Annotated in this window: 52 protein-coding genes and 1 pseudogene (2 of these 53 cut by a window edge); 23 read left to right on the forward strand and 30 right to left on the reverse strand. The window is 42.9% G+C overall.

The features are described from left to right. The 3 genes from hutZ to hutW all read right to left on the reverse strand — a co-directional run. Window positions 1-339: the 5' portion of a heme utilization protein HutZ gene (gene hutZ, locus FTW16_RS09935; RefSeq protein ID WP_060469343.1), read on the reverse strand. It extends 192 nt beyond the left edge of the window; the window shows 339 of its 531 coding nt (coding positions 1-339); it begins with the start codon at window positions 337-339; its stop codon lies off the left edge, out of view. 155 nt (window positions 340-494) lie between these two features. Beyond that, entirely contained in the window at window positions 495-1,016 is a 522-nt protein-coding gene (gene hutX / locus FTW16_RS09940; protein ID WP_146490919.1) for a heme utilization cystosolic carrier protein HutX, read from the reverse strand. A 33-nt stretch (window positions 1,017-1,049) separates the two neighbouring features. Next, window positions 1,050-2,459 (reverse strand): heme anaerobic degradation radical SAM methyltransferase ChuW/HutW, encoded by a 1,410-nt coding sequence (gene hutW, locus FTW16_RS09945; protein WP_146490920.1) that lies wholly within the window; start codon window positions 2,457-2,459, stop codon window positions 1,050-1,052. Window positions 2,460-2,620: 161 nt separating this feature from the next. On the opposite strand from hutW, the gene FTW16_RS09950 reads away from it, so the two are divergent. The 6 genes from FTW16_RS09950 (at window position 2,621) to FTW16_RS09975 (ending at window position 7,548) form a co-directional block, all read left to right on the forward strand. Further along, entirely contained in the window at window positions 2,621-3,436 is an 816-nt protein-coding gene (locus FTW16_RS09950; protein WP_146490921.1) for an energy transducer TonB, read from the forward strand. Between the two features lie 2 nt (window positions 3,437-3,438). Continuing rightward, window positions 3,439-4,140: a MotA/TolQ/ExbB proton channel family protein gene (locus tag FTW16_RS09955; protein WP_132969242.1), complete on the forward strand. Its 702-nt coding sequence runs from the start codon at window positions 3,439-3,441 to the stop codon at window positions 4,138-4,140. Further along, window positions 4,137-4,550 (forward strand): ExbD/TolR family protein, encoded by a 414-nt coding sequence (locus FTW16_RS09960; RefSeq protein WP_016768804.1) that lies wholly within the window; start codon window positions 4,137-4,139, stop codon window positions 4,548-4,550. Before FTW16_RS09955 ends, FTW16_RS09960 begins: the two co-directional genes overlap by 4 nt. A 165-nt stretch (window positions 4,551-4,715) precedes the next feature. Continuing rightward, window positions 4,716-5,603, forward strand: coding sequence for a hemin ABC transporter substrate-binding protein (locus FTW16_RS09965; protein ID WP_146490922.1), 888 nt, complete (start codon window positions 4,716-4,718; stop codon window positions 5,601-5,603). 125 nt (window positions 5,604-5,728) lie between these two features. Then, the gene (locus FTW16_RS09970) at window positions 5,729-6,766 is read left to right on the forward strand and encodes a FecCD family ABC transporter permease (protein WP_146490923.1); all 1,038 of its coding nucleotides are present in this window, start codon (window positions 5,729-5,731) and stop codon (window positions 6,764-6,766) included. Next, window positions 6,766-7,548, forward strand: a complete 783-nt coding sequence (locus FTW16_RS09975; RefSeq protein WP_146490924.1) for a heme ABC transporter ATP-binding protein — start codon at window positions 6,766-6,768, stop codon at window positions 7,546-7,548. Before FTW16_RS09970 ends, FTW16_RS09975 begins: the two co-directional genes overlap by 1 nt. 407 nt (window positions 7,549-7,955) lie before the next feature. On the opposite strand, the gene FTW16_RS09985 is transcribed toward FTW16_RS09975, so the two are convergent. Next, window positions 7,956-8,417 (reverse strand): TetR/AcrR family transcriptional regulator, encoded by a 462-nt coding sequence (locus FTW16_RS09985; protein WP_004731875.1) that lies wholly within the window; start codon window positions 8,415-8,417, stop codon window positions 7,956-7,958. A gap of 530 nt (window positions 8,418-8,947) precedes the next feature. Between FTW16_RS09985 and FTW16_RS09990 the strand changes: the two genes are divergently transcribed. After that, window positions 8,948-9,247: a YfcZ/YiiS family protein gene (locus FTW16_RS09990; protein WP_146490926.1), complete on the forward strand. Its 300-nt coding sequence runs from the start codon at window positions 8,948-8,950 to the stop codon at window positions 9,245-9,247. Between the two features lie 36 nt (window positions 9,248-9,283). Here FTW16_RS09990 and FTW16_RS09995 read toward each other — a convergent pair whose 3' ends face one another. Further along, entirely contained in the window at window positions 9,284-9,586 is a 303-nt protein-coding gene (locus FTW16_RS09995; RefSeq protein ID WP_146490927.1) for a YnjH family protein, read from the reverse strand. Window positions 9,587-9,687: 101 nt separating this feature from the next. Between FTW16_RS09995 and FTW16_RS10000 the strand changes: the two genes are divergently transcribed. Beyond that, window positions 9,688-10,287 (forward strand): hypothetical protein, encoded by a 600-nt coding sequence (locus tag FTW16_RS10000; protein WP_146490928.1) that lies wholly within the window; start codon window positions 9,688-9,690, stop codon window positions 10,285-10,287. 102 nt (window positions 10,288-10,389) lie between these two features. On the opposite strand, the gene FTW16_RS10005 is transcribed toward FTW16_RS10000, so the two are convergent. Next, a complete protein-coding gene (locus FTW16_RS10005; RefSeq protein ID WP_146490929.1) occupies window positions 10,390-11,496 on the reverse strand; it encodes a 1-acyl-sn-glycerol-3-phosphate acyltransferase in 1,107 nt (368 codons plus the stop codon). A gap of 175 nt (window positions 11,497-11,671) precedes the next feature. On the opposite strand from FTW16_RS10005, the gene FTW16_RS10010 reads away from it, so the two are divergent. After that, a complete protein-coding gene (locus tag FTW16_RS10010) occupies window positions 11,672-12,298 on the forward strand; it encodes an AraC family transcriptional regulator (RefSeq protein WP_146490930.1) in 627 nt (208 codons plus the stop codon). A 178-nt stretch (window positions 12,299-12,476) separates the two neighbouring features. On the opposite strand, the gene FTW16_RS10015 is transcribed toward FTW16_RS10010, so the two are convergent. Together FTW16_RS10015 and FTW16_RS10020 are read right to left on the reverse strand one after the other, a co-directional pair. Next, window positions 12,477-12,962 (reverse strand): hypothetical protein, encoded by a 486-nt coding sequence (locus FTW16_RS10015; protein ID WP_060980539.1) that lies wholly within the window; start codon window positions 12,960-12,962, stop codon window positions 12,477-12,479. Between the two features lie 27 nt (window positions 12,963-12,989). Beyond that, window positions 12,990-13,511 carry a nicotinate-nicotinamide nucleotide adenylyltransferase gene (locus FTW16_RS10020; RefSeq protein ID WP_017067428.1) on the reverse strand — a complete coding sequence of 174 codons (522 nt, stop codon included), beginning with the start codon at window positions 13,509-13,511 and terminating at the stop codon, window positions 12,990-12,992. A gap of 109 nt (window positions 13,512-13,620) precedes the next feature. Here FTW16_RS10020 and nadE point away from each other — a divergent pair, with 109 nt between their 5' ends. After that, window positions 13,621-14,451, forward strand: a complete 831-nt coding sequence (gene nadE, locus FTW16_RS10025) for an ammonia-dependent NAD(+) synthetase (protein WP_146490931.1) — start codon at window positions 13,621-13,623, stop codon at window positions 14,449-14,451. 98 nt (window positions 14,452-14,549) lie between these two features. Here the strand turns inward: nadE and FTW16_RS10030 are convergent, their stop codons facing one another. Both FTW16_RS10030 and FTW16_RS10035 read right to left on the reverse strand, forming a co-directional pair. Then, a complete protein-coding gene (locus FTW16_RS10030) occupies window positions 14,550-16,412 on the reverse strand; it encodes a hybrid-cluster NAD(P)-dependent oxidoreductase (protein WP_146490932.1) in 1,863 nt (620 codons plus the stop codon). 227 nt (window positions 16,413-16,639) lie between these two features. After that, a complete protein-coding gene (locus tag FTW16_RS10035) occupies window positions 16,640-17,407 on the reverse strand; it encodes an EAL domain-containing protein (RefSeq protein ID WP_146490933.1) in 768 nt (255 codons plus the stop codon). A gap of 235 nt (window positions 17,408-17,642) precedes the next feature. On the opposite strand from FTW16_RS10035, the gene FTW16_RS10040 reads away from it, so the two are divergent. Both FTW16_RS10040 and FTW16_RS10045 read left to right on the forward strand, forming a co-directional pair. After that, window positions 17,643-18,587: a helix-turn-helix domain-containing protein gene (locus FTW16_RS10040; protein ID WP_146490934.1), complete on the forward strand. Its 945-nt coding sequence runs from the start codon at window positions 17,643-17,645 to the stop codon at window positions 18,585-18,587. A gap of 358 nt (window positions 18,588-18,945) precedes the next feature. Further along, on the forward strand, window positions 18,946-19,983 hold the full coding sequence (locus FTW16_RS10045; RefSeq protein ID WP_261383432.1) for a helix-turn-helix domain-containing protein: 1,038 nt from the start codon (window positions 18,946-18,948) through the stop codon (window positions 19,981-19,983). An 852-nt stretch (window positions 19,984-20,835) separates the two neighbouring features. Here FTW16_RS10045 and FTW16_RS10050 read toward each other — a convergent pair. The 6 genes from FTW16_RS10050 to FTW16_RS10075 form a co-directional block, all read right to left on the reverse strand. Further along, window positions 20,836-21,594, reverse strand: a complete 759-nt coding sequence (locus FTW16_RS10050) for a LysM peptidoglycan-binding domain-containing protein (protein ID WP_261383433.1) — start codon at window positions 21,592-21,594, stop codon at window positions 20,836-20,838. Further along, a complete protein-coding gene (locus FTW16_RS10055; protein WP_146490935.1) occupies window positions 21,591-22,718 on the reverse strand; it encodes a hypothetical protein in 1,128 nt (375 codons plus the stop codon). Before FTW16_RS10055 ends, FTW16_RS10050 begins: the two co-directional genes overlap by 4 nt. Further along, window positions 22,675-23,379 (reverse strand): hypothetical protein, encoded by a 705-nt coding sequence (locus FTW16_RS10060; protein WP_146490936.1) that lies wholly within the window; start codon window positions 23,377-23,379, stop codon window positions 22,675-22,677. Before FTW16_RS10060 ends, FTW16_RS10055 begins: the two co-directional genes overlap by 44 nt. 11 nt (window positions 23,380-23,390) lie before the next feature. After that, window positions 23,391-26,192 carry a CS1-pili formation C-terminal domain-containing protein gene (locus FTW16_RS10065; protein WP_146490937.1) on the reverse strand — a complete coding sequence of 934 codons (2,802 nt, stop codon included), beginning with the start codon at window positions 26,190-26,192 and terminating at the stop codon, window positions 23,391-23,393. Next, window positions 26,192-26,719 (reverse strand): hypothetical protein, encoded by a 528-nt coding sequence (locus FTW16_RS10070; RefSeq protein ID WP_146490938.1) that lies wholly within the window; start codon window positions 26,717-26,719, stop codon window positions 26,192-26,194. Before FTW16_RS10070 ends, FTW16_RS10065 begins: the two co-directional genes overlap by 1 nt. A gap of 62 nt (window positions 26,720-26,781) precedes the next feature. Beyond that, window positions 26,782-27,309 (reverse strand): hypothetical protein, encoded by a 528-nt coding sequence (locus FTW16_RS10075; protein WP_146490939.1) that lies wholly within the window; start codon window positions 27,307-27,309, stop codon window positions 26,782-26,784. Window positions 27,310-27,997: 688 nt separating this feature from the next. Between FTW16_RS10075 and FTW16_RS10080 the strand changes: the two genes are divergently transcribed. The 3 genes from FTW16_RS10080 (at window position 27,998) to FTW16_RS10090 (ending at window position 32,473) form a co-directional block, all read left to right on the forward strand. Further along, window positions 27,998-29,011 carry an OmpA family protein gene (locus tag FTW16_RS10080; RefSeq protein WP_146490940.1) on the forward strand — a complete coding sequence of 338 codons (1,014 nt, stop codon included), beginning with the start codon at window positions 27,998-28,000 and terminating at the stop codon, window positions 29,009-29,011. A gap of 11 nt (window positions 29,012-29,022) precedes the next feature. Further along, window positions 29,023-29,883: an Ig-like domain-containing protein gene (locus tag FTW16_RS10085; protein WP_146490941.1), complete on the forward strand. Its 861-nt coding sequence runs from the start codon at window positions 29,023-29,025 to the stop codon at window positions 29,881-29,883. 637 nt (window positions 29,884-30,520) lie between these two features. Next, a complete protein-coding gene (locus FTW16_RS10090; protein ID WP_261383434.1) occupies window positions 30,521-32,473 on the forward strand; it encodes an adhesion domain-containing protein in 1,953 nt (650 codons plus the stop codon). Window positions 32,474-32,642: 169 nt separating this feature from the next. On the opposite strand, the pseudogene FTW16_RS24935 reads toward FTW16_RS10090, so the two are convergent. Then, a pseudogene (locus tag FTW16_RS24935) lies at window positions 32,643-32,773 on the reverse strand (ISL3 family transposase); the annotation flags it as partial. A gap of 524 nt (window positions 32,774-33,297) precedes the next feature. On the opposite strand from FTW16_RS24935, the gene FTW16_RS10095 reads away from it, so the two are divergent. The 3 genes from FTW16_RS10095 to pyrC all read left to right on the forward strand — a co-directional run bounded on the left by FTW16_RS10095 (window position 33,298) and on the right by pyrC (window position 36,551). Continuing rightward, a complete protein-coding gene (locus tag FTW16_RS10095; RefSeq protein WP_261383435.1) occupies window positions 33,298-34,884 on the forward strand; it encodes an adhesion domain-containing protein in 1,587 nt (528 codons plus the stop codon). A 288-nt stretch (window positions 34,885-35,172) separates the two neighbouring features. Continuing rightward, window positions 35,173-35,331, forward strand: a complete 159-nt coding sequence (locus FTW16_RS10100; protein ID WP_008215717.1) for a YqaE/Pmp3 family membrane protein — start codon at window positions 35,173-35,175, stop codon at window positions 35,329-35,331. A gap of 191 nt (window positions 35,332-35,522) precedes the next feature. After that, window positions 35,523-36,551, forward strand: a complete 1,029-nt coding sequence (pyrC, locus tag FTW16_RS10105; RefSeq protein ID WP_009845762.1) for a dihydroorotase — start codon at window positions 35,523-35,525, stop codon at window positions 36,549-36,551. Window positions 36,552-36,667: 116 nt separating this feature from the next. Here the strand turns inward: pyrC and FTW16_RS10110 are convergent, their stop codons facing one another. Then, window positions 36,668-37,573 (reverse strand): DUF808 domain-containing protein, encoded by a 906-nt coding sequence (locus FTW16_RS10110; RefSeq protein WP_146490942.1) that lies wholly within the window; start codon window positions 37,571-37,573, stop codon window positions 36,668-36,670. 175 nt (window positions 37,574-37,748) lie between these two features. On the opposite strand from FTW16_RS10110, the gene FTW16_RS10115 reads away from it, so the two are divergent. After that, window positions 37,749-38,675, forward strand: a complete 927-nt coding sequence (locus FTW16_RS10115) for a M14 family metallocarboxypeptidase (protein WP_146490943.1) — start codon at window positions 37,749-37,751, stop codon at window positions 38,673-38,675. A gap of 203 nt (window positions 38,676-38,878) precedes the next feature. Here FTW16_RS10115 and FTW16_RS10120 read toward each other — a convergent pair whose 3' ends face one another. The 10 genes from FTW16_RS10120 to xsc all read right to left on the reverse strand — a co-directional run bounded on the left by FTW16_RS10120 (window position 38,879) and on the right by xsc (window position 51,131). Then, complete coding sequence (locus FTW16_RS10120; protein WP_146490944.1) at window positions 38,879-40,486, reverse strand: BCCT family transporter; 1,608 nt, start codon at window positions 40,484-40,486, stop codon at window positions 38,879-38,881. Between the two features lie 484 nt (window positions 40,487-40,970). Continuing rightward, on the reverse strand, window positions 40,971-41,543 hold the full coding sequence (locus tag FTW16_RS10125; RefSeq protein WP_017094519.1) for a malate synthase: 573 nt from the start codon (window positions 41,541-41,543) through the stop codon (window positions 40,971-40,973). Between the two features lie 236 nt (window positions 41,544-41,779). Continuing rightward, window positions 41,780-42,700, reverse strand: coding sequence for a cache domain-containing protein (locus tag FTW16_RS10130; protein WP_146490945.1), 921 nt, complete (start codon window positions 42,698-42,700; stop codon window positions 41,780-41,782). Window positions 42,701-42,711: 11 nt separating this feature from the next. Continuing rightward, window positions 42,712-44,052 carry a TRAP transporter large permease gene (locus tag FTW16_RS10135; RefSeq protein ID WP_017064290.1) on the reverse strand — a complete coding sequence of 447 codons (1,341 nt, stop codon included), beginning with the start codon at window positions 44,050-44,052 and terminating at the stop codon, window positions 42,712-42,714. 37 nt (window positions 44,053-44,089) lie between these two features. After that, window positions 44,090-44,632, reverse strand: a complete 543-nt coding sequence (locus FTW16_RS10140) for a TRAP transporter small permease (RefSeq protein WP_017064289.1) — start codon at window positions 44,630-44,632, stop codon at window positions 44,090-44,092. A gap of 163 nt (window positions 44,633-44,795) precedes the next feature. Continuing rightward, entirely contained in the window at window positions 44,796-45,797 is a 1,002-nt protein-coding gene (locus tag FTW16_RS10145) for a TRAP transporter substrate-binding protein (RefSeq protein ID WP_146490946.1), read from the reverse strand. Window positions 45,798-45,914: 117 nt separating this feature from the next. Next, the gene (locus tag FTW16_RS10150; RefSeq protein WP_146490947.1) at window positions 45,915-47,381 is read right to left on the reverse strand and encodes an NAD(P)/FAD-dependent oxidoreductase; all 1,467 of its coding nucleotides are present in this window, start codon (window positions 47,379-47,381) and stop codon (window positions 45,915-45,917) included. Between the two features lie 48 nt (window positions 47,382-47,429). Then, the gene (locus tag FTW16_RS10155) at window positions 47,430-47,867 is read right to left on the reverse strand and encodes a nuclear transport factor 2 family protein (RefSeq protein ID WP_017633372.1); all 438 of its coding nucleotides are present in this window, start codon (window positions 47,865-47,867) and stop codon (window positions 47,430-47,432) included. Window positions 47,868-48,132: 265 nt separating this feature from the next. Then, entirely contained in the window at window positions 48,133-48,948 is an 816-nt protein-coding gene (locus FTW16_RS10160; protein ID WP_146490948.1) for an FRG domain-containing protein, read from the reverse strand. Window positions 48,949-49,319: 371 nt separating this feature from the next. Continuing rightward, the gene (gene xsc / locus FTW16_RS10165) at window positions 49,320-51,131 is read right to left on the reverse strand and encodes a sulfoacetaldehyde acetyltransferase (RefSeq protein WP_050643312.1); all 1,812 of its coding nucleotides are present in this window, start codon (window positions 51,129-51,131) and stop codon (window positions 49,320-49,322) included. 264 nt (window positions 51,132-51,395) lie between these two features. On the opposite strand from xsc, the gene FTW16_RS10170 reads away from it, so the two are divergent. Next, entirely contained in the window at window positions 51,396-52,376 is a 981-nt protein-coding gene (locus tag FTW16_RS10170) for an AAA family ATPase (RefSeq protein WP_146490949.1), read from the forward strand. 3 nt (window positions 52,377-52,379) lie between these two features. After that, window positions 52,380-54,101: a cobaltochelatase CobT-related protein gene (locus FTW16_RS10175; protein WP_146490950.1), complete on the forward strand. Its 1,722-nt coding sequence runs from the start codon at window positions 52,380-52,382 to the stop codon at window positions 54,099-54,101. A 50-nt stretch (window positions 54,102-54,151) separates the two neighbouring features. Here FTW16_RS10175 and FTW16_RS10180 read toward each other — a convergent pair whose 3' ends face one another. Further along, the gene (locus FTW16_RS10180; protein ID WP_146490951.1) at window positions 54,152-54,919 is read right to left on the reverse strand and encodes a sulfite exporter TauE/SafE family protein; all 768 of its coding nucleotides are present in this window, start codon (window positions 54,917-54,919) and stop codon (window positions 54,152-54,154) included. Window positions 54,920-54,993: 74 nt separating this feature from the next. Next, on the reverse strand, window positions 54,994-56,067 hold the full coding sequence (gene pta / locus FTW16_RS10185; protein WP_146490952.1) for a phosphate acetyltransferase: 1,074 nt from the start codon (window positions 56,065-56,067) through the stop codon (window positions 54,994-54,996). A gap of 154 nt (window positions 56,068-56,221) precedes the next feature. On the opposite strand from pta, the gene FTW16_RS10190 reads away from it, so the two are divergent. Together FTW16_RS10190 and FTW16_RS10195 are read left to right on the forward strand one after the other, a co-directional pair. Beyond that, entirely contained in the window at window positions 56,222-57,010 is a 789-nt protein-coding gene (locus tag FTW16_RS10190; protein WP_146490953.1) for an IclR family transcriptional regulator, read from the forward strand. 94 nt (window positions 57,011-57,104) lie between these two features. Continuing rightward, window positions 57,105-57,671: the 5' portion of an NAD-dependent succinate-semialdehyde dehydrogenase gene (locus tag FTW16_RS10195; RefSeq protein ID WP_146490954.1), read on the forward strand. Its footprint extends 861 nt past the window's final position; only the first 567 of its 1,428 coding nucleotides appear in the window; it begins with the start codon at window positions 57,105-57,107; the stop codon falls past the right edge of the window.

Raw genomic sequence — 57,671 nt, forward strand, 5'->3', positions numbered from 1 at the left:
AATCACTTGAGTCCAAAGTTCTGTTTCACGCGCTACAACACTTGCTTGAGCATCAAACGTTAAACGCTTACGTGCGTAAAGCTGCTTCGAACTCTCTTCATCTTCAATCATCATCAAAGAGACTTGAGGGTTCGCTTTCAAGTTACGGGCATGACGAGCAATATCAGAAATTAGAACAAAGTAACCTTCTTGGTTCTGAACGAAAGGTGCGTAACTTACGTTCGGGCGACCTTCTTCGTCAACCGTTGCAAGTTGAAGGGTACGGCGCTCTTGGCGAAACTCTTTAATTTCTGGACCTAGGCGACCTTGTAGACGTTCTTGTTTTACTTGCTGTTCCATGGGTAATTCCTTTCTTCACTTTCTCTGATTTATTATTTTTGCCCGAGGTTGAACGATCATTAGCGAACTAAACGATCCTCGAGCATTGATGTCTTGCTTAAGCTAGTTGGCAACCCTATGTAAGATTGCTGCTGATTATTTGCTATTGACTGTACTTAAGCTTGTTCTTTTAGCGCTTTGAAGCGTTCTACTTGGTCGGCAATAAGCTCACGCTTTTCGTTGCGGCCTAGGTAAATCTTAAAAATGTTCTCGCCCGTTTCACTGAAAAAGCCGAAGTAATGACTTTCACGCCCCATGAACGCTTTGCTCACCAAACCGATATGTTTAACGTTATCAAGTTTTAGGTGGCCATGAAGCTCGCCCTCTTTGCCCATCAGGTTGTAGTAACCACGCGCTACTTTACCTTTCGGGAATGGTGCTTTTACTTCAAAGATAGAACCAAATGAATGCACGATAGTGGTCACAGGGCCCCAACCAACTAAACCTTCTAGAATTTCTTGAGCACGGCTGCCATCTAGCATTACCGTCATGTCGTTTGGAAAAGCAGCAACCACTTCAACCTCTGAAACACCTAGCTTCTCAGCAATTGCTGTCGGCAGTAGTTTTGGCTCTTCTTCTAGAATGCGAGCTACGCGTTGTTCTAGAGTTTCTGTCATTTCTAATGTTGTATCTGTCATTGAATATGTTCCGTATAAACTAAAAATTCGATATTAAGCGTGCTTCAAGCTTGCATGGGGGTGAACGCCCGAACCTGGCGCTTTTGGCGCTGGGTGCATTGCTTGATATTCAGCGTTAAGCACCTGAATTACACTCTGTGCTAGGCTTACCGCCCAAAAGCTGCCAGCTATAGTCAGGCTCAGGTAATCTTCCGAAAGCTCAACTAAACCGTTCTTTTCCCAATGCGCGAACAAAGGCTTTAGGTAGTCGAACGTGTCATGTCCCATAAAGCTCGCTAACGTACTTCTTCTAACAACACCAGAATCAAAGCCTGCCTTTAATGTCGAGAAGATTGGCTCTAATGAGCTTTGCTTCGTCATCATGGCAATCGGCAACTGACCTTGTTTTATAGACTCCATGTAGCTGTCTAAAGTTCGATGTTGCATCACACCGTGGCCGCCAATGTTGCCACCAGCACCACAACCAATTGGAAGCACCTCGGCATAAGTTTTCGCTAAGCTGTTGTAAATGCTGCGTTCGCGGTTATCGCGAGTCCAGTGATTCACGCTCAGCTGTTTAACCTTGTGCTTAGCCATGAATTCAACACCCGCCAGGTACATGCTCGCCTTATCTGACGTATTGGCCGGTGGTGGGATTTTTCCTTTCTCAACGAGATTAAGCATAGGTGCATTGCCCGCAACAATCAGTTGGTAGAGGTCGATACCGTGTGCACCAGTAGACATGTAGTCTTCTAAATCTTGTTGGAACACTTCCATAGATTGGTGTGGTAATCCGTATAACAGATCAAGAACGATTGGCGCTTGCTCGGTACGACTCAGTGAACTGATGCGTTCTAGCACAACCTCTCGGTCATCTAGGCGCTTAGCACTACGTCGAACTTGAGTATTGAAACTTTGAATACCGAATGAGAAACGATTGAAGCCACCTTCAAGCGCACGATCAAACATCTCGTCGCCAAATCGATTGATGCGTCCTTCCAATGTCATCTCAACATCGTTTGCTAGTGGGAAATATTGACGAATCGCTTTACCCAGCTGCTCAACTTGTTGAGGAGACAAATCGGTGGGCGTTCCGCCACCAATATAAACGGCGTGAAATAGTCCAGACTGAGCCCAAGGCGTTTTGGCTTTTTGCTTCAACTCGACCATCAGTGCATCGAAATACTCATCTACTAATTTACGGCTTGCGGCATTTTGGAAGAAATTACAGAACGTACAGCGCACCCGACAGAAAGGAATGTGGATATACAAGCAACGCTTATCCTGTTTTTTCCCTTCGCTTAGCATCAATTCATCAAAGAGCTCTAACTTCTTACTGGGGTCGACCGGAATTGAACTTCCTCCGGCGTGGGCAGAATGCTTTTTCGCAAACGCAAAACGAAGCGGATCAGGGCTAGAAACACCCAAGATTGATTCGTCAAATTTATAAATATCAAGACTCATATAATCTCTCTAAACACTTACATAGCAAAGCCTGGAAGACTATTCGCTAAAAACTGAGAGAATCATAAATACACGCAAATGATAATGCAATTGATAATTGATCTTATTTAGATTCTAAGCAATAATCCGATACAGAATTTTGATTTGGTAAAGGATTGATTGTGAACGTTCCTAGATATGTTATTGCAGGCGGTGCATCGTTAGTGATTCATGCAGCGTTGTTGTTTGTCGCTCAAGAATCCAAAGTATTTGCGATGCCTGCAGGTAGCCAATCGAACACGGTATCGATCAACTTCACTCCTAAGAGCGTTCCTTCACAAGCTCAGCAAAAAACAATCACAGAGCTAGTTGAACCTGAGCCAATAAAAGAAACCGTCTCACAAGCCGAACCAAAAACGGTTGAGCCAAAGCAAGCTAAGCCAACCCCAAAGAAAAAAGCGATCACCAATAAACCTCAACCAAAGAAAGTTGAGAAAAAAGTTATTGAGAAGAAGGTTGTCGAGAAAAAGCCGGTTCAAAAGAAACCAGTGACTGAGAGAAAGGTGGTTGAGAAAGAGCGTCCAGACCTAAAACCAGAACCAAAGTCCAAACCAGCCACTCAACCAGAGAAACTGGCCAACAAGAAAATCGATAAGAATATGGACGAGTCTGCGAACCAACCTCAGGAAGTAAACCAAGGCGTGTCAAACCAAGAGCCAGTTTTGGTCACTAAACCTTCGTTCTCTGCGCGCCCTACCCCACCGAATTACCCTCGCCAAGCAAGACGTCGTGGCGTTGAAGGTGTCGCGACTTATGAGATCTGGCTAGACGCTGAAGGCAAACAAATTAAACAAGCATTAGTAAATTCATCAGGCGCACTAATGCTCGATAACGCCGCTTTAGAAGCCATTAAACAATGGAAATTCTCACCTCACACTGTCAATGGTCGAGCGATTGCTCACCGTGTACAAATACCTGTTCGTTTTAGGTTGGATTAATCATGCAACAAATCAGTTACTTACAAGATCAACTTGGCTTAATGACTTGGCCTCTTCTCATCTGTTCTGCATTAACAGCAATGATCATCGCTGAACGTATCTTCCAAGTGATGTTAAGCATTGGTGTTGGCAAACGTGCGATTCGTCGAGAGCTCAACCAGATCTCACCAACCAACAGCAAAGAGATCGAAGCATTAGCACAATCTATCTCAGGAAAACGACCGCTACTGTACAAGGGCGTGTCGATGTTGCTTGCTCACCACTCTTTTTCGAAAGGACTGCGTGAAGATGCAGCAGGGATCTGGCTACAAGAAAAACGCCACCAGCTTCATGCAGGTTTAAGACTACTTGGTTTAATCGGCGTGATCAGCCCGCTCATTGGCCTGCTTGGTACGGTACTTGGACTTATCGAGATGTTTAAAGGGGTTGCAGCTACAACCGGAAGCATTACGCCGAACGATCTAGCCGACGGATTAGGCTTAGCAATGAGAACTACAGCTGCAGGTTTGATGATTGCGCTTCCTGCGATCTCAGGCGCTCAACTACTTGGGCTGTGGGCCGACCGAGTACTGGCTCAGTTAGAACATACTCTGAACTATGTGAATGTGTGGCTAGAAGGTATGTCGATTCAAACGAATCAATCTGATGATACTCAAGGTAAGCCTGTCAACAAAACCTCTATCGGTGATGTGAGCCAAGCATGATTAAGACGCCCCACTCATCTCACACACAGAGCCTAGCGCCGGACTTAACACCGCTGCTCGACATCATTTTTATCGTGATGGTTTTTCTATTACTTACAGCATCAGTAAAGCTGGAGTCACTGGAAGTTGAGCTGCCTAGTTCTGACGTTAAAAACGTTTCTGAAGTCCACAAAGACTCGATTAGCGTCAACATCCTTGACCATGAACCCTACTGGGCGATTAACGGCCAAGAGTACATCGACTGGGAAAACTTCAAGATTGCCTTGTTAGAAGAGACAGGCTCAACGGATAAAAAACCGATCATCATTGGCGCAGATAAAGCCGCCAACGTGGAGAACCTAGTGAAGTTGCTGTCATTCCTTCAAGAGAACGGAATACCAGCGACTCAACTGCTCACGGACGATGGTTAGAACAACACTCAATTTTTATGAAGCCTAGCGTTTATGAAATTTGGCTCCTGATAGCTAAGACCAAATAGACAGAACTAAGCCTCTCTATCGATTCAAACTCACAATGCGAACGGACTGCTCACTGAGTATCTTCGCGATACAAAAAGAAAATACAAAGAACTTATTATGAACAACTTAAACGTGCTCAATAAATTAAAGACCAAGACACATCTCCTTTCAGTTGCCGCTATGAGCTTGGCACTTAGTGCACCCGCAATGGCCAACGATGCTGAACAACCTCGAATCATCAGTGCCGGTAGTGCTGTTACTGAATTGGTTTTGGCATTAGGTGCTGAAGAGCAGTTGGTCGCGATTGATGTAACCAGCCACTTTCCTCAAGCAGAAAACCTGCCAAAGATTGGTTATCACCGAAACCTGTCTGCGGAAGGCTTACTTGCCCTAGAACCGACCACGTTAATTGGCTCAGATGAAATGGGACCAGACAACGCTATGTCTCAATTGAAATCAGCGGGTGTCGATGTAGAGATCGTCAATACCGAAGCGAATGTTGAAGGGCTATTAAAACGTATCGACCAAATCGCGAAGATTACCCATACCGAAGCACATTCACAGCAAGTTAAAGCTGAAGTAAATCAGAAGATTGCTGCACTGAAAGCAAACCAAGTACCAAGCAACGAAGCGAAGAAGGTGCTTTTCTTATTGCTGCATGAAAGTCGCCCTGCGAACGTTGCCGGTGGTGAGACTTCACCAAATGCGATCATTCAATTGGCTGGCGGTGTGAACCCTGCTGCTCAAAGCCTAACGTCTTACAAGCCACTGTCGATGGAGTCACTGGTAGAAATGCAACCCGATGTGATTCTAGTCAGTGGCCGTAGCTACCAAAAAATGGGCGGTGCTGATGCCATCCTGAAATCGTTGCCTATGTTAGCGGCAACTCCTGCAGGTATGAACAAGCAAATCATTACCGTTAATGGCAGTGCTTTGGTTGGAGGGCTTGGTCTTGAAAGCCTTTCTGAAGCGAAGCGATTAAACGCACTTATCTATCCGCTATAACTTATCTACCCGCTATAACTCAACTACCCTATTTTTACTGTTGCTTGCTTAATACTCATCACCGTCTCGCTTTTTGCGAAGTCGGTGATAAGTATTGAAGCGGGTGATAGACATTGAGGCTCTTTATGTTGCTACGATCCGTCCCACTGAAAACATCGATGTTAGGCCTAGGAGCTACCTTACTCTTCGTCGCGCTGTACTCGATCACTGTTGGGCCAATGAACATTAGCTTGGCTGACAGCGCAGCCAGCCTGCTCCAACCAAATAATGACTTAGCACCTCACATCAATTTGGTGATTCAAGAAATTCGCTTACCTAGGACGATATTGTGCATACTAATCGGCGCAATTCTCGCTTTGTGTGGCGCGGTCATGCAGGGCTTGTTTCGAAATCCACTTGCCGAGCCAGGAATCATCGGCGTTTCTGCCGGAGCCTCATTAGGTGCAGCATTAGCCATCGTGCTTTTCTCTGAGCTTTCACTGCAATACCCCGCTTTCATGAACTTTGCAGCAGTGCCTATATTTGCCTTTTTAGGTGGAGCCTTAACCACGCTGCTGGTTTATAAGCTAGGTACGGGAAAATTCGGTACTTCAGTCACCATCATGTTGTTAGCAGGTGTAGCGATCAGCGCACTCTCAGGCGCAGGTATTGGCTTCTTGAACTTCATTGCTGATGATCAAATGCTGCGTGATCTTTCATTATGGTCAATGGGTTCATTAGCGGGCGCGAAGTGGTCAGGTATTTTGCTTGCGGCTGTCACTCTGGGCGTACTATTTATTGTCTTCTACCGTCAAGCAATGTCACTGAATGCCCTGTTACTTGGCGAATCAGAAGCACAGCATCTTGGTATCCCAGTACAAAAGCTAAAGCGAAGGTTGATTCTACTGACTGCTGCAGGCGTTGGTGTCACGGTTAGCCTATCTGGCATGATTGGCTTCATCGGTCTTGTTATCCCCCATTTGGGCCGCATGTTGGCTGGCCCGGATCACCGTATTCTCTTGCCCCTATCAGCGGCACTAGGCGCATTACTACTAACAGCTGCAGACATGTTCTCACGCGTGGTACTTGCACCAGCAGAACTGCCAGTAGGCATTGTTACTGCAATCATCGGTGCTCCATTCTTCTTGTACCTTCTATTTCAACAGAAAGGGAGAATCCTTTAATGTTTCCTTCAGCGTTAAAAGCGACCGACATCGAAGTGAAGTTCGGTAGTAAAGTGATATTAGATGGTGTTTCTATTGAGATTGAAGCAGGAAAGGTAACCACACTGCTTGGGCCAAATGGCGCAGGGAAAAGCACTCTACTTAAAGCGTTATGCCAAGAGATTTCGAGCAAGGGTGATATCCAATATTTTGGACACACCAAAGATAAGTGGCCTTCGCATAAGTTGGCAAAACATTTGGCTATGCTTCCTCAGCACAGTACCTTGACCTTCCCATTTTTGGCACACGAAGTTGTTGAGCTTGGTGGGCTCCCCTTACAAGAGTCCAACAAGAAGCTCACCAACATAGCTGGCCAAAAAATGGATGTTGCTGATGTAACACACCTAAGTGAAAGGCTCTACCCTTCGCTATCTGGCGGTGAAAAACAGCGAGTTCACTTGGCTCGAGTGCTAACTCAGCTTCATTATTCTGGCGATCAATGTATCTTGATGCTTGATGAACCAACATCTGCACTGGATCTTGCCCACCAGCACAACACCTTAAAGATCGCGAGAGATTTAGCCGACAACCAAAATGCGGCCGTAATCGTAGTGCTACATGACTTAAACCTGGCCGCTCAGTATTCCGACCGACTCGTAGTCCTAAAAGATGGTCACTTAGTTTGCGATGGCAGCCCTTGGGAGGCACTTCAACCTTCTATGATTGAGGATGTATACGGCTACAAAAGTATCGTCGAAAAACATCCAACCATGAGCTTCCCTCAGGTTCACCCCGCACAATAGACTCGATTTAGAACCCACTCATTTTGAGTATTCGTTCCTAATAACAGTTAAGTCACTCTAAGCCTCGATTTTCTCGAGGCTTTTTATTGGCTCATAGCCTCTCTCCCGTCTTAAACTCCATTTTATTAGCAACCATAGCAATGAACTCCAAAACGTCCCACTCCGAGCGTTTGAGGCTCTAGAAATCAACAATATCAGTTAGTGTTGCTTAGTTTTTAGCAACTAAGGTTGAATATAAGAGGCAAACGTAAGCATTTAAAAAGAAAAGAAATAACTTCATTTGGCACAAAGCAAGATAGCAGAAGCGATATGAGTTCGAGAGAGAAAGAGAAAGAGAAAGAGAAAGAGAAAGAGAAATTGCAGGCACAAAAAAAGCCCCCTCAGGAGCTTCTTTCATTGTGTATTGATTATTGGCTCATTCGAATCAATGATTTACCAATCAACCACTCTAGTTCTTTACCGCTTGTATCGCCAAACTGAGTTTCAGTCAGCTTGTATAGACGATCAATACCGTTTGCAGCGAACTCATGAGCACTCTCAGCAGTAACGATATGATGGAAAAGTAAACGTAAGATTGCTAGGAACTCAGCGTCTTCAAGTGCTGCAACCCAGCTAGCTGAAAATGCGTCAAGGCCATTTTCGAAGTCAATGTGTTCCATGAACATCTTGAAAATACGACCGTCTAAAGCAGCAGTAAAATCCGTTTTCTTTGGAAAGTGATGACTAATACCTGTACGAGAAACGCCTGTTTGTTGACTCAACGTCGTGTATGACATCTTGTCGTAACCTAATCTCAATAGCTGGTCTACAACGGCATCCATGATCTTCTGGATCGTGATTTCTGTATCTTCTTTACTACGCTTTGGCATATTCAGGCTCTTCTCTTTGTAAATCCATCTAACTCAATCAAATGAAGTCAGAATGAAAATCGTTATCAGCATTATGTGAGCAAGGTATTTTTTCGCAAGTATTTATAACTAAATTCACACAAATACTATGTACGAACAATTTTACAGTGATGTCTCTTTGGACACTTTGTCTAATTATTCTTCGAAAATCACCTTACAATCCTAAGTCGATAAGTTTAAATAACTACTTAGAATATGAAATACCCAACGAAAAATTCATTGTATAAATACCTATCAAGCGATAGATAGTCTTATAAAATCATTCCTGGCGCAACTAAGTGAATGATATTCTGACAAATTAATAACATTCCTTTTCAACAAAACGTGAGGTAAATCACATACATATTTATCGGCGCGAATGTAGATATTCATTAAGCACCTTAACAAACAACATAGCATACCAGTACAAATTAGTTCAAAGGTTTTAATTTTTGTAGATACAGTTCAAATTGCTCGTTAGAATAACCTCAGACTTTGTAAGAGGATTATTTATGAGCCAAGATATTGGTAACAATGATGTATGTGAGGCTTGCGGTTGCGCAGGCGAAATTGGCTTCATCATCAAAGAAGGCGACGATGTTGCTGAAGTAACGGTTTACGGTAACTCTAAAACCCTTATTGAAGCTGAATTCGCTAAGTATGTTGAGTTAGCAAAGCAAGTGTCTAGCAATGTTGAATTTGAAGCATCAGAGATGACAGAAGAAAGTACAGAATTGCACGCACGCTTTAAATTTGAAGTCAGCGCCGAGAAGATTATATTCGAACTTAAGACTCGCTCTCTAGCACGTTAATATAAGCACCTGTACACATATAATTAAAAGACGAGTTTACTGCTCGTCTTTTTTTATTATTTCAACCCAACCTAGAGCACCATTAGTCTCAAAGTCATTTTCAGCCGCACATTTAATTACAACACCTGATACCTCAACGACAGCACCAACACTATATGCCTTATCATTGTAATAACAAACTCGTTGCTGTGAACCACTCTGAGTGACGACGACTGCCGCCTTGGCTGGCGTTGATATTATTTTATTAGCACTTGCTGATATTGAACACAACACCGCGGATAAAATCACAAAAATTTTCAAAATTTTACGCTTTATTCGAATCAAAGATCTACCTTTCATTGTCTCTTAATCCTTTTTACCTACCAACAAATGAGTAAAACACTATGCGAGGATAATTTTTTCATTATAGTGTTAACGTCTATCGTAATAAGAAGCCCATTATGCTCCGAATAATTGCACTTATTATTGGTTCTTTAACCATAACAAATGTGACTGCAGAACCACTCGATCAGTATCAAATATTGAACCATCTGGATAATTACGGAAACTTATATTTACGAAATAAGCCTTACACCTCACTACCCACTGGGTTAATCGTTGATGGCAATCTAAATATAGAGAACACCGCGATCACTCGCCTGCCTAAAGGCTTAGAAGTTAACGGTAGCCTCAAAGCGTCTAACAGCCAGCTCTCTCGAGTTGCGACTGGAGTTAAGATAAAAGGCTACGCCGACTTAATTGGCAGTCAGATTACCAGTTGGCCACGAGGAGTAAGAGTGGGCGGATTTATTAACCTCACAGACACTCCACTTCAGAGGCTACCCAATGGCTTTAGAGTGAAAGGAGATCTGAGCGTGATTCGTACGCCTTTGACAGAGCTACCAAACGGGATAGTCATCGATGGCGACTTATATATAGGTGGTTCTGGGGTCACAACGTTTCCCGAGACCATGACAGTAAAAGGCAATATATACCTAGGTGGCAACAACGTTACGACTTGGCCAACAAACCTAGAACTCGGTGGCGCCGTCGCTCGATAGTTCAACCTAAACTTTAGGTCTTAAAAGCAGATGACCAGCAACAAAAAAGGAGCCTAAGGCTCCTTTTTCAGTTCCATCAATGAACTTGTTTGCTAACACTCATTAGCCGATATTCTTCACTGGGTTCGCATAGCTATCGATCAAGTATTGACGAGCGCCTTGTGGCAAAGTCGATAACTTCTCTTCAAACTCTTGCTTAACCGCAGCTGTAATCGACTCGTCTTCTCTTTCCGCTGCTAGCAAGTTAACTGGGAACAGCTTGTAGTTATCGTGGATCTGACGATCAATCTCTTCTGCAAGCGCTTCTGGCGTATCAAAATCTTGGTCGATAACCTGACCGAAACCGACATGAACACGACCTTTATTGCCGATGATACCTTGAATGATACTTTCGATATCTTCAAATTCACCCTTTTCGTAACTGCCGTTTACGTCTTTTTCAAAAAGCTCTATCGCTTTAGCCATATCACATGGGTCATTCTCGTAAGAAATAGCCACAGGAACGATCTTCAATGACTTCACGTATTCAGGGAAAGCAATTTTTTGTTTACGTCCTTCAACGTGAAACATTTTCAAGATTGCTGGCTCGGTAAAATCGTTACCGTCTTTAGCGCGACCTTCCTTTTGAGCGATCCAGATTGAGTTACCCGTTTCTAGAGAATGCTTAATATAAGAAGACAGCTGCCCTAGTGCTTTCATCATCTCACGCGGTCCTTTCAAAGAACGCTTTACGATGAAGCTCTTGTTTAAACGCATCAATTCCGTCGCACATGGCTTCTTCAGCAGGTTATCACCAATAGCGATACGACAAGTCTGATGATTATTTTGATGCAGAGCGTAGTTTACCAACGCAGGATCCATAGCAATGTCACGATGGTTTGATACAAATAGATAAGCTTGATTCGCATCCAGTGACTCGACACCAGTGTACGTTACACCTTTAGTGGTTTTCGCTAGCGTGTCACGTAAGTACTTTTTCACTTCAATCTGAATGGATTCAACGCTGGTCAGCTTGCTCCATTTCATTTTTAAGTACACGCGCAAAATCGGACTCATTAATGCTTTGAACCAAGACGCATGGTTTGAAAAACGGTAGTGCAAGATTGCACTGATAAATTCTTCATCATTAATAAGACGGTTTAGTGCCGCTGGAATTTCATCATCGCCGTAAGGACGAATATCAACATATGGATCGGTTGGAGAGGTCATTTTTTCATTCATATAATAAAAAGCTGGCTCATTCTACGCGTTGTTTTGACTTCTCGCAGCTACAGAGCCCATACTTTTGACAAGGTCAGACCAGAAACATCGAAAATCCCCTGTTATTGTTGGCATTCTTTAAGATTAACGGTAATCTTGACGCCCCAAAATTAAGGTACTATCTATGAACTTCGCTATTGAATATACATCGGCTTACTTTTTACACTTGGTGATCACACCACGCAAGAAAGTACTTAAGCATAGCCTTGTATCGGTTCAAAGTGGCTTGGTTTTGATAAAGCTAGGTAAACAAGAGTATGCCGTTGAACCAGGACAAAGCGTCTGGATTCCATATGACTGCCTAACATCATTGACCTACTTTCCAAACACTCAGGTTAACCGCGTCGACTTTTCTGTGCGTTTGACGGATTCATTCCCTAGACAAGCGGGCTACATCACGCAAACAAACCTCTCTTCTGCGTTACTGGAAAAATTAGAGCTAACCAAAGCTCGTACTTCAAATGCCAACAATACCGAACAAGCATTTAAAGATATGCTTTCTGTATTGAAGCAAGAAGTATTAGCGTTTAAACCACTGCTTTGTGAAAGTGCTTTGTCTCAGCGATTCAATCAATGGAACATTGATGACTCAAACCTACCGCAAGAACACACCTTAGTGATGGTAATGCGCGAGGCGAAGAAGCGCATGCAATCTGGTCAGAAACGCGCACTTGTGATTGATGATTTGTTCTCAGGTAAAGAAGAAGAGTTCGAACAGCTGTGCATGCTAGTGTTCGGTGAAGACCTCTAGGCAAGGAGAGCCAGCACCCGTTCTTCACTCACTAGACTAGTGATGCCGAACTTCAAGTCACTCTATCACCCAAGTTTTTGAACCAAGCTAAAAACACCAGTTGCTAAAAAGCCGCAAAACTCAGTTTTGCGGCTTTTTTAATTCTTAAAATTTTAACGTAGATTAACTATCTAACAGTCTAGAAAGGCAATTCAACCTGCATCATTAAGTCAGCGTCTCGCGAGTCATGCCAACGATAATCAAAGCGCATGCGCGGTTGCCCTTCCACTTTCTCACCAAAACCGATGCTGAGTTGAAGACCATGATTCATCAACCACTCTTCAGTCGACATATCATACTGTTCATCTTCAAGATCTTCTGGAAACCACATACCCAAACCAACATAGTTTGATTCAATGCTTTGTGTCAGCAATGGCGTGTCTTTACTTTGAAGAACCCAGTCAGACCAATAATCCGGTGTGCTTTCTGGTTCATCATCACTCAGCCCACTGATTTCCATCATGCGCTGACCGAAAGATTCAAGGCTTGTAGAGAAATCTAGACAGCTATTTTCATCATCAGAGGTCAGCATGATCGAATCTAAACTAAAAAAGTCACACTCAGCATGAGCAGGTAAACTGCATGCTGCAATGATCATCGTCGCTGGTATCGCGCGCTTTAGCATAGTCCTCTGACCTCTTGATTAGTGAACTTACATTATCTGATACAGTCCACTATCTTGCAACATCTTTGTAACTGACTTTGTACTCAGTTTTGCCACATCGCTTCCACTTATCAACGCATTACGTATGTCTGTGCTACGAATTTTGACTTTTTCAGGGCAAGCCATTACAGACCACTGCTCGGTAATCTCATCTGATTTATAGAAAGATGAGAACTTAAAGAAGTTATCTGGGCCAATAACAAACGTCAGTTCAGCGTCACGATGTAACTTTTGAAGCTCACTGAGCACTGCATAAGTCGTTACGCTTTCACCTGGAGTAAATAGGCTCTTTTCGATCAAAGAAAGCTCCACTTGATCCAGTGAAAGATCGCTAATAAATGCGTTAACTAACTGACATCTCGTATCAAAGTCTAGCATCTCTTTTCCCCAAGCATGGGCAATACTTGGAACCAGTAGAATTTTGTCAAAGTGAGCCAACGAATCAATCACACTTTTGTGCCCTAAGCTCGGTGGATTAAACGCACTACCGAAAATGGCTATTTTTTCCATTATAAATTACTGCCTTCTCTTTCTAAGCTTGTGCAAAGAGGTTTTTAAATCAGATGATTTAGGTATGATAACACTAGATTTTTAATTTGCTTGCAGGAAAGGAATACGAATGGAACAGTTAATTCGTGACGAAATGCGCGTACTACCTTCAATTGACCCTCACTTCGAAGTGACTCGTCGTGTGGACTTTATCAAAACGAAACTTCAGCAGTCAGGCTGCAAGTCTCTGATCCTTGGTATCAGTGGCGGTGTGGATTCGACAACCTGTGGTCGTTTAGCGCAAATGGCAATCGACGGCCTAAACGAAAGCACTGGCAGCAACGACTACCAATTTATCGCCGTTCGCCTACCTTACGGCGAACAAAAAGATGAAGACGAAGCGCAGCTTGCTCTGTCTTTTATTCAGCCTTCTCAATCTGTTTCCGTAAACATTAAAGCAGGCGTTGATGGGCTGCACGCAGCATCTCACGTTGCGCTTGAAAATACAGGCTTGCTACCAACAGATTCAGCAAAAATCGACTTTGTGAAAGGTAATGTGAAAGCTCGCGCTCGCATGATCGCACAATACGAAATTGCGGGTTACGTTGGCGGCCTTGTAATCGGCACCGACCACTCAGCGGAAAACATCACAGGCTTCTACACTAAACACGGTGATGGCGCATGTGATTTAGCACCTTTGTTCGGCCTGAACAAACGTCAAGTTCGTGAACTTGCTGCAACTCTGGGTGCTCCGGAGCAACTTGTTAAGAAAGTACCGACCGCGGATCTCGAAGAGCTTGACCCTCAGAAAGCGGATGAAGCTGCACTGAACCTTTCTTATGACCAAATCGATGATTTCCTTGAAGGTAAAGAAGTACCTCAAGACGTATCCGATCGCTTAGTGAGCATCTACAAAGCAACACAGCACAAGCGTCAACCAATCCCAACGATCTACGATTAATTTTTGAATTAATCTCAGAACCCAAAAGGCCGGAAGTTCATTTTAGTGAGCTTCCGGCCTTTTCTATTTAGTGCTTGTCCTTTTGACCTAACGAGTCGTTAATCCACAACTTCGATATCAGTTTGAGGCACACTGCAACACGCCAGTATCTGCCCCATGTTGCGCTCATGCTCTTGTAATGCAGGCACATCAGGTTGGTGAACTTGCCCAGACTCAAGGGTCACTTTACAAGCGCCACAGAAACCAGCACGACAGCTAGAAGCGATAGACACACCGGCCGACTCAGCTTGCTCTAGCAGGGTTGATTGGTTATTACCTTCAAACAGGTAACCGTTCACACTTAACTGCAGTTGCTTCACAGCCTCTTCAGTAGACTGAGCAACACCAAACGCTTCTTGGTGGTAGTGCTGAGGATTAAGCCCCATTTGAATCAACAATTTCTTGGCATTATCCATGAAGCCATCAGGGCCACACACGAAGGCCTGACGTCTGTGTAACTCTTCAATTTTAGCGACATGAGACACGCTCAAACGTCCAGATAAACCATCCCACTCCTTAGCTGGTTGGCTTAGCGAATAAATCACACGTAAACCTGTATGCTCGTTGGCAATCTTATCGATCTCAGCTTGATAAGGAATGTCTTCTTCGCTGCTGCATTGGTGATAGAAAACCACATCATCAATCTGACCGTGATCAGCTAAATAACGAAGCATCGACAACATAGGCGTAATCCCACTACCTGCAGATAAAAGTAGTAACGGATGCGTTGAATTTTCTTCTAAATAAAAAGCGCCATCTGGGTTTTGAGCAACAAGCGTATCACCTACTTGGAAGTGATCATTGAGCCAGTTTGAGATTTGACCATCGTCCACTCGCTTCACTGAAATCGCTAAACGACCCGCTCGAGATGGGCTAGACGATAGCGTGTAACGACGAGAAACCTTCTCGCCATTAATCACCATCTCAATCGGTAGATGTTGCCCAGGCTGGTAACTTGGTAGAGTGTGGTTCTCTTTCGCTGGCTCTAGCCAGAAAGTTGTAAAGTCTCGAGCGATCTCTTCACGCTCAACACAGGTTAGATGCAGTGACTCAACCCAAGTGTCTTCATAGTGTTCTTTCTCTTTGGTTTCGAGTACTTCAACCACGTCACCCGCTTTAACTAAGCCTTCATTTTTAGCCACAAGATTCTGACCAAAGAAAACGCCACCGCGCTCATTGGCTCGGAATGTAGAGAAGGTATTAAGCGGCTCTTTTGTTGCTCTAAATTCGCCACTCTCAACATCGACTGTCGTTAGGATACAGCGCTCACAAGGCTTGACCGCTTCGAATTCAACCTCACCAATTCGAATGCGCTTCCAACCATCTTCAGCAAAAGCTTCAGTATTAGAAACCACAAAGTTAGTGCGGAACTGGTCCATTGAATGTGTTTCTGGGCTTCGGCGATTGAGTTCATCAAGAGAGGCTTGGCTGATCACCAACATTGGGTAGCCGTCGGCAAAGCTCACATTATGACCGAGCTTTTCGCGAACACGATTCGACTGCTCACCAGAGAACAATAACTCAACGCGAACACCCAACACATCACTGAACCAATCATCGGCTTCATCATTGGTGGTGTAAGCAGTGAAACTGTCCTTCCAAACTGTTGCTGGCGCTTCTTGCATCTTGAAGTTTGCATATCTTAGGCGCAGCGGCTCTTTGCCTTCATAAGTAAAAATCAAACCGCCTGGTTGCAAGCTTGAAGATACCTTAACCATTTTCGGATACTTACGCGCCGTGATCATCGAACCGTCAGCCAATGCCAACATAAAACGTCTGTCGAAGGTAAGGCCTTGTTTTTCGACCCAAGCAGAAGAGAGCGCAATGCCACCCACTGACTTTACCGGAAACACATTAATTTGAGATAAAGAAGGCTTTTGAACTGAATGCTCTTGATCCGAAGGTAGCTGCGACTGCGACATAACGATTCCAATGTTTTGTTGTTTGTCCCAATGCTAACAAATGGTTATAAATAGATAAACTGGTAGGCATTAAACACTTGAGACCAAAACACAAATGCATACATCCAAACCTGTTCCGAAGTTTACCGATAGCCTCTCTACTCTCACACATTTAAAAACGGCGAACTTCACTGACTAACGCTACAGAGTTCCTCATACCCAACAAACATGATAACTTCACGCTAAGTTTATTGAGATCGGCAATATCCTGTACCTTGTTTCGAGAGCTGATTCAATGAACCAGGCTTACCCAAATGATAGCCCTGAAAGTAATCTATGCCCTGTGACTTTGCAAAACTCAGGTCATCATAGTTTTCTATCCCTTCTGACAACAATTCAATTTGATACTTTCGAGATAAGAACCTTAAACGCTCCCAAAAGGTCGAATTATCGTTCCGGTTTCTCATGAAAGATCTATCGATCTTCAATACACTCGGTTTGATTACATTAATTAAAGCTTCTCCGACGTTATATCCGCTGCCATAGTCGTCTATCGCAATCTTAATTCCAAGGCCACGACATACTCCAAACTGTGAAACCATCCGCTTCTTGTCGATACCCACTGGATATTGCTCATTTTCTGTAAGCTCAATCCAGAGAGTGATACCTAACTTATTGCACGCCTGCCAAATTGGGTAAATATCGCGAATGAAAGTAAGGCTCAAAACGTGCAAAGGAGAAATATTAATCGTCAGAAATTCTATGTCAGCCTCACGAGACAAAAGCACTTTCGACACAGTTAGTAAGAATTTTTGTGTAAACCACGCTATTTTCCCTACGTCTGACAGACAGCGAATTGACGCCTCTACGTCATATCCTCTTTCCCAGCGTAATAAAACTTCAGCACCGACAGTTCCATTACCATTAGTTATCGGTTGAAAAACAGGATAAAACGCCTCATTTTTAATATCCGTTACAAGCACTTCAACGTTTAGCTCTCTTGTTGATGTTTGCATAATAGCACCTCATTTATAAGCTGCTAATTTAATCAACAAAAAACTCAATTATATTGGCACGTTAAAATCCCCCCCGACTACCAATGCCTAGTTGAAGGACGAGTTCGTTACAAGTGCGTCTCCATATGAGTTCTGTTCAACATCCAACTTGCGTAATAAGACAATAACTTGACTAGACAAACACTAAGATTTTCTTCTAGACTAACTAAACTAACGTTATATCAATGGATTGGAAATGTTTGGAACTTACTTGAAACAGATCAGAGGAGAGCTTGGGCTAACTCAAGCAGAGCTCGCCGCAAAGCTTAACCTCTCCGACGAAGAGTTTCTTTCACTAGACGTTGTTACTCTAAGCCGATGGGAAAGAGAAAAAACCAAACCTCACCTCTCTAAGTGCATTCGTGTGTTGCGTTGTTTAAAGACCGACCTCAGCGAGTTCTTCGACATGCTACCAAACCCCAGAGATCATGAACTGTTTGATGACGTATCTAGAGTGCGGTTTAACTCACACTTATCTAAGATTTCATCATCAGGTTATAACGTTGCAGAGCAAGCAAATCACTGCAAATTTGTAGAAAGACCACTACTCCTGAACGATAATGATGAAATGTGGGACAACCTTAAATTATTCTATGACCAATTAGGATATACCCCTCAACACCTACTCGGGATAAACCTATTTGAATATCAAAAAAAAGGGAAAGCAGCTGGTAAGAAGTTCGTATCTAGAACAGACGAACAGATCTTAGGACATTCCATTAGTTTTATCTTTCCATTCGACTATTTTAAACGAACAATCGAAGGGAAGACGTTTAGCCTAGATCTCTCCCACTCCATTCCCTATAAAGAAAACACTAAGCTCGCTGGATTCAATTATGATAGATATTCTTCTACATTCGAAGTGTTTAAGTGCGTTTTTACCTCTCAGGTTAAGAACTTAATAAAACACACAAACATCCATCGTTACTACTATTTTAGCGCGCTTGACACTATTGACCCTTTTTTCGAAAAGCTAGGATTTGAGAGGATTGCTGTTGATGTTGAGTCCAAATTTGGCGGAGTGAAACTCGGTAATAAACGCTTCGAACGTTGTCTCTACGGCATCGATAGTGACAAGTTCATATCGAGACCCGAAATCATAACTTTGTTAAAAACAGTTCATTGGGAAAAAGACTATTGAGCAAGGATTCATTAATTGGCTAAATCATGCGCCAAAAACAAGAGCGCGTAGTTAGCTCGTTTAACATCAAATATGAAACTTACAGGAAAATTCTGACCAATTAGTTCGATGAAATTAAGATCCTATATAGCCTTTAGAAATTATCACCGCGATCGCCTGTCCTAATCAAGTAACTTTAGCTCAACGTTACGACAAAACGATATGCTATAAACTCCCAACATTAAAAACAAAAGATAGAGAAAGAACATTAATTCAGCACAATAGGCAAGTCAAAACCCATGCATTTCTCAGATGCCTACTAAAAGTATGAAAGCAACATAATAATAACTTCCTTATAATAATATTGGAGAATATAGCTATGTTGTTTGGAAAGTACCTGAGAAGGTATAGGGTAGAGAATGAATTAACTCAGGCTCAAGCAGCGATTAAATTAAACTTAACCGGCGGTGATTTAGCTAATATTGATACAGTATCATTAAGTCGTTGGGAAAGAGGAACAACCAAACCTACAATTACCCGCAGTATTCGAGTTCTCAGAGAGTTCACAAATAATCTAGAGCCTTACTTAACAGAATTGAGCCATGAGCAAATGCAACTTAATCCAGTTCAAGAGCGCATCAACCAATTCGACGATGTCATGGAAGAGAAATACAATAGTTTAAATTCATTAGTTCATCGTGCAAACTATAAAACCTCGCTAAGCCAACCACATAACTTAATATGTGAATGCCCAATTCTAAGTCAGTGTGAGCAAAATGTTATTCAAGATATACATAATTTCCATGCTCAAACATCAGCAGACAATGTCATTCATGGTTTGCAAAAAATCGATCTATTGGATTACTGCGCTAATAATCGGCTTATTGCTTACAAGTATGTTGATAGTATGACTAACAATCTACTTGGTCATAATATTGGTGCCATATTTAAATCTGATTCATTTGAATCAGAAGTCGAAAGCCTTGATAAAAAAACAATTAATGAGATCGACTTAAGAAAAACAACTCCTTACACACCAAATAAAAAACTCATCTTTTATTCAGCAAGCCATCACTCGCTGTATAAACGTCCATTCCGCTTGCAACTTCATAGAGAATTTAAATACCTAGCTCAACGCGCAAATATAACCGACTATTACACTACGGTTGCGGTAAAAAGTTCTGTAGACTTACTTAAAAAAATGGGGTTTTCATTTGTAGCATATGAGAAAAGATCCCCAACAGGTTCGATTAAAATAGGAAAATACAACTATTCACGAGCGATAATGCATATAAAAACAGTTGATCTACTAGCTCAACCCGAATTCATGAACCTGTTAACACAATGTAAAATCTGCCCATCTCCGTGCTCAATATCTTCCACTAGTTGCTGTCAGCCTATCTCTTATAGAACATAGAATTAATAATTTAAGCCCTTCTGGTGATAATTCCGATGGGCTTATCCCAGCCTTATTAAGCCTCTTTTTACAAAGTGCAATAACATCCTTTCTGAAAGAGCAGCTCTGTGTACAACGTTCCATTTCTTATTCCAAGGTTATAAGTAATCCGATTTAACAGATCATACTTCCATTTAACATCTATCATATTAACATTAAAAAAATAGATGCTATCAAAATGCCTAATACACATTGCTAAGATTGCAAGTATCTACAAACTTACCTCATGCACAAATACACTTCTTTGAAGATATGTATTAAATACAATACTATCACCATTAACCCAAACAAGGTCGGAATCTATGCTTTTATCCAGCATGTGTATCTTGCTATAAATAGTGCGTATGTCACCACCAACGATCCCGGAAAAAGTCACATCGACTCTCGCAGCAGTTTCTAAGCTTATGAATACTATAAATACAGCCAAAAATATGGTACTTTTTATTTCTATTCTCATAATCACCCTCAAATGTAAACCAGTTACATCTACAGTTTAGCTCATTTACAAAATAATTGTGGGCTATAGAATAGGATAATGAGTAATCTAAAAGTTATAGTTTATAGTTTTTTTGTATTAACTCCTAAAGTCAAAAAACTATAAGTTGTAAAACTTTCATTCATATTCCTAGGAAACTACGAGGTAAGATTCTAGTGGTGGTTAACAGTTAGTCAGAGTTAGAGCCCCAATTTAACAAAGGCTATAACGTGTACGATTGCACGGGGATCATATTAATAAAAGTTGCCATGTGACATTTCAGCGTTACATAGCAACTTTAAAATTGATGTTAGGGATAATATTAAACAGAGCTATAACTATCTCAGTACTTGCCCTGGATAGATAAGATCGGGGTTGGAAATATTGTTATTTTCAATGATCTCTTTATAGTCAAAACCATAATCTCGGCAGATTTTATATAACCAATCACCCTCTTGTACGACATAAGGTAAATTCGGCTTCACGTTAACCTTGGTTGTTGGTTTTTCCTTTGGCTGAGTTTTAGGTTCAGCATTGTCAGAACAATCACCTTCTTCTGCTAGAGTCAAACACTGTGATTTATCTTCATTGTCTAACGAGTAAGGACGAGGTTCAATATTTTTCAATTCATGATCCATTCTACTCTCGTAAAAATAGTAAGCCAGCCCCAAAACCGCCTCTCTTTGATTCTGTCCAAAATCATCGTTTAGTGTCTGATTGAGAGAAATGGTCGCGCCAAGATTCTGAGTCAACGCATAATCCACCACATATTCTACAGTTGGGTACTTATCTTCAAACCCAAAGCCGACCTTTAAATCAAGTATATCGCCATCATGAACGCTATAGAGCGCCGAGATATCGGGGATATATTCAGATGTCCCCTCCAACTTATAATGTTTTCCTCCTAAGTTCACTTGTATTCTGTTGTATTGGTAAATAAGTTGGAGTGATTGAGAGTTTTCATACATATCTCCATCAAAATTGTAACCATAGCTTGCTCCAACACCAAAACGGTGGGAATTTAATTCCTCAGCAATCGCTGAGCCGCAAAAAGTCAAGCATATTAAGACATTAAAAGTTATTACTAGATGCTTCACAGGTTTACCTCATAAACAACATTAAACGATCCTTGATAGTTTCCTGAACTAATGGCATTTCCATCAATATCAAAGCTAATGTCATACGTTACATTGACTTGATTACTTCCCTCTCCATTAACGGTAATCACTTCAGAGTCCGGAAACGACGCTGTATTTAATATTCCATCTTGAACAATCACTTTATCAGCACTAGTACACCCAACAGTGCAAGATATTGTATAAGGTATTTTTTCTAACGAATTTTCTGTGTTGGTTAACTCATAATCACCAGATGTTGGACTGAATGTCATCATTACACCGTTTGGCAAGGTTCCAACTAAGATCACGTCATACTGTGTTGACCCCGATATCCTTTTGACTGCTGTGTCATATTGAGGCTCGATAATGCCATTGCCTAACACAGTTAAGGACTCTAAGATCGCCGCTTGGTAATCAATCGTAATAAGCAGCGTCTCGGGTATTCTGGTATAAGTCATCGTGCCTGTTTGACTGGTAAAAAAGTAAGTTGGCGACAAATTGATCGAAGCAGTGTATGTCCCAGAGCTAAGAGATGCAGACGATATATCCGTGCTGATATCAGGCATAGAAAAAACTGGTCGATAGAATTTAAATGGTTCAACTCGACTTGCCGCTACATATCCTGTTCGTGATACACAAAGTGTCGACTCTTGTATGAGTTTTGCTGTCGCACCACTCGTAGTAGAACTCACACATTCATTAGCAACACCCGCTCCCACATTTGACCCATAGTCTTTTTGAGTAAAATAATTGGCGGAGCTGCCTAGATTGAATTCAATCCCTAACAACTCCAGGTTGGTGGTAAAACTATCTCCTGTTGAATGATTCACGAAACTAACAATGTTGACAGATTGGTTATCAATAGATGCTGGATACCATTCAGCCGTAGTTTGCTCTTGCGCAATTGTCCAAGCTGATGGGGATATTGCACCACTACCAAAGTAGCTGTTCGTCGCTGCGTTGTTCCAAACAACTGGGTTGTTCGCTGTAATTGTTCCGTAAATCTCAGCAGCAAAGCTAGAACCAGGTGAAATGAACAACAAGGCAATAAAAGCTAGACTATTTCTTATTAATCGTAATTTTTTTGTTGTAACTGTAATCATGAGTAGCAACCTTTACCGATAGAGAATCTATATTTTTGAGGCCTTCTGCCAATTTGATGGTTTTCTTTCGGCCAGCTAGTATCGTGTTAGTTTGTTTACACTTATTGCTTATTTTTCCTTGCTTGCAATTATCAAACTGCATGTAGAAAAAAGTGTTACCTTTATTTTCTACAGAGACTTCAGAACCATTGTATTGGATCTCATATTGAACATTTGCGTTCTCCGCAGGAACGATATAATAAGGTGCATATCCATAATTAATTCCCACCCTACTCTTACTCTTTTGACCATCCATAACACTCGGCATAAAAGTCACTTGGTAGACCTTATCTTTTTTCAAATTGTCACAGTCAACTTGACACAAGTTTTTTACCGAGACTCGGCGCCGCTCACCTGGGTTGAGGATCAATTTATTGGGTAATAGCGCGAGATCCCATAAAGGTAGGTTGTCTTTAGTCAATTCTATTTTCTCTAGTTCTCCATTAACTACATTAACTTGACTAACACTTCCCTTTATATATTCTTCTTCAACTTTAGAGCTAGTAAGTGTAAAGACACCATTTCCGTCACCGCTTGAGATCAACAGCATCTTGTCGATGCTAAAGGCATGACTCAAGGAACTAATTATTAATAACATTGAGGTTATTACTACACGTTTCATAATTTTCTCTTTTAATAGTTTGAAGCATATGGCGTCAATTCCATATAGACAGCATAATTAATAAGCTCATCGACATACACTTTATGTACAGCTGTTAATAAATCAGTAGACTTAGCAAATATATAAGAGTAATCACCCAGTTTTTTATTGATAATTTCAACTCCAGATTCACTAATTTTCCTCTGATAATCTAAAACAATATTACTATCCTTGTATTGCCCTAAATAATAGTAATAGGCACCATCTACTAAGGCAACCTGATAGCCTTCGCTATTTTCTTCAAAAGAAGGCATACAGAAGTTGTTCCCCAAATTTAGATTATCTACTGTTGACAACTCGGGTATCACACATTGATTAACTTTAGATATTATTTTAAATGGCAACTTACTTTTAACTTTAAACTGGTAGACTCCTTCGACCAACCTATCTGATGAAAAGCAACCTTCTCCAATACATTCCACACTATCGATAGGGTTTCCGTTAATATCACTAAATGTTGAAATAAATGATTTCAGCTCTGATAGTGAAGTATCAAGGCGAATAACCGTACCCGGGTAGCTCGTCGCAGAAATATGGGACTCGCCGTTGTTATAGAAATCCGATGCTTCTGTATCCAACTCAAATTCATACTCTTGATATTCTTTTAACGGGTAAATATTTGAAGCATCCTCACTAACATATGCGTTACTTTGCTTACCATTTTGCTCAGAGTTTACGACTGCTAAAAACTTACCCTCAGCCGAAAGATTTCCAGTGTCATTGGCAGATATAAAGTAACTTGATGATCTTTCACTAGTAAAATCAACACCTGTTGAGGTAATAATATTATTTGTTCCAATATACGCCGAAATATTTGCACTACTATCAGAGTTAACATAAAAATATGAGTTCGAGTCAATATGTTTATTTTTGTAATTTGCAGACAAGGATAAATCTGCATTATGTGAATCTTTTTCTCCGTCTTGGTAGTAAATACCACCAGAGCTTGAGACACTAAGGTCTTTTTTATTTAAAATACTGCTTGAGACTGTATCTCTATGTGACAATGTGGTATCACCGTTATCGTCAAACTGAATTTGTGTACTGTGCATGTAAGTATTTTTTTGCCCCAAAGGTATCGTCACAGAAGCCATAACACCATAATTTATATAATATGATTCACTAGCTGAGAACTCCACGTTTAGCTTTGAATCAAGGGGCAATGATAAAATCTGGACGCCACTTCTAGCGGACCAACTTTCTGAATCGTTAACGTAAATATTGGTAAAATCTCGATATTGATTTTTGGTGTATACCCCTGAAATGTACGATGACACATTCCTCGATAAATACTTGTTATAGTTGAACGATAAAGACATATAACTTGAGTTACCAAACAACAAATCAGAGAGCCTTATATCTCGAAAACTAGCATATTCAGTCTCAAATTTTGTATAGGATAGATTTAGGTCATAAATGCCTAAGTCCATATTATAAAAGCTAGCACCATCATTAAACACTCCAGCAACTGCTGATAATCTAGAAACTTCACCTAGCGATAAATTTCCGCCAATATAATTATAGTTATCATCAGCCGTGACAAATGACCCACCGCCTAACGCAAAAAAATCAGCTACCTGATAACTCAGTTTTCCATTGGTAAAGACTGGACTTTCATAATTGTCATACGCAAATCTGATTGAATTTTCGTCAAAATCCTCATCTAAACCAGAGTTAGTTAACTCGCGAGATAGATAGCCAGCAGTTATATGATAATCAACCTCTCCGGAAACTAATGAGGACGAATCGTTATTCACAATGAGCCTGTCTTCATTGTAAAACTCTTCTCCTCCATCAAACATTCTGACTGTAACGGTATAAGTACCGACAGGAAGCTCGTTATAATCGAAGAAGTCTTGGCCCGCACTCACATTACGACTGAGGAGTACACGCCCTCGGTCGTCATTTATTTCCAGCCGCCCGTCTCTTGGAATATTCAAATAGACACGTCTAGATTTTCCACTCAGCTTTTTAACTAACTCCTTTGTTGAACCAATGGATAACATGTAACCAGAAGTCTTGCTATTATTCTCTAAAAACTGAGTACTATTCCACGAACGTTCTTGGTATTTATACCCCATTGAAACACGCGTATTACCGTCAACATAGTTATATGATGAGTCATCCGAGCTAAAACCGTTCACGTCGCTAAAGTTGACGTCATTGTGTAAGTAACCGTACTTACCAAAGCCAACATAATTTTCATGTTGGTAAGAGTATGCTGACGTATAATTTGTGGTATCACTGTATGAACCAGATACATTCAAACCATGTGACATAATGATTGAATCATGATCAGTTTCCGCTCTCACAAACTCTAACGCGACTTGCTCTTCTTTATCTTCAAGAAACTGGGAGTTAATATGAGCAATTAAAGAGTGACTTTCTGGGACATAAACAAAATCATAAAACTCAGGTAATAAACCACATTCACTTCGGTAGCCTATGCACTCTTTGCTCGATGCGACCCCAATTACTAGCGATTCAGCCATAGCTAGGCTCATCGCTCGTTCTACCCCAAACGCTTCTTGTAACATTTCTTCTACTATTAGTTGTTGAGAAGCTTTAATTCTAATCTCATCACCAGCAACAAGTGCTTCCAAAGGAAATGATCGGTTTTTATCAGCAGATAGAATTAACTTTAATTTCAAAGACTGCTCTGATAGTAAGTCCTCAAACCCTTCTGGGATATTAGCACTCACTTTTGTGCTATAAGTTATAATAGAGGCAATTATAATCAGGCTGTTTATACTTACCCATAATTTTAAAAACATTATAACTCTAACTCCATATTGAATGTAATATTGCCGTTACAAATTAATGGCTGATCATTTGATATGTTTTGGTTAGTTACTAACGAAAACTCGTTAGTTGCCCTCTTAAACCCAGTGCTATTATCGGGGTCAAAAATAAAGTTGGAAATATTATTCACATCGTGATAATTAACGCCATCAATATATAGATCAATAAAATCATTAACTATAACTAAACCGGTTCCATTAATCTCACATGATGAACTGAACTCAGAAATGTTATAACTATATTCAAATGAATCACCTGAATTTATAGGAATCGTTGTCGTAACATAGGACAAAAACAAACCGTCATGAAAACTCTCATTGTCATCATCATATTGAAGAACAATGTGTTCTTTTGATAACCTCACACTGATGGAATATTCATATAAATTAGCCCTATTAATCTGCGTACTTAGAGGGAATAAATAACTTTCAGTACTATAAGCATAGTGACTAAAGATAATTGATGAGCAAAGAAACAAAAAATTTATATTGACATTCATTTAGCACAGTCCTAAAAAGAAAGGCACTTAAATTAAGTGCCTTATGATCAAAAAAACTTCTCTTAAGGCAAGGTTGCTACAAGGTCCACATTAACTGACACTTCTGTACCAGCAATATCATCGGGTGTTGAGTGGGCTGTGTTGTTAGATACATATAATTGAATTGTCTCGCCCGCTGCAAGTTGAGTTGAAGATAAATAATCCGTTGCTGTAAGCTCTGTGGCTGATACCCTATCACCTACAACAATATTTGGTTGAACTTCACTCATTGCAGCTGGAATTACCATTACTTGAGATACCGTCCAATTCGCTGTTGTAAGATTACCAACTGTAGCACCTGTATAGTCACGAGCTTCTAACACGACAGGCGTACTGGAAAATGTGCCGTCATTATTAACCAGAAGTGAACCCGTATAAGCGGCTGAATCCATATTACCACCAGCACCTGTGATGATAACGTCACCATTCGCGACAAAACCTGGGACAAATCCAGAAAAAACTACAGCACCAGTTGAAGTATCTCCAGATGCTGCGAATGTTGGAGCAGCAGCAATTGCCGACAGTAATGTAATTAGAGTTAGCTTTTTCATGTTGTTTCCTTTGTGTATTTCTGCAAAATTCTATTGACTCCGTGCCAATAACCAGCACTACATTACACTCAACAAAAAAATTAGAATAAGCACTCTATATTTTTCTTGCCAACAAAATGCCTAGTGAATAAAACTCCACGTCGTCTTTGTCTATAAACCGAATTACGAAAAAAGGCTTTCTTAGTTTCTTTTAGCTCTTTAATACTCCTGGTTTTTTAATTATCAGAGAAGTAAACTTAGCACCCCAAAAAAAAATACACACCAGATGCCTACACTTCCTTACTGCTTCTACCATAGAATGACGTTTTTATGGATAAAGGTTTTGAGGTTTATATTATTGATTGCGTTTTCTGCAGGTCTAGTATTAAGCAATGTTATCGATATACACGATAAAAAGACGCCGAAAATATTAGATAGTCGTATCAGTTTAAGTCGTTGTTATTCATCGAAGATCAAGAATACAAGTAGCACATCAAAAAAAATTCCAGTTGAACAAACCGTACTCGGAATTTGTATGATTAACATCCTACAAGGCTTATCTGCCCCAAAGGCAAATGAGTGAATTTGAACTTAGCTTCAATCCATGTGAAAAGCTTTTCTCAAAGGTATTCTGAAAAAGTCTGGATTATACAACTAATCAAGGCCCTTCTATGTTCCAACGCTTATATTTTGGAGTTAGTTACTGTTTATGAAACAACTTGTTTTCCTTGTCAGTATATTGGGTACTACCCCCCTACTCAGCGCTACTGAATTATCTCAGTTTTTTTTGGGGACAAAAGGTGGGTACCAAATTGCTTTAGACGATAATTACAATTACTCAAATCCAGAAGGAACCATCTTTGGTATATATGGTGGCTTACAGTTTTCTCCATCTTGGAGTTGGGATGTGGGCTATCAATATCACAATGAATTAAAGGCGGATGCTACATCAGTTAATGTTAAAACTTGGTTGATTGAAAGCGCTCTACGTTACGACTGGTATCTACAAAGGAATCTAAGCCTATACGGTCGACTTGGTGCATCCTATTGGGATATGGAAAAAATACAACCTCACCAAAATAAGGTCAATGCAACTGGTTTCTCTCCTCTAGGTGAAGTTGGTATTAACTATAACTTTAGCCCTAACGTCCAATTATCAACTGGTTACCAGTACATCGACAGTATTGGTAAGTCCATTACGGGGAAATATGATAGCCACGGGTTGTTGATTAGTCTTTCCTATATTTTTGGGCGTCCCACTCAAGTAACTCTGGGCGAAACAATTGTTAACGCTCCTGTTGCTGACGAAACTCCAAAGCCTGGCATTGAAAATTTGGATGGTACATCACTTTCTAAAGTATTGACCTTTTGTACAAAAAATATCGAGAGCGGCACTTTTGATTTTAATGGTATTAAGCTCAGCGATGACTTTATCTCCTCATTAACAAAGGTTGCGGCTTTACTAAACACTTACCCCCAAGCTCAAGCGTTTATTGTTGGACACACAGACTCAATAGGTTCTGAGGCTTATAATAAAGCATTATCAGAGCGCCGTGCACAATCTACGACGAACTGGCTTATCGATTTAGGAGTCACTCCGGAACAGCTTGAGTGGCGCGGTGAAGGCCAATCTTATCCCGTTGCAGATAACAAAACAGCAGAGGGACGAGCAAAGAATCGGCGGGTAGAAATTTCCATACCCTGCTTTCAGTTTGAAGAATAGGTAGTATCACCATGAATAAAGTCATTAAAACTAGCTTTGTATTAATAGCATTTTCTTCAATTATGCTATTCACAGGTTGTAATTCAGAAGGGGCATTCAATTCTAAACCACAGACAATCGCTCCACCACCAAGAATCGATTCAACATTGATATCGATTACAGTGACACCTTCGCCAGCTTTGGTATTAGAAGCTAGGACGGATCAGTTGGTAGCAGGTAATACGCAACAGTTAGTAGCGACGGCCAAATTCGATGATGGAGACAAAATCGATATAAGTGATTCTGCGACGTGGTCGATAATTGGAGACCCAACAATAGCGGACGTGTCAGCTTCTGGTTTACTAACAGGGAACGTTAAAGGTGCCACTGAGCTCATTGCTACAAAAGACGGTGTAACTAGTAATACCGTAAATGTCAATGTGTGTGACTTAGCCGGTCCATGTATTGATATTTTCGATACAGGTAATGGAAAGTTATTTACCAACTCCCCATCTGTGGCTTACCTAGACAGGATTGGCGGAAGTGCAACAAATGGCATTTATACAGAAAACGAAACCTTCGGCCCTGCTGGTGATTATTATATATTCGACTGGGATAATGCAAATACGCTCTGCACTGTCTACAGCTCACAGAATATCGGAGGAAGAGATAATTGGCGCTTAGCCACGAATAACGAGATAGAGGTAGAGGTACGCCAGGAGTTCGGTGATATGTTTCCAGTGCGCGGCTGGCCGACTGGCACATTCTACCACTTTGTATTAGAACCCAATGATCCTATGTGTAGCGACCCAGAGGCCATCGACTATGGTTGCATACCAACCAACTACCCTAGGAACTGGGGTGCGTATACATCCTGCGTCTCAGAGCCTTAACCTTGAACGTGTTAATTTTAATATTGAAGCGCCAGAGTCAAACCCAGCGCTTTTTAAGAGCAGTCAAATGAATATTTATGATAAACAAGTATTAATTGAGAACTATCAACGTATTGTTGGCACACGAAAGGTACATCGCCGCTTCACCGAGGAAGCCCTTTTATCTTGAAAAATAAGTAATCTTTACCTCGACACCCAGTACCCATTCGTTTGATTGACTTAACCGGCGATAGCTCTCTTCATCACCTCTCGGCCAAATTTCGCAATAACATGGAATAACTCACAAAGAATCTTCGTGTTCGGGTAATGTGACTTAAACTTTAAGGTCAAGTGCGTTGTTCATACCCATCACTACGGCTTCAATAGCCATGCCATTCTCGCCTAACTGCTCGAAGTTCGGTCTTATCCTCTTACAGCTGCGGCATAATCCAAATCACTTCGTCAGCCTTAACGTCAGCGATAACGTCGTATAACAGTTCACCTTAGCTTTAAACCAGCAACTCCATAGGCATTGGGTGATACAGCAACATAGAAGATGCTAACTTCAAGCTAACTACCCTTGTTAGGATCCTGTCCTCATAAACGTTAAAATTGGAACGTTTTGATATTTCCCCATTCCTAACAAGTAAGTGGCAAGATGAATAAAAAACCTTATACGACATTTTTTAGGTACTCCTTATCATTAGCACTTTGTTCAGTCCTACTTGGATGTGGCGGCGGCTCTGATGATACTGAAAATACAACCTCGATAACTGAAACTCCATCCACTAGCGGCACTCTGTACTACGCTCAAGATGTTTTTCGTATAAGTTCACTAAACGAATCATTTCGCGTTGACTTATCCAACAGTATGGAATCTTCAGACGGCTCCTCTGTAGCTCTCAACTCCGTCATCCCATTGAATGATGACAGCAACTGTAACATCACGTCCTTAGACGAAGATGGATTTACCATTCCAGCACGAAGCGTCCAAGTGTGTGACTATCGCTATCGTGTAGGCCCTAAATCGACGCACTCACCTTATGCGGTATCAAATCAGGCAAAAGCAACTGTCTATCGTTCAACAGCTACGTCAGGAAATGGTTTTGCAGAGGGTACAGTTCGTGCAGCTATAGGGGAGTCAGTACAACAAATTATCCCGATTTTAGGTACCACCTCATCTTTTTCATCAAAGACCATTGATATCCCTGCAGAACTAGGAAAATTGGGATATTCATTGGATACCTCTACCTATGTGTTGTCAGCTACCGTTACCTTACCTAATGGTAGTACCACTAACTCTACTGCTATTGCCAATTCGTCAATGAATACTATCGAGTACACTCCCGGGAGTGGTATTCCTAGTGGTGTGGAGCGAATATTATATACATACCATGATGGAACAAACGTCCTCAGTGGTACTATCGATATTGCCGTATCCACAAATAACAATAGCGCACCAACCGCAGAATCTAAACGAAAAACAAGTTATATCGACCCCGATTCAGGGGATACATTATCAAAAATACCCTATGGAAAACTCATTCGCTTCGATGTTGCGGATCTTATTAGTGACCCAGACGGCGATACGCTACATCTAGTGGATGTCTATGCGTTTGGGGCAACATTAATCATTCCGCAAGACGCGAATGGTGATGGCAACGCATTCAATGACACAAAGTTCGATTTTTCTAGTAAACAACCAGGAGAAGTCTCGTTAACTTATGTTGTATCGGATGGAAAAGGGGGGTATGCAACGGGGATCGTACAGGGCTACGTCAGCGATCCCTATGAACCTATTTTTGTATCGTCTAACACCAAAATCTATCTGCCACCAACCTTGTATCAGGATGCACAAGATGCCAGTATTTCTAGCACACCCAAAATCGGTAATGGCACGACATCTTTGTTAGGTATTACGACTGCAACACACGACTGGGAAACGGCCAATTACCTATGCCAATCTAAGGAGGCAAGGCTACCATCCGTATCCGAATTGAGAGATCTTTACAACGAGGGAAATACTAATGGTGCTCTCTTTATCAATCACAATTGGCCAGTCGATGTTAATTACTGGACTAGTGAGCAAGGGGCAACAAGTATCAGTTACCATCAATCATTGGATATGGAAAACAACACGGTCAACTCGGACCATGTAAACTCAAGTACTCTCTATACAGCTTGTATTGATGAAACACCTCCTGGATATCCTGTTATTTTCTTTGGCGATGAAATGGGAGATGAATATCTGTTTGATATTCGCATCAATGAAGAATTCTTCTTTCGTTGTGGTTCGATCGTCGACGCCATAGGTCAGGTTGGTGGAGAGCAAATTGGGGGCAACGGGGGCCAGTTTAAAGAGATTGATGTTAAAACTATCGGTAGAATCAGAGCAGGTTGGGCATATACTGGACTTACTTCAGGGGTCGATCTAACAGAACTATCTATGTATGACCGTAGTGGTAATTTAATACTACGTTGTGGCCAAGGAATTTTCGACAATACCTCTAACGATGAATACACCTTAAGTGAACACGAAACCTTGACGGGATTTAGAGCACGCGGAGTGACATTCATACATGGCTTAGAGCTTTGGATTGATGTTCAATAACCGCTAGTATTTTACGTGAATCGGTTAGCCTAATTGCTTACTCTGTAGGTGCCCGAGACAAAGGATAATCATTTGGTTATATGTAAAAGGTTCGCCGCAGCTTTCCCGAGAAAGCCGCGATGAACCTTTTTTATTATATTTTTACTTAGTCAAGTCTTACTCTATCCATAACTTCAAGGTCAAAAGCCGTATTCATATCCATTGCTACCGCTTCTATATCTTACCATGCTCATCCAACCGCTCAGGGAACGGTTAATGACTCTTAGCATCAGCAATGACAATCGCATAACCGTGCATCTTAGCTTTGGGCCTGCAACCCTATAGGCATTGGATTACTCAACAACATAACAAATGCTAACTATCGTATTACTTGCCTTGTTACGATGAAACTCTCATACAAGCGTCAAAAGTACGACGTTTCTATCCGTCCCAATTAGTAGCAAGCAAGTGGCAAGATGAATAAAAAACCTTATACGACATTTTTTAGACTCTCACTATTACCAGTTCTTTCTATAACTCTACTGGGGTGTGGTGGTGGCTCTGGTGAGACTGAAAATACAACCTCAATAACTGAATCTCAAACTACAGAACACACTCTGTATTACGCACAGGATATTCTCCGTATAAGCTCACTAGACGAATCATTTCACGTTGACTTATCCAACAGTATGGAATCTTCAGACGGCTCCCCTGTGGCGCTCAACTCCGTCATCCCGTTGAATGATGATAGCAATTGTAACATCACGTCCTTAGACGAAAATGGGTTTACCATTCCAGCACGAAGCGTCCAAGTGTGCGACTATCGCTATCGTGTAGGCGCTGCGATGTCTTCTAAATCACGTTCGATGAAAAATAGTGACGTTCAGAAAGCGACGACTCATACTACAACATCAGGGGACGGATTTGCCGAAGGCACTGTTCGCACAGCTGTTGGGGAGTCCGTCCAACAGTTGCTACCAATTTCGGGGGTTACCTCGTCTTTTACTGCAGTGACCATTAATATTCCCACAGAACTAAACAACTTAGGTTATACACTTAATACAGACGCCTTTACGCTGTCGGCAACCGTTACCTTACTCAACGGTAATACAACCAACTCTACTGCTATTGCCAATTCGTCAATGAATACTATCGAGTACACTCCCGGGAGTGGCATTGCTAGTGGTGTGGAGCGAATATTATACACATACCATGATGGAACAAACGTCCTCAGTGGTACTATCGATATTGCCGTATCCACAAATACAAATAGCGCACCAACCGCAGAATCTAAACGAAAAACGAGTTATATCGACCCCGATTCAGGGAATACATTATCAAAAATACCCTATGGAAAACTCATTCGCTTCGATGTTGCGGATCTTATTAGTGACCCAGACGGCGATACACTACATTTAGTGGATGTCTATGCGTTTGGGGCAACATTAATCATTCCGCAAGACGCGAATGGTGATGGCAACGCATTCAATGACACAGAGTTCGATTTTTCTAGTAAACAGCCAGGAGAAGTCACGTTAACTTATGTAGTATCAGATGAAAAAGGGGGATACGCAACGGGCATCGTACAGAGCTACGTCAGCGATCCCTACGAATCTATTTTTGTATCGTCTAACGGCAAAATCTATCTGCCACCAACCTTGTATCAGGATGCACAAGATGCCAGTATTGCTAGCACACCCAAAATCGGTAATGGCACGACATCTTTGTTAGGTATTACGACTGCAACACACAACTGGGAAGCGGCCAATTACCTATGTCAGGCTAAGGGGGCAAGGCTACCATCTGTATCCGAATTGAGAGCTCTTTACAACGAGGGGAATGCCAATGGTGCTCTCTTTATCAATCACAATTGGCCAGTCGATGTTAATTACTGGACTAGTGAGCAAGGTTCAACAAGTATCAGTTACCATCAATCATTGGATATGGAAAACAACACGGTCAACTCGGACCATGTAAACTCAAGTACTCTCTATGCAGCTTGTATTGATGAAACACCTCCTGGATATCCTATCATTTTTTTTGGCGATGAAGACGGAGATGAATATCTATTCGACATTCGTATCAACGAAGAAATCGTATTCGGTTGTGGTTGGATAGTCGACTCGATATCTCAAGTCGGTGGAGCCTATATCGGAGGCAATGGGGGTGACAAACATTCGGTTAATGTTGCTGATGTCGGCAAAATCTCCGCACTTTGGGGTTATACCGGAATAGGGCAAGGAAACGACCTGTCTCGACTCTACTTGTATAACCGAAGTGGTGATTTAATGTTTCAATGCGGTAACTATGACTACTCGAATCAACAAAGCGATGAGTACATACTCACAGAAGACGAAACACTAACCGGATTTAGAGTGCTGGGAGATGACTATATAAACGGTCTAGAACTTTGGATTGATACAGTGCCTTAATTATTACGTTAGACTAGCTGTTGTCTCGCTAGTTTAACGTTAAATTCATGAACACATCTTACACCATTATTTAGAGTGCCCATTGGGGAGGTTTTACCCCCTTACTTAACTTGAAACACTAAACACTAAACACTAAACACTAAACACTTGATACTAAGCTAATATATTGAGATGTTTAAACGACAGTCTTCTATACATAAAGACAGCAATGCATTAACACTCTCCAGACGTTCTATAATATGAACACGGTTAACGCATTGAACTTTCATTGAATAAAAAGGATTTATCATGAACAAACTCGTCATTATCATTTTATGTGTATTGCTTCCGCCTGTTGGCGTGTTTTTCGCCCGTGGCGCAGGTAAAGATTTGCTGATCAACATTGTCCTTACCTTCTTCTTCTGGGTTCCTGGAATGATCCATGGTCTGTGGGTAGCCACCCGCTAACCCTTTTTAACAATTAATACCGAATAAAATACCCATAAAAACAAGCTCCTAGCCCTGAAGAGTTAAAAATAGGATGAAATGAAAGTGCTTTTCCACTATCATCCTGTCGCCTAAACGTAAGCGATTGCTTTCACAGATTTCGCTGAGTTTAGGCTCCAACTACATAACACTTCAAATGGTGGGAGCCTTCAATGACACAACTTACGATTACTCGTCCTGACGACTGGCATGTTCATCTACGCGATGGCGAAGTATTAAAAGATACAGTTCGCGATATCAGCCGTTACAATGGTCGAGCGTTAATCATGCCAAATACCATCCCACCGGTAACTGATACCGAAATGGCCCTTGCTTACCGTGAACGCATCATGGCAGAGCAACCAAGTGAACAGTTCCAGCCTCTAATGGCACTTTACCTAACAGATAACACAACACCTGATGAAATTCGCAAAGCGAAAGAGTCTGGCGCTGTTGTAGCGGCGAAGCTATACCCTGCTGGCGCGACGACAAACTCGGATTCAGGCGTAACTTCAGCTCAAAAGATCTACCACGTACTAGAAGCGATGCAAGAAGTGGGTATGTTGCTGCTGGTACACGGTGAAGTAACGGCTCACGATGTTGATATCTTTGACCGTGAAAAAGAGTTTCTAGACACAGTGCTAGCGCCGATTGTTAACGACTTCCCTAACCTGAAGATCGTTCTAGAGCACATCACGACTGCAGATGCTGCAACTTTCGTTAAGAACGCTAACGAGAACGTAGCGGCAACCATCACAGCTCACCACTTGCTTTATAACCGCAACCACATGTTGGTTGGCGGCATTAAGCCACACTTCTACTGTCTTCCTATCCTAAAGCGCAACACGCACCAATTAGCGCTTATCGAAGCGGCAACAAGCGGCAGCAAGAAGTTCTTCTTGGGTACAGACTCGGCACCACACGCAAAAGGTGCAAAAGAGTCAGCATGTGGTTGTGCGGGTTCTTACACAGCACACGCTGCGGTTGAACTGTACGCTGAAGTGTTCGATTTAGAAGGCAAAATTGAGAACCTAGAAGCGTTCGCGAGCCACAATGGTCCGGATTTCTACGGCATGCCACGTAATGCAGACACCATCACTCTTGTTAAAGAAGAATGGAATGTTGCTGAAACCATGCCTTTCGGTTCAGACATCGTTGTACCAATCCGTGGCGGCGAGACTATTGCTTGGTCTGTAAAATAAGCGCTTGGGCTGTTAAGTAAATGCCCTCCATTTAACGAAAAGGGTCACCATAATAATTATGGTGACCCTTTTTTGTTTCTATGAAAGACTGTCTTATTATAATAAATACTTAACGATTACTTACCGCGCATTTTTCCAATCGCAGTCCAAACAGCAACGACAATCAATCCAGCTAAAACCCCAATCACGCCATTCAACAAAGTGGGAACAACCGCTGTCGCTATCGTATGTCCACGAAAATCCATAACAATCGGCTCAATTAAGTGATGAATCGCAGGAACGTTATGCACCACAATACCACCACCAACCAAGAACATAGCAGCTGTGCCGACCACAGCAAGCATCTTCATTAGCTTTGGCGCAAAGGCGACTAACCCATTACCCAATCTGGTTTTAATGGTACTCTCATTCGATGTTCGTTGGAGGTAGAAACCTAAATCATCCAACTTAACGATACCCGCGACTAAGCCATAAACACCAATCGTCATCACAACCGCAATCAAACTCACGACAAGAATCTGAGTAAGGATACTTGTCCCCGTCACGGTACCCAGAGCTATCACTATGATTTCCGCAGACAATATGAAGTCGGTACGAATTGCGCCTTTAACCTTTCTCTTCTCATAGTCCTCAATGGATTCACCTGTTTTATCTTCATCTCCTTTGTCGTTATCTTGGTGAGCATGCGGGAAGAACTTCTCTAAAATTTTCTCCGCGCCTTCAAAACAAAGAAACAGACCACCAATCAAAAGCAAAGGCATGATCAACCAAGGAATAAAGGCACTGATCAATAATGCTGCTGGCACTAAAATCAGCTTGTTCTTAAATGAGCCTTTTGCAACCGCCCACACCACTGGGATTTCTCTTTCAGCAGAAACACCTGATACTTGCTGAGCGTTCAGGGCTAAATCGTCACCCAATACGCCTGCGGTTTTTTTAGCTGCCACCTTAGACATCAGTGCGACATCATCCAACACAGTTGCAATGTCATCTAGCAGTGTTAGTAAACTTGCTCCAGCCATTTTGTTGTCTCTTTATAAAGAATTAAACCATCAATAAAATGTAACACCATCAATTCACTCATCAAAGTTATGAGTCTGTAAAAAATAAAGTCACAAGTTGTGTTTTCTATTGCTGTCTCTGTTAGACAGGAATAATCTGTCTTAATCTTTCACGAACATAAAAGAAAAAGTATAGATGAAAAGTGAATCTACCTACCCGATTGGTAAGCCAGGACAAAAGTGGCAACAAGCAGAACGTGAAGCATGGTTAGCTCAAAGAACGGTTAAGCGTGAATACCAACAAGAAGTTGTACCAAAGATTAAAGCACTAGCAGATCGTTTTGACATCGAGCAATACGGCGCGCTGAGCTACGATGAAGCTCGTTTCCCTCTTTTTGCAATCAAGAGCAAAAACTGGGATGCATCAAAACCAACCGTTCTGGTAACAGGCGGTGTTCACGGTTATGAGACAAGTGGTGTACACGGTGCGATCAAATTCGCAGAGACTCAAGCAGAGAAATACGCAGCACATTTCAACATAGTGGTTGCACCTTGTGTGAGCCCTTGGGGTTACGAAGTCATCAACCGTTGGAACCCAAATGCTGTTGATCCAAACCGTTCTTTCTATGACGGTACACCAGCTGAAGAATCAGCAAACCTGCGTGCGTTAGTGGCGTCTCTGCCAGAGGTACTGGTTCACGTTGATCTACACGAAACGACGGATTCTGATGAAACGGAATTCCGCCCTGCACTCGCTGCACGTGATGGTATTGAATACATCGAAGGCATGATCCCAGACGGTTTCTACACAGTTGGTGATACTGAGAATCCGCAGCCTGAATTCCAAGCGGCGGTAATTGCTTCAGTTGAAAAAGTAACGCACATTGCGCCAGCAGATGCAGACGGCAAGATCATTGGTTCTGAAGTTACTCAACATGGTGTGATTAACTACCCAATGAAGAAGCTTGGCTTATGTGGTGGTGTGACTGATTGTAAGTACGGCACAACCACTGAAGTTTACCCGGACAGCGACAAAGTGACAGACGAAGAGTGTAATGACGCTCAAGTTGCTGCGGTAGTCGGTGCTTTGGATTACGTAATTCAGCACGAACTGAACGCATAAGCGAATATCAGCTAATAACTGGAACCTATAGCTGAGAACTGAGAGCTAAAAGAGCCACAAGTGATGATTCATTCGTGGCTCTTTTTTATCTTATCTCTGATTTCTTCTACGGCATAAAAAAGCTCCCTTGCACGCGGTGCAAGGGAGCTTTGAATCTGATGACTAAAGTAAGTCCCTATCTAGAAACTTACTTAGTTCGCGATTTACTTAGTTGCTGGAGTAACCGTTTCTTGCCCTTTACCGACTTCAGTCAGTAGGCCTTTCAACAAACTCACACAGCCAATCAGAAGAATGATCGTAAATGGCAATGCAGCAATGATCGTGATCGATTGAAGTGCTTGGATAGATTGAGTACCACCAATCCACAACATCACCATTGCGATAACACCTGAGATAACCGCCCAAACCACTTTCTGTTTCACTGGAACTTCAAGCTTACCACCTGCTGTCATACCATCAATAACGATAGAACCCGAGTCTAGTGTAGTAACGAAGAACACAATGATCAGTGCTACAGCGATAACAGAAAGAATGCTACCAAACGAGTACGCATCTAGCATGTGGAACAAGCTTAGAGATACATCAGTGATGCCTTGGTCGAGGCCAAGTTGCCCTACATGATTAATCACTTGCTCAATAGCCACGCCACCGAAAATAGACATCCAAGCTGAAGTGACCAATGTTGGGATAATCAGTACGCAAAGTAGGAATTCACGAACCGTACGGCCTTTAGAAATACGCGCTACAAACATACCGAAGAATGGTGCATACGCAACCCACCATGCCCAGTAGAATACAGTCCAACCATGCAGCCATGTTGTGTCTTCACGGCCTGAGCTTTGGCTCAATGCTACAATGTTTTTCACATAGCCAGTTGCAGCAGTCGCCACAGAATCAAGCACTGTTGTGAAGTTAAGAACAGCAATTAAACCAAGGAATACAAACGCAATCACCATGTTCAGGTTACTTAGGAACTTAACGCCACCGTCCATACCACGAAGAACAGAGATGATCGCTAAACCCATAATCAGAACAATAATAGATTGCTGAAGGAAGATGTTGTTTTCCCAGCCGAACACGTGGCTGATACCACTTGCTGCTTGTGTGCCACCTAAACCCAATGAAGTCGCTAGGCCAAACAGAGTAACCAGTACCGTAAGTACATCAATTACATCACCGGTCTTGCCCCATACTCGCTCACCCAAAATTGGGTAGAACACAGAACGCATTGATAATGGTAAGCCTTTGTTGTAAACAAAGTACGCCAAGCAAAGTGCCGTCATGCCATAGATAGCCCATGCATGAAAACCCCAGTGGAATACGGTCGCACCCAGTGCCAGTTCACGGCCTGCTTCTGTAAAAGGTTCAGCATTCAAAGGCGTGCCAAACCAGTTAGTGAAGAACGCGGTCGGCTCTGCAACACCCCAGAAGATAAGCCCAATACCCATACCTGCTGCGAATAACATCGCAATCCAAGATGCCATTGAATAGTCAGCTGTCGCGTCTTCACCACCTAAGCGAACTTTGCCTAGAGGTGAGAATGCAAGAACAACGGCAAAAACTAACATGATGTTAGCTCCCCACATAAACAGGAAGTCAAACTTTGAAAGAACAGCACCCTTAATAGAATCAATTGCAGCTTTAGCATCTGCAGGCGGAAGAGCAAGAAGAGTGATGATAAAAAGAAGAGATAAGCCAACTGAGGCTACGAAGACGGTGTTATGGACATCCATGCCCCATTTACTGACGTTGTCTTGACCAACTTGATAGTCAGTAGAATCGATACTGTATTTTTTTGATTTAAAACTCATAAATTATGATGTTCGCATATCCGAATCAACGAATATAAGGACGCTCTCCATATCCAACTACTACTTGATTGGCTCGCCATACCACCGAAATAAACGTGATAAAAACCACCTCGAGTGGTGATAAATGGACTTACTAGCTCAATCCCAGGCCGCGGATTGTAGCACAGCACGAAGCATTTTGACTGAGTTTTAGCTCAATAGTCACCCAAACCAAGGTTAATAGTGATAGTTAAGCTAATAAAAACAGAATTGAACAAACAAATAAAAATGTTTAAATACAGCACTTTAAATAAAAATAACGCACTGTAAAATCTCATTCAAACTTTCTAAAGATAAATTTAACAATAGCCTAATTTATTTATAGCTCTAACAAAAAAGCCCCGCTATAGGGGCGGGGAAATTACCAAAGGTAAAAGAGAAATCAGTATTCAAATGTCAGTGCTACGTCTAGCAGAGCAGCACTTCACATTTCAAAGACAGCACATTAGATCGCGAAGCAAAAACCTAGGTTATAGTCTTCGCCATTTTTTGCCGTGAACTCTTTATCTTCACTTGAAGCGTTCGGTCGACCGCTTTCATCGCCTTTCACTAAACTCACCCAGTGACGGATGCCAGAAGAACGGCTCGCCTCAGTTTGGCCAAACGTGGTGCATGTCTCTAACTGGATATCTTGAATATCAACCAATTCTAAGTAGCCGGTGCCTTTACGAGCACCGATTGTCACTTCAACGTGTGTACCGCTTTCATCACGAAATAGGATTGCTGAAGGCTTAGACTTATCGCCGGTGAAAGCCACAAAGTGCTTCGCTCGTTTTAGGCCAGTATGTTCGCCATTTTTGAAGTAAACCTGAACATGTCGGTAGTCAATCTCATAGCTCACTGCGTCTTCGTGTGAACCTGCCTCAAGAGGAAATAGAGTATCAAGCAACTGTTTCGCCATTTTTTGTTTTTCGAGCTGCTTGTCTGCTTTCACCATTTCTACGGCAAAGACAGCTTCAGCAATAAATGTTGAATGGTTTCTGTGAAGTTCTGTTTTGTCTAGTGTCAGCATATTCATAGTCTTTCCCTCTTACGGCTTTGAATTTCATGTAGGTCAAAAATCCTGATTGACCCTTTTCAAAATTGTTCTTTACTGTGTTGCTTCCATGTATTTCATACTACTTGTATTTTCGAAACAATTTCACAACAAAAATTTCACAGTGTTAATTTTACTAAATTGCTTTTTTACACAAACCGACATTTTGAGCCCCCAGCCCTTTATCTAACTGGGTTGAGGGCTCAGTAGAAACACTTTTACGTGTTGTTTGAATTTGTGTAATAACCAACACCAACCAGCTTATTGTCGATCACTCGATAGTAAGTGTGCTTGGTTTCCACTTTGCTCGACAGCGGGTTTAACCATCGATAGGTATAAACGCCTCGGCCGTTTTCTTTCGCGAGATTCAACATCTCAGTAAGAATAGGTTTATCGTCTGGACTTAGGATTTCGCTGTGTGATCGCCCGATAAGTTCAGGAGAAACACCGTGTGCAAGCAGCTTTCCAGAGTTCATATCCATCACAAACACATACAAGTCCCCTTTCACAAAACTGCCTTCAGCGTCATTAAACTCAGCAAGGCTTTGTTGCTCCGACTCTACAATTGCGGTCATCGCTCTCGCCAGTAGGTTCTTAGCCTCGGCCGCACTGGAACGCTCTGGGTAAAAGCCCACAGCAACAATCACATCTCCAACACGCTCAAAGAAAGTGGTTTTCGGCTCACCCATGCGATCAGTTGGGTTGCTCCAGTGATACTTAACTTCACCAAAGCCGTTGTGAACCGCTTTAGTGATCATTTCACGGAAAAAAGGATTGCCGTAAACGTCTTGGGTATCCAACACACTGTCGCCCACCAACACCATCGAAGAGCCGCCACTGGCAAGGAATTGGCCATCAATACCAAGAGCAAACACATAGAGTTCACCGTCTATATATTCGGCATCACTCATGAAGTCTTTCACGCTGTCGTCACCTTCTTTTTGAATGTGCACCACCGCTTTCGCAAGCAAGGTTTTGGCTCTTCTTTCCGCATCACTGACCACATGTGGCTCAGAAATGTCGAGCACATTGACTGGCTTGGTTTCTTTCTCGGCTTCTGAATGTTCGGCACGTAAACCAATGCCACTCACTACAGCAAACACGGCACATCCAATGAGGATTAATCTGGATAAATTCATGGTTATATCTCCTAATATCCGACTAAGGACGGTAGCCAAAGCGTAATTTGTGGGAAGAAAGCGATAACAAACACGCCCACAACAGAAGCAAGAACAAAGGGATGGATTTTCGCGGTGATTTGCTCAACCGTTGAGCCACCGATCCCCGAGGCGACAAAGATGTTTTCGCCGAGCGGCGGCGTTGCAAAGCCTATCGATAAGGTACACACCACCACAATGCCCACGTGAGTTGGATCCGCGCCCAACATGTACATAATTGGTAGCAGCACTGGCACAATAATCATGATCGCCGCCAAGGTTTCCATAAACATGCCGATGAACAGCAGCAAGGTAATCGTCAGAGCCCACACCATGTACATGTTGTCGGTGAAACTGAGTAGTGATTCCGCCACAACAACTGGGATTTTTTGCTCAATCAACAAGCGTCCAAACACGGTGGCAGCAAAGAGGATTAACAATACGCGGCCAGTGATCCACGTGGTGGTCGACAAAGATTTCATCACGCTTTTGAACGATAACTCTCGGTGGATAAACACACCCACAAACAGCGAATAGAAAATCGCCACAACCGCTGATTCTGTTGGTGTGAACATGCCGCTGTAGATACCGCCAAGAATCAAGAACGGCGCTAATATCGACCATAATCCACGTCGCAAGTAGTGCCTTACATCACCAAACGACCACGTTTCGGTCAGCCCTTTATAGCCTTCTCGCTTAGCAATGAAGTAGTTGGTTACCACCAGCGTCGATGCCATGATGAAGCCTGGTACAACCCCAGCGACAAACAGCTTTGGAATCGACAGAGAAGCAAACTGGCCGTGTTGAGCAATGGCTTCCGGTGGCGCCATTAAGCCCATTGCAGAGATACCAAAGATAACCAAAGGAATAGATGGCGGGATGATAATACCCAACCCACCGGATGCAGCTGTAACTGCCGATGCGTAGCTCTTATCGTAGTCACGCTTCACCATCGCAGGCACCATTAACATGCCTACCGCGGCGGTGGTTGCAGGGCCTGAACCTGAAATAGCACCAAAGAAAAGACATGCCATTACCGTTGCCGCGCCAAGCCCGCCAGTTACGGGCCCAGCTAAGCTTTCAGCGATATCCACCAGACGTTTGGAGATACCCGCTGCCTCCATTAAGGCACCCGCAAGAACAAAGGCTGGCAGCGCCATTAATGGGAAGTTACCCACCGAGGTAAACGCGATTTGTACTAAAGCGATGGGATTTTTATCGAGCAACATATAGGCCGCCATCGAAGCGCCGGCCAGTGATACTGTGATTGGTGCGCCTAGGATTAAAAGCGTTAAAAAGCCACCAAATAAAATTAGAGTTAAATAGGATTCCATTATTACATCTCTCTATTACGACTATTCTCTGTGATGACTATTGCGCAGACTTTTGTGCCGTCATTTTGCGCAGCTCTTTGACTTCTGGATCTTCGTTGGTTGCGCCTTTGAATAAACGCTCATAATTATTCCAGATAATTCGAATCATCATCAGTGAAAACGCGATAGGTAAAATCATGTAGAAGTACTTCATCGGGATACCTGTAGTCTGAGACTTCCAAAACAGATTCATTTTGTTGAACACGAAGTCGTAGCTGAGGTAAACGAAGTAGCCGTTGAAACAGAGCCATAAGAAGTCAGCGATGGTTTCACTCACGGTCTGCACGATTGGCGGAAAGAATTTAAAGTGAAAGCTCACTCGGTTGTGCGCCGACATCTTGGCCGCAACAACAGCTCCTAGATAGGCAAACCAAACAAACATGTAAGTAGCGACCTCATCCCCCCAAGGGATAGAGTAATCAAAGAACTGGCGAGTAAGGATTTGTGTGAACAGCAATAGGACAAAGCTTGCGAGCAGCAGACAACACGTATATTCCTCAATGTTGTTTAAGTGCTTTTTTATTGTTTTAGCGACTGACATATAACCTCCAATGTTGATTTCCACATGACAACCAGTCGCTCACGGTCCTAAAAGATCAGGTACAGAACAGATCAACGAGTACAGCCATGTAAATGCCCTATCTCACTGTTCTATCGCTAGGTGATTAAGTAGCGGTGAACAGCAGATAGGGCGAATCTAATCGTTACTTTCTACCTAGTAACTCAAGAACGTCGTCTAGCTTGTCTTTGCCTCCAATGCTTGAATAGAACTTAGGCCAAACTGACTTAGTCACCTTGCTGATCCACTCTTGCTCGTTGTCTGCTGGGTCTGTGAATACCATGCCTTTCGCTTGTAGCTCTTCGCGGATCTTGTTTTCCGTATTTTCTAGATAAGCAAAGCTGTGCTCTGTCGCTTCCTGACCTGCTTCAAGAATGATTTTTTGCATTTCAGGTGTCTGTTGTTGGAAAACCGTTTCACTCACAATCAGAGGTTCTAGAGAGAAAATGTAGCGAATGTTGGTCACGTACTTTTGTACTTCGTTGAACTTCATCGCGTGGACTGTGATGTAAGGGTTATCTTGACCATCTACCACGCCTTGTTGCAGGCCAGTGAAAGTCTCAGACCACGCCATTGGTGTTGGGTTTACACCCCATGCTTGGTAAGACGCGATCATGATTTCGTTACGAGGAACACGAATCACTAGCCCTTTTAGATCTTCTGGTGAAGCAACTGGCTTTTTCGAGTTAGTCAAAACCCTAAAGCCAGAATAAGCCCAACCGACAATACGAACACCAGCATCACGAATCGTGTTATCGACTAAGTCTTGGCCTACTTGACCTTGAGTCAGTAGCACTGCTTCTTCTGCGCTTTGAATCACGTAAGGCATGGTCAATAGACCAACGGTTGGGGAGAAAGGCGTCACGTTGTTGATCGCCAGTACAGAGAAGTCTAGAAGACCGATTGCCGCATCGTTTACTGTGTCTTGCTCATTGCCTAATTGGCCGTTCGGGAACAGATCGATTTTCACTTTACCGTCTGTTTTTTGTTCCATCAGTTCAGAGAATGAGGTCGCTAATTCCCACTGCGTACCACCAGCAGCATCGCCGATAGCCATTTTAAAATTCGCTGCTGACGCGGTATGAGATAACACCGCCGTTGCTACAATAGTGACACCAGCAATAATTTTATTTTTAATCAATTTCATAGTCTTAACCTTTCCTATCATACAGACTTCCTGCCTGTACTTTGCTCACAAGGTGACCTGGTACAACTTTCCTGGTCGTAGTTCTATTTCCCTATTTTGGAAACAATGTTCGGGTAGTTACAGCCTTTCATCCTTTAACGAATACCACTGATAAAGGAACCGCTGCCCCATTCTTCGAAACGGTGCAAACATCTCTGATTCCACCACTTCCCTCAAGTTGGGGAACGGAAGTTTTGATTCAAATATTGGCAGGTCGAGCTTGTGACCTTCACCTGCTATCCACTGAGCAAGGCGTTTACCTGCTTGAGCGGAATACATCACGCCATTACCGCCATAACCCAGCGCGTAGAAGATGGATTGTTTTGGATTCGGCTGATAAATTCTCGGCATCATGTCGTGGCTGACATCCACCCAGCCCCACCATGAATAATCGATTTGGATCTGATCGAGAGACGGGAATTTTCGAGTTAAATCCGCTCTCAACATGTCTTCGTATTTCTTGTCGGGTGCGTTCTTGCCACTGATGGCACTGCGTGTACCAATCTGTACTCGGTGATCCGGCAACAAACGGTAGTAGTGGCGCAGAATTCGAGTATCAGTAATCACCTGATTGGTTTTGAAATTACACGCGGCGATTTCATCTTGAGTTAACGGACGTGTCACCATCGAGTTAGAAAGAACTGGCAACAGGCGATTCTTAAGCTCTGAATGCAAGCCTTGGCTGGTGTAGCCACCCGTGCAGACACCGACAGAACGCGCTTTCACCACCCCAGCTGGTGTTTTTAGGTAATGCACACCACCACGAGTTTCCCAACCCATAACGGGGCTAGACGGGTGAACTTTAACGCCGAGTGCTCTCGCCTTTCTTAGATAACCAAACGCCAGTTTCCCTGCATGAATACCAATCCCTTCTGGTTCATGCATCGCGCCTGCCGCTTCTTGGTCACCAACGTAATCACGTTTTACGGTTTCCGCATCTAAGATCTGCGCATCGTAATCGAACGTGTCACGCAGCAACTTGGCTTCTTTCTCAAGCGTTGCCATCACTTTTGGACGGTGAGCCACATATAGGTGGCCGCCCGGTTGTGGCTCACAATCGATGTCTTTGATCAGTGACTTGAATGTTTCCATGCCATCCACACACTCGCGGTGCATTTTGAGCGCGGTTTCTAGGCCCCAGCGTTCAATCCACTGAGAACGCTTCAAACGCCCAGAAGCACACTGTGCTTGGCCACCATTTCGGGTACTGCAGCCCCAGCTCATACGGTTAGCTTCAATCACAGTCGCTTTAATGCCGTACATTTCAGCAAGGTGTATCGCGGTACTTAGCCCTGTGTAGCCTGAACCGATAATGGCCACATCGACATCCATGTCTGACGTGATTGGGCCATCATCTTCAGGTGGTGCGCCTGCTGTATCGACCCAATAAGTCGGGGCATATTCCTTACCGTGACCTGGGCTCTTGTCTTTAAGTGGATCGTATTTTGGATCGTATTTATCTTTTGCTTGGGTACTTTCTTTTGCTTGGGTGCTTTTCACCTTTGGCGGCACATCGGCTGCCGGTTGTTCCATTACTAAACTCATAATTCGACTCTCCTAGTCATAACACGTGAACGGGTTGTGGTTTCGTGTCTAGCTCTTGGGAGTGTTGTTAGGAGTCAAAAGAGGTCGTGTTTTACGGAAGGCATTTTTTACGCTGATTTTTCCATCTTTCAGAGTAAATACGTCGACCATGCGAGCTTCGATGACACTGCCATCTGGGTTCGTCGCAGAAAACGTTGATTCACTCACAGCGCGGTCACCGCACACAAAGTGGACAGGATCGCTCCAAGCCGCATCTGGAAAGTTCTGCCAAACCAATTCAAAGCTATTTCGAACTGCTTCGTACCCTTCAATAGTGTTTCCAAGCAAGCCTTCTCCTGCCACCGTGTGGAATACACAGTCTTCTGTCATGAAAGACATCAGCGCCTCAATATCATGGTTATTCCACGCATCGCTAAAAGACTGTAAAAAGGCGGTATCGACTTGGTTTTCCAGCACGAATGTCGCTGCATTGGTTTGCATATTCATATTCCAGAATCCTTTATGTTTTCGTTATTGGTTTAAATTTCAGTAGCTTTGCGCCACTTTTTTATTAGAGTGTTTAAACTAGATCTGTGAAAATTTAACAACTTGGTAACAAGCTTCGCCACTCTAACTTCGAGTTACTTTATAAACAATCTTTAAGCTCACAGATTTCATCTTTTTATACATTAATTGGTGCTCTAATTTTATTTATCCTGTAACTCACTAGATTTATATGAGCTCTAAATAAAATCAGTAGAAATATTAGACTTTAGTCGAAATCAAAATCTTGATGATACTTGCGACCATACTGTTCAAGCTGGCGATCATGAGTATTAACTTGTAATTCGATATTACCCTCACCTTTATTAATTGCTTGATTGCTATCTACATGGGCTTCATTTTTCAAATCAGCCAGTTTCTCTTCAATATATTCTGTCGGTTCATTTAAAACATTCATGGAGATTAATTCCTTTATCAGGTTTACTTTCGCTGATGGAAGAATATGAACGGACACTAGACCGTTTGAATATTCTTTCTCATCGTACAAAGGCTGAATGGCATCATTGCCACCTTCCTTAAATGGGTGAATGGAATACCACTTATCTTTTCGTTGCTCTTGCTGATCACAGTCAGCTACATTGAATATCTGAGTCTTATTGAGGTCACATGGTGAGTTAAAAACACTAACCTTATGATAATCAATAGCTTTGACAATATTGATACAGTCTTTACTTTGGCTATGACATACAGACCACAGCGCATTAATCAGGTTATCTGTCCATTCAAGTAAACGGGTTGGAAACCCCTGTTTCTTGGCTAAACACATCAGTAACCAATCGTTTATCTCGTGTGCACTCAACGAATGCCCGCCATAAACTCTCACGGTCGAGAGAATCTCTTGTTCGACACGGCGAATATTCTTTCGATTTGAGCGACCTAAGCTTGGCATCAGATTACTGTTTTCATAATCACACACGTTATAAATTAAACCACGATGCCCACTACATTCAGCAATTAGCGAATCGATTATTTCATACAGTTCTTCTATTGAACTTATATAACGTTTATTTTTCACAACATGCATGTAATAGGTCACTTAATTTAAATTCGGCACAATCCAAGCATCAACATTTACGATTATAAAATTAACATCGTTAGCTATAACTTCCCAAAATAATAATAGGTATACATCTTCGTCAAAGAATTATTTTTGGTCCCATTAGTTAAGGATCGATTAATAATAACGAGTGACAATGTGTATATATCTAAAACCACTTATATACTTATGAGCCATTTAATTAGTGTTCTAATGTTTAACTAGAGATTATTGAACTAAGCGTTTACGTTCTTCACCCAAGCACTTGCCAATACCCGTTAATATTGCCCGACCACATTCTCGATAACACTTTATCAAGCACTCATGAGACTGTTTTGGCCGGGCAAACTTCCTATGACTTATACGTAGTCTTTGTACTTATCTAGGAAACGAACCGGCGTTGATAGTGCATCTCGGCGGAACGGGTCGCCCAATTCCTGAGTACACATGATTTCAATGATGGTTGTTTTGCCTTCGTTCATTTGCATGTCGATGGCTTTTTGCAGAGTTGGACCTACATCTTCTAGCTTATCAACCGTGATACCTTCCGCGCCCATTGCTCGTGCGATTTCCGCAAAGCTTTGGTTATCCAATTCACCAGCAACAAAGCGTCGGTTGTAGAAGTCGACTTGGTTCTTCTTCTCTGCACCCCATTGACGGTTGTGGAATACCACGGCTGTCACAGGAATGTTATGACGAACACATGTCATGGTCTCCATCAAGCTCATGCCCCACGCACCGTCGCCTGCATAAGAAATAGCTGGACGATGAGGTGCTGCCGCTTTCGCACCAATGATGGTCGGGAACGCGTAACCACAGTTACCGAAACTCATTGCCGCAAAGAAGCTACGTGGTTTTTCAAAGCGTAAGTAGCTGTTTGCCACCGAGTTGATGTTACCGATATCCGTTGAGACCATTACGTCTTCTGGCATCGCTTTTTCTAGTTCACGCAACACTTGGCGAGGGTGTAGATATTCGCCACCAGAGAACGGAGTCTCATGCGAATTTTCTTCAATCATATCCAAGCTGAACGAGTCACGTTCGTGCGTCCACTCATCAAGCTCTTTTTCCCACAACGCTTTTTCTGTTGCCACTGTGTCTTGGCGAGCGCCTTTGTTGTCATCACACAACAGTGCACGACCTTCCAGTCTTTCAGCTAATGCAACAGCCGCTGCTTTTGCGTCGCCACAGATACCAACAGAGATCTTCTTAACGAGGCCAAGCATCTTGTTGTCGGCATCGATCTGAATGATTTTCGCGTCTTTTGGCCAGTAATCCATGCCATGTTGAGGCAAGGTACCGAATGGACCAAGACGTGTACCCAAAGCAATAACCACATCCGCTTGAGCCATCAGCTTCATTGCTGCTTTCGAACCTTGGTAGCCTAAAGGACCACACCATAATGGGTGACTAGCAGGGAAAGAGTCATTGTGCAGGTAGCTGTTTACTACGGGTGCGCCTAGTCGCTCTGCCAGTGCCGCACACTCTTGAACTGCATCAGCCATTACCACGCCGCCGCCAGAAATGATGACTGGGAATTTCGCTTCAGCAATCAGGTCTGCCGCTTCATTCAGAGACTTCTCACCACCTGGACCACGGTCTAAACGCGCTGGTTTAGGGATCTCGGTTTGAGTTTCACCGTAGAAATAGTCACGTGGGATATTCAGTTGAGTCGGACCCATTTCGCTCATTGCGCGGTCAAAGCATCGACCCGTGTATTCCGCCATACGGTCTGGGTGCGTTACGTGTCCTTGATACTTAGTAAACTCTTGGAACATTGGAAGTTGGTTACACTCTTGGAAACCACCTAAGCCCATTGTTTTAGTGCCAGTCTCTGGCGTCACAATCACGACTGGGCTGTGTGCCCAGAATGCCGCTGCAATCGCAGTTACACAGTTACTGATACCCGGACCATTCTGCCCGATAACCACACCGTGGCGACCAGATACACGAGAGTAACCATCTGCCATGTGAGCAGCACCTTGCTCGTGTACCACTGGGACCAATCGAATGCCAGCAGGAGCAAAGATATCCATTGCGTCCATAAATGCTGACCCCATGATGCCGAACATGTCGGTAACATCATTAGCAACCATAGTTTCAACGAACGCTTCTGATGGTGTCATTGTTACTGTGCCGGAAACAACCGTACGTTTTTCTTGCTCACTCATTCTTCCATTCTCCTTGAGTTAACCAAAATTTCATTTTTCGGAATGAATTGTCTCTTTTTCGAATTCATTTTCACCTTAGTAGTAGATTTTTTGCGCGTCAACTTTTTATACTAAATTGGAACAATTCATTCTAATTAATAAAACTGGATCACATTATTGATAGTTTTTCGTACAAAAAGTGCCGTTAACTTAGAGTGAGCTGTTAATAATCGATGACATATCGCCCATCGCGGCAGTCATGGAAGCTATTAAGAGGGAAGAGAAATGAATGATGCGGAATTGATACCAACACAACCTGTAAGTGTGAGAGAGTGTTTTGGCATCGACAGCAACCTAACCGTACTGGCGTTTGAACATGCGGGAGAGTATGTCCCCAAGGTCGATCCTAACTACTGTTTTGATCCTGAAGTAACGCTAGCGATATTGGCGGGCTTCACCTCTAATCGCCGCACCTTGATACAAGGTACACACGGAACGGGCAAGTCTTCCCACATTGAGCAAATTGCCGCGAGGTTGAACTGGCCGTGTTTGAGGATCAACCTAGACGGGCACTTAAGCAGATTGGATTTCATAGGAAAGGACAGCATCGTCATTAAAGATGGAATGCAGGTTACAGAGTTTAAAGAAGGCATTCTTCCGCAAAGCATCCAGCAACCCATCGCTCTGGTATTAGACGAATACGATGCAGGACGACCTGACGTAATGTTTGTGATTCAACAACTCTTAGAGCAAGACGGCAAATACACATCTTTAGAGCAAAACCGAGTGATCACGCCTCACCCTTCTTTCCGCCTATTTGCTACCTGCAACACGCTTGGCTTGGGTAACTTCTCAGGTTTATATTCTGGTACTCAAGTGCTTAACCATAGCCAGCTTGACCGATGGAACATCATCGCCACGCTTAACTATTTAGATCCGCAACATGAAACCAAGATCGTGTTATCAAAGCGCCCAGAATTGAACAATGAAAGTGGTCAGCAGCTAGTTGAGAAAATGATCGCAACCGCTGGTTTAACGCGAAATGGTTTTAGAGCGGGTGATTTGTCGACGGTAATGTCTCCGAGAACCGTGATCACATGGGCTGAAAATATCCAAGTATTCGACGATGTTGCGACGGCATTTAGGCTTTCATTCTTAAATCGCTGTGAAGACGAAGAAAAAGAACTGGTTAGCGAATATTACTTCCGCTGCTTTGGTGAGGCCCTAGAAACGCCTACTCAGAGTTATGCGCATTCGGAGTCGTAAACCATGACCAATGTTTCTTCTCATCAGAAAAAGATCCTCGACCTTGGTGTATCTGTCGCTAGAGCGATCAGCGGAGAATTGAGCCTGAATTATCGGGGAGAGCGTCTCTATAACGGCAATAGCCCCTGCTATTATCAGTCTGCACACACCAACGATCTCACCTTTGTTTCTCGCCATGAACTAACAAACAGCAAGCTCTCAATGCAAGGCAAGATCGACTCATCGGCACTGAGACTCTTGTTGTCAGATACTGATCTTCACTGTTCATTGCGACCTAAAAACGAAGTCGAACGTCTGTTATATGATTTCTGCGAACAAGTGCGAATCGAGTCACAAGTCCCGTCTTACCTAAAAGGTGTGACTAAGAGCATTCAGTTCAACTTTGCGTATTGGAGCGATCAGTACCATCAAAATGGCTTTACTGAATCACGAATTGGGATGTTACTGTTCACATTGATGCAGGTTATCCACACCCGCTTAACCAATGTCCCAGTTTCGGAAACAATTGCCGAAACCATAGAATCAACTCGTGCGGGCATCGTGCCTATTTTCGGAAGCAGCCTGAAGCGCTTGAAGGAACATCGAGCCGACCAACAACAGTTTGCTCACTGCGCCAATGAACTCGCCTCTTTAGCGCAAGAGCTCATCAACCAAGAACAGGAGAGTAATAACTCGCCGACCCCTACGGTTGAAGAAGATATCAAGATCCTTGCTCAGCTGGCTCTTATCGTTGATGGCGACATTCAAGATGAAGACGTCGATGCCGACATCACGGGCAGCAGCAAGGTGTTTGAACTGTCGGGCGCCAATTATCAGGTCTTTAATTCCGAATTTGACCAAGTGGTCGCTGCAGATAAGCTCGTCAGGCGCGCCCTGTTACTCGAACTGAGGCAAAAACTCACCGATGACATTATGGCGAGACAAGTGAACACTCGCCGCTTAGCCGCTATGCTCACCCGCTTTGTTGCGACGCCGCAAAGGAATCGACGTCAGGATCATTTAGAAGAAGGCATTGTTAACGCCACTACGATCGCCAAGCTCATCACTTCACCGTTGGATCGTACTGTCTTTTATCAGCCAGAGATTGGCGCATCTCATCAATGTGCCATCACGTTTTTGATGGACTGCTCAGGTTCAATGCAAAAACACAGTCACAAACTCAGTCTACTGATGGATACGATTCTCAAATCGGTCGGGCTAGCCAACATCCCTTTCGAGATTATCGGCTTCACCACCAACAACTGGAACGGTGGCAAGGTTTACCGACAGTGGCTCAAGCAAGGCCAACCGAAACACCCAGGTCGTTTAAACGAGATTCGACACATTGTGTTTAAGGATTTTGATACCCATTGGAGACGGTCTCGCCTTGGCATTGCGAGCCTTCGCAAAGCAGACATCTTTAAAGAAGGGATTGATGGCGAAGCGGTTCAGTTCGCTAGCCAACGCTTGCAGCAACATAGCGCACAGCGAAAGGTGTTGATTGTGTTCTCAGACGGCTGCCCGATGGATACCGCCACCAGCACAGCTAATGATCAGTTCTATTTGGATAATCATCTCAAGCAAGTGATTGAGCGCGAATCGTTCAAAAACAGGATCGAGATTCATGGAGTGGGAATGGGCGTCGATTTGAGCCCGTACTACCGCAGTAACATCACTTTAGATGTGCAGGAGAGCTGCTTGTTTGGGTTATCTAGGAGGATCTTTGAGATGCTAAAGCGTGTTTAATCAGAGAGGCTTAGGCTAGCGAATCACTAGCCTCCTTTGTCGAGAATGGTTTAGGAAGAGCCAAGCAACGACCATGCCGATACGGCCATCAAATACCCACCAATCAACATCAACACCATAAATACCAACTTCCTCAGTTGATCATTGGACAACGGTGGTGGGAAGCGCCGAGCAAACATAGTCACAAGCGCCACCAAGGGAACAGCAATAGCAGACAACCACAGTATGCTCGCTTCCATATCGCCAGCGGCATAGACATTAACGGTACGAGACATCGACGTACAAGCGAACACCATCAGCAATGTACTTCGTACCAGATCGAGCGTAAAAGGCTGTCGATAGAGATGATAGACAATCGGTGGACCCGCCATCCCAAACAGCCCACCCGCGAGGCCAGAACTAAAGCCTGACACATAAAATGATAGGGTTGCTGAGCGCTCTGTTCTGGTTTTAGGTTTAAACATAAAACTCAGGCCAGCGAATAACACCATAGCACCCAACAAAGCTCGTAGGATATGCATTGCAGATTCGCTTAATTCGCCCAATAAGAACACCCCCAGCGAAACCCCAGGGATAATACCGAGCACTAACACCACAAGGATTTTTAGCTCACCAAGCAATGGCTTGCCCATTAAAGCAACCAAGCAATTGAACAAGGTGACAATGCTAACTACGGCGGCAATAACATTAATGGAAACCAGATTAAGACTGACCGTCAAACCAATCACAATGATGCCTAACCCAAAGCCCGTGACAGTTTGAAAATAGGTGCCTAGCGCAATGGTGGCCAAAATAGCGAGTAAAACCGGTAACTCCATTAGCAATCCTAATTCGATACTTGTTATTTAGTGTGAGGGCGAACCCTAGGTATTTAGCTTTGGCTCGTTAAGGCTTAGTACCTAAACTCAAATTCCGATTCTTCTTTCTCTTCAACATTAGCTTTGGTATCAAGAGTTGAGTTTGCTGCTTTACCTTGCTGCGCTTGAACGGCTGTCACCGCAATCACGTTAAAAATGTCTTCCGCGCTACAACCTCTCGACAGATCATTAGCCGGTTGATTCAACCCTTGGAGTAAAGGACCAATGGCCACCGCACCACCTAACCTTTCTGCCAACTTGTAACCTATATTGCCCGCTTCAAGGTTCGGGAAGATCAATACGTTCGATTGGCCTTTCACTTCGGAATCGGGCAATTTTTTCGCTGCTATTTCAGTGACAATCGCCGCGTCGAGTTGAACATCCTGATCAACCGCAATTCCGGGGCAACGTTGCTTCACTAACTGGGCGGCATTACGCACCTTATCGACTGATTCGTGTTTGGCACTGCCATTGGTCGAAAACGACAACATTGCCACTTTCGGTTCTTCCATCAACAGCGTTTGTGCACTGTTTGATGCCGCCACTGCAATTGATGCAAGCTCGGTTTCATTGGGGTTAATCACCAAGCCACAATCACTGAAAATCATGCCTCCTTTAAGGTTATGGAAAGGCTCGCACAACATCATTAAAAAGAAGCTCGATACTAATTCACTGTCTGGCGCTGCCCCGATGATCTGCAGCGCAGCTCGCACTACATCTGATGTGGTATAAACGGCGCCATTAACGGTGCCGTCAACCAGTCCTTCTCTCACCATCAAGTTGGAAAAAATCAGTGGGTCTTTGACCTTCTCCAATGCATCCTCATAAGTCATGCCTTTGGCTTTTCTTAACTCATACAGACGTTCAGCCAACACAGCTTTGAGTGCTGATGTTTGTGGTGAAACAATATGAATGCCTGCGAGATTAATATGATGCAACTGAGCGGCTTCGATAATCGCCTTTTCGTCGCCCACCAGCGTGATATAAGCGAGCTGTTTATCTATCGCTAATCGTGCCGCTTTGAGTACACGAGGGTCTTCAGCTTCACTCAAAACCACACGCTTACGATCTAAGTGCGCCTTATCAATAATCCGTTCAATTGCTTTCATTTTAAAATTCCATTTATTGAGATTAATTGTTCCATAATTTACATTTATATTATTGAAATAATAAAAAAGGTCAAATTTTATTCAGATAATTGAAGAATATTGATTTGGTATGTACACTCTTACACATAGACATATCGCAAGGATGAATCACTGTATGCAAACAGAAACACCACAAGTTCAAGGAGATACGCCCACTCTCCGACTTTTTGCACTATTAGAGGTGATAGCGCAAAAAGACGAGTTTATTTCCCTTCAAGGGCTCGTTGAAGAAACCGGACTACCGAAACCCACTCTGCACCGTATGCTGCAACAATTAGAATCCGCAGGCATCATTCAAAGAGACGGTGATGAAAAGCATTACAGCTCTGGCATTCGACTCAGAAAGCTGGCTGAAAACCTACTGTTCAACAGCACCATGCACAGTGCACGACGTACTATTCTTGAAAGCCTTCGAGCAGAAGTCGGCGAAAGCTGCAACCTAACCGCACTATCGAGTGGTGAGATCATCTACCTTGACCGTGCAGAAACCGAAGCGCCACTTCGCTTCCACTTGCAACCCGGCTCTCGCGTTCCTGTTCACTGCTCAGCGACAGGCAAACTGTTTTTGGCGCACATGTCGAAATCACAACGCAGAAGACTGATCGAAAACGTGCCACTGACTCAGTACACAGTCAAAACCATCACCGACTACTCAGTGTTAGAGCAAGACATCGAAGAAGCAAAGATCCAAGGCTTTGCGATTGATGACGAAGAGTTTCTTCCGGGTTTGGTGTGTATTGCGGTACTCATCCCATCGCCAACGGGCCAATCCAATCTCGGCTTAGCAATCCAAGCACCTGTGATTCGAGTAAAGCCGGACGAAGCGATCAAGTTCCTACCTGCTCTTCAAAAAGCTGCGAAAGCATTGGCAAAGATAGAAGCAGACAACTGGGCGCAAGAATAACCTTGGCAGGCTAAAGCGAATCATCAGCACTGCCATAGACATCAACTCAATAACAGCACCAACACGTGTTAAGTAATCATCGAAAAGGAATCACATGCTAGAAATTAATAACCAGCGCTTACTCTCTTTTATGGTGACAGAAGCGAATAACGCGGTTGCCGTGACCAATCCAGCAACGGGTGAGCTTATTGGGCATGCGCCTATCTCATCTGAGGCGGAATTGGACAGTGCTATCGAGCGAGCTCATATTGCGCAGAAAGAGTGGGCGAAAATTCCGGCTAAATCTCGCGCTGCAATACTAAAAGCTTGGCATCAACTGATCCTCGAAAACAAGGATGACCTTGCTCACTTAATGACGATCGAACAAGGCAAGCCGTTGGCAGAAGCCGCGGGCGAAGTGGTTTATGGAGCAAGCTTTATTGAATGGTTCGCCGAAGAAGCTAAGCGTACTTATGGTGACTCGATCCCAAGTACCGCCGGGGATAAGCGTTTAGTGACAATCAAGCAGCCGATTGGCGTAGCATGTGCCATCACACCGTGGAATTTCCCGATTGCGATGATCACTCGTAAGGCCGCACCTGCTCTAGCGGCTGGGTGTAGTTTTATTGTGAAGCCTTCTGACGAAACGCCACTTTCTGCTTTTGCTGTTGTTGAGCTGGCT

Source organism: Vibrio sp. T20 (assembly GCF_007858795.1).
GTDB lineage: Bacteria > Pseudomonadota > Gammaproteobacteria > Enterobacterales > Vibrionaceae > Vibrio > Vibrio satsumensis.

Excerpts from the sequence above, each read along its gene's own strand:
- FTW16_RS10100 (WP_008215717.1), top strand. The coding sequence starts at position 35,173 with ATGAACAAACTCGTCATTATCATTTTATGTGTATTGCTTCCGCCTGTT.
- FTW16_RS09965 (WP_146490922.1), top strand. The coding sequence starts at position 4,716 with ATGAACAACTTAAACGTGCTCAATAAATTAAAGACCAAGACACATCTC.
- FTW16_RS09995 (WP_146490927.1), bottom strand. The coding sequence starts at position 9,586 with ATGAAAGGTAGATCTTTGATTCGAATAAAGCGTAAAATTTTGAAAATT.
- FTW16_RS10120 (WP_146490944.1), bottom strand. The coding sequence starts at position 40,486 with ATGAGTTTTAAATCAAAAAAATACAGTATCGATTCTACTGACTATCAA.
- FTW16_RS10035 (WP_146490933.1), bottom strand. The coding sequence starts at position 17,407 with ATGCAAACATCAACAAGAGAGCTAAACGTTGAAGTGCTTGTAACGGAT.
- xsc (WP_050643312.1), bottom strand. The coding sequence starts at position 51,131 with ATGAGTGAGCAAGAAAAACGTACGGTTGTTTCCGGCACAGTAACAATG.
- FTW16_RS10075 (WP_146490939.1), bottom strand. The coding sequence starts at position 27,309 with ATGAAAAAGCTAACTCTAATTACATTACTGTCGGCAATTGCTGCTGCT.
- FTW16_RS10145 (WP_146490946.1), bottom strand. The coding sequence starts at position 45,797 with ATGAAATTGATTAAAAATAAAATTATTGCTGGTGTCACTATTGTAGCA.
- FTW16_RS09990 (WP_146490926.1), top strand. The coding sequence starts at position 8,948 with ATGAGCCAAGATATTGGTAACAATGATGTATGTGAGGCTTGCGGTTGC.
- FTW16_RS10030 (WP_146490932.1), bottom strand. The coding sequence starts at position 16,412 with ATGTCGCAGTCGCAGCTACCTTCGGATCAAGAGCATTCAGTTCAAAAG.
- FTW16_RS09955 (WP_132969242.1), top strand. The coding sequence starts at position 3,439 with ATGCAACAAATCAGTTACTTACAAGATCAACTTGGCTTAATGACTTGG.
- FTW16_RS10045 (WP_261383432.1), top strand. The coding sequence starts at position 18,946 with ATGTTGTTTGGAAAGTACCTGAGAAGGTATAGGGTAGAGAATGAATTA.
- FTW16_RS10080 (WP_146490940.1), top strand. The coding sequence starts at position 27,998 with ATGAAACAACTTGTTTTCCTTGTCAGTATATTGGGTACTACCCCCCTA.
- FTW16_RS10160 (WP_146490948.1), bottom strand. The coding sequence starts at position 48,948 with ATGCATGTTGTGAAAAATAAACGTTATATAAGTTCAATAGAAGAACTG.
- FTW16_RS10065 (WP_146490937.1), bottom strand. The coding sequence starts at position 26,192 with ATGTTTTTAAAATTATGGGTAAGTATAAACAGCCTGATTATAATTGCC.
- FTW16_RS09960 (WP_016768804.1), top strand. The coding sequence starts at position 4,137 with ATGATTAAGACGCCCCACTCATCTCACACACAGAGCCTAGCGCCGGAC.
- FTW16_RS09985 (WP_004731875.1), bottom strand. The coding sequence starts at position 8,417 with ATGCCAAAGCGTAGTAAAGAAGATACAGAAATCACGATCCAGAAGATC.
- FTW16_RS10090 (WP_261383434.1), top strand. The coding sequence starts at position 30,521 with ATGAATAAAAAACCTTATACGACATTTTTTAGGTACTCCTTATCATTA.
- FTW16_RS10005 (WP_146490929.1), bottom strand. The coding sequence starts at position 11,496 with ATGACCTCTCCAACCGATCCATATGTTGATATTCGTCCTTACGGCGAT.
- FTW16_RS10020 (WP_017067428.1), bottom strand. The coding sequence starts at position 13,511 with ATGGAAAAAATAGCCATTTTCGGTAGTGCGTTTAATCCACCGAGCTTA.
- FTW16_RS10180 (WP_146490951.1), bottom strand. The coding sequence starts at position 54,919 with ATGGAGTTACCGGTTTTACTCGCTATTTTGGCCACCATTGCGCTAGGC.
- FTW16_RS09970 (WP_146490923.1), top strand. The coding sequence starts at position 5,729 with ATGTTGCTACGATCCGTCCCACTGAAAACATCGATGTTAGGCCTAGGA.
- FTW16_RS10130 (WP_146490945.1), bottom strand. The coding sequence starts at position 42,700 with ATGAATTTATCCAGATTAATCCTCATTGGATGTGCCGTGTTTGCTGTA.
- FTW16_RS10060 (WP_146490936.1), bottom strand. The coding sequence starts at position 23,379 with ATGAAACGTGTAGTAATAACCTCAATGTTATTAATAATTAGTTCCTTG.
- FTW16_RS10135 (WP_017064290.1), bottom strand. The coding sequence starts at position 44,052 with ATGGAATCCTATTTAACTCTAATTTTATTTGGTGGCTTTTTAACGCTT.
- FTW16_RS10125 (WP_017094519.1), bottom strand. The coding sequence starts at position 41,543 with ATGAATATGCTGACACTAGACAAAACAGAACTTCACAGAAACCATTCA.
- FTW16_RS10010 (WP_146490930.1), top strand. The coding sequence starts at position 11,672 with ATGAACTTCGCTATTGAATATACATCGGCTTACTTTTTACACTTGGTG.
- FTW16_RS10115 (WP_146490943.1), top strand. The coding sequence starts at position 37,749 with ATGAAAAGTGAATCTACCTACCCGATTGGTAAGCCAGGACAAAAGTGG.
- FTW16_RS09975 (WP_146490924.1), top strand. The coding sequence starts at position 6,766 with ATGTTTCCTTCAGCGTTAAAAGCGACCGACATCGAAGTGAAGTTCGGT.
- hutX (WP_146490919.1), bottom strand. The coding sequence starts at position 1,016 with ATGACAGATACAACATTAGAAATGACAGAAACTCTAGAACAACGCGTA.
- FTW16_RS10040 (WP_146490934.1), top strand. The coding sequence starts at position 17,643 with ATGTTTGGAACTTACTTGAAACAGATCAGAGGAGAGCTTGGGCTAACT.
- FTW16_RS10070 (WP_146490938.1), bottom strand. The coding sequence starts at position 26,719 with ATGAATGTCAATATAAATTTTTTGTTTCTTTGCTCATCAATTATCTTT.
- hutW (WP_146490920.1), bottom strand. The coding sequence starts at position 2,459 with ATGAGTCTTGATATTTATAAATTTGACGAATCAATCTTGGGTGTTTCT.
- FTW16_RS10140 (WP_017064289.1), bottom strand. The coding sequence starts at position 44,632 with ATGTCAGTCGCTAAAACAATAAAAAAGCACTTAAACAACATTGAGGAA.
- nadE (WP_146490931.1), top strand. The coding sequence starts at position 13,621 with ATGGAACAGTTAATTCGTGACGAAATGCGCGTACTACCTTCAATTGAC.
- FTW16_RS10095 (WP_261383435.1), top strand. The coding sequence starts at position 33,298 with ATGTCTTCTAAATCACGTTCGATGAAAAATAGTGACGTTCAGAAAGCG.
- FTW16_RS10175 (WP_146490950.1), top strand. The coding sequence starts at position 52,380 with ATGACCAATGTTTCTTCTCATCAGAAAAAGATCCTCGACCTTGGTGTA.
- pyrC (WP_009845762.1), top strand. The coding sequence starts at position 35,523 with ATGACACAACTTACGATTACTCGTCCTGACGACTGGCATGTTCATCTA.
- FTW16_RS10170 (WP_146490949.1), top strand. The coding sequence starts at position 51,396 with ATGAATGATGCGGAATTGATACCAACACAACCTGTAAGTGTGAGAGAG.
- FTW16_RS10155 (WP_017633372.1), bottom strand. The coding sequence starts at position 47,867 with ATGAATATGCAAACCAATGCAGCGACATTCGTGCTGGAAAACCAAGTC.
- FTW16_RS10190 (WP_146490953.1), top strand. The coding sequence starts at position 56,222 with ATGCAAACAGAAACACCACAAGTTCAAGGAGATACGCCCACTCTCCGA.
- FTW16_RS10085 (WP_146490941.1), top strand. The coding sequence starts at position 29,023 with ATGAATAAAGTCATTAAAACTAGCTTTGTATTAATAGCATTTTCTTCA.
- FTW16_RS10000 (WP_146490928.1), top strand. The coding sequence starts at position 9,688 with ATGCTCCGAATAATTGCACTTATTATTGGTTCTTTAACCATAACAAAT.
- FTW16_RS10150 (WP_146490947.1), bottom strand. The coding sequence starts at position 47,381 with ATGAGTTTAGTAATGGAACAACCGGCAGCCGATGTGCCGCCAAAGGTG.
- FTW16_RS10015 (WP_060980539.1), bottom strand. The coding sequence starts at position 12,962 with ATGCTAAAGCGCGCGATACCAGCGACGATGATCATTGCAGCATGCAGT.
- pta (WP_146490952.1), bottom strand. The coding sequence starts at position 56,067 with ATGAAAGCAATTGAACGGATTATTGATAAGGCGCACTTAGATCGTAAG.
- FTW16_RS10055 (WP_146490935.1), bottom strand. The coding sequence starts at position 22,718 with ATGATTACAGTTACAACAAAAAAATTACGATTAATAAGAAATAGTCTA.
- FTW16_RS10110 (WP_146490942.1), bottom strand. The coding sequence starts at position 37,573 with ATGGCTGGAGCAAGTTTACTAACACTGCTAGATGACATTGCAACTGTG.